Source organism: Massilia cavernae, assembly GCF_003590855.1.
In the GTDB taxonomy this organism is placed as follows: Bacteria; Pseudomonadota; Gammaproteobacteria; order Burkholderiales; family Burkholderiaceae_D; genus Telluria_A; species Telluria_A cavernae.
On record NZ_QYUP01000125.1, the window covers coordinates 1 to 56,658 of the forward strand.

Consider the following 56,658-nt stretch of genomic DNA (forward strand, 5'->3'; position numbering starts at 1 on the left):
GGCGGTGGTCAACATCCTGACCACCAAGGCGCTGCGACAGAACCACCCGCTGCTGCGCGACCCCTTCTTCCGGCGCTTCTTCGGTGACCGCCTGCCCGACGACGAGCCGCAGAACAGCCTGGGCTCGGGCGTCATCGTCAGCCCGGACGGCTACATCCTGACCAACAACCACGTGATCGAGGCCGCCGAGGAAATCCAGGTGGTGCTGGCCGACGGCCGCAAGGCCGCCGCCAGCGTGATCGGCACCGATCCCGAGACCGACCTGGCCGTGATCCGCATCGACATCCGCGACCTGCCGGTGATGGTGCTCGGCCACGCCGAGGAAGCCCGCGTGGGCGATGTGGTGCTGGCGATCGGCAATCCCTTCGGCGTCGGCCAGACCGTGACGATGGGCATCGTATCGGCGGTGGGCCGCAACAACCTGAACATCAACCAGTTCGAAAACTTCATCCAGACCGACGCCGCCATCAACTTCGGCAACTCGGGCGGGGCGCTGGTCGACACCAATGGCAACCTGCTGGGCATTAACACCGCCATCTATTCGCAAACCGGCGGCTCGGTCGGCATCGGTTTCGCGATTCCCGTCACCACCGCCAAGGCCGTGATGGAGGCGATCATCAAGACCGGGCAGGTCACGCGCGGCTGGGTCGGCATCGAATCGCAGGACATCACGCCCGAACTGGCCGCAAGCTTCGGCCTCGCGCGCGACAGCGGCGCCATCATCGCCGGCGTGGTGCGCGGCGGCCCGGCCGACAAGGCCGGCATCAGGCCGGGCGACATCCTGCTCGACGTCGAAGGCAACAAGGTCGCCACCACCGCCGACATGCTGAACCTCATTGCCCAGCTAGTTCCCGGCCAGAAAGCTAAAATGACGGTAATGCGCCGCGACAGCGAAACAACGGTCAACGTCACCGTCGGCAAGCGTCCGCGCGCGCAATAACCTTACTTTCCACGGACCTTATGCACCTGCGCGACCTGACGCAATTCCTTACCGAACTCAGCCAGAACAACACCCGTCCCTGGTTCATCATGAACAAGCCGCGCTACGATATCCTGCGCGCGGAGTTCCTCGATGTGGTCACACAGCTGATCCGCGAACTGGGCAAGTTCGATCCGCTGGTGGCCGCCTGCGACCCGAAAAAGGCGATGTTCCGCATCAACCGCGATATCCGTTTTTCCAACGACAAGAGCCCCTACAAGACGCGCTTCTCGGCCGGCATCACGCCCAAGGACAAGCGCCGCCCGAGCGCGGCCGGCGGCCCCACCTATTACTTCCACATCGAAGGCGACGGCACCTTGCTGATCGGCGCCGGCGAATACCTGCCGCCGCCGCCGCGGCTGCGTGCGATCCGCGAGCAGGTGGTCAACGATGCGACAGGTTTTGCGAAAGTACTGAAGAATAAACAACTGCGCGCGGCCTACGGCGACATCAAGGAAGAAGACAAGCTGCAACGCCCGCCCAAGGGTTTCGACCCCGGGCACCAGCACGTCGAATACCTGAAGCTGAAGAGCTTCTTTGTCTGGACCGAAGTCAAGCTCGAGCTGAACGCACCGGACAAACTGGTGCCGCAGCTGGCGCGCACATTCAAGGATGCGTCCGCACTGGTCAACTGGCTGCGTGGCGTGGAAGTGGTTCAGGAAACCGACTGACAGGAGCGAACATGGCCTTGCAACATGCCGCCTCGGGCGAGCGCATCCCGCTGCAACGGGGCGATAACGACATCGCCCATTTCACCTCGGTGGCGCTGGCCAAGACCGACAACATGGAGCTGATCCGGCTGGTATTGCCGCAGGAACGGGCCATGCCGCAGCACATGGTCGACGGCGAAATCACGCTGTTGTGCCTGGAAGGCGAGATCAGCTGCAAGGCGCACGGCGGCGAAACGGTGCTCAAGCCGGGCGAGATGCTGTACCTGCTGGGCGGGGTGCCGCACTCGGTGCATGCGAATGTCGATTCGGTGGCCTTGCTGACCATCCTGCTGAAGAACGGTTCGGCCGAATCGAAGGTGTTCAATACGGAAAAATAAGCGGGCAGCCGCCTACCGGCATCGGCCCCGGCACGCTCAGCAGTATTCGCCGCGAGGATCGCGCGCGAGCAGCGCGGCCAGGGTCTGCAGCGGCGTATCGCCATCGAACAGCACTCCGGCCACCGCATTCGTGATCGGCATGTCCACGCCCAGCTTGCCGGCAAGCTCGCGTACCGCGCGCGCGCACGGCACGCCTTCGGCCACATGGCCCAGTTCCGACACAATGGTTTCCAGCGGCTTGCCCTGCGCCAGCCCGAGGCCGACGCGCCTGTTGCGCGACAGGTCGCCGGTGCAGGTCAGGATCAGGTCGCCCATCCCCGTCAGTCCCATGAAGGTGGCGGCGCTGGCGCCCAGTGCAACACCGAGCCGGGTAATCTCGGCCAGGCCGCGCGTGATCAGCGCTGCCCGCGCGTTCAGGCCCAGGCCGAGCCCGTCCGCCACGCCGGTCGCGATCGCCAGCACGTTCTTGACCGCGCCGCCGACTTCCACGCCGACCATGTCGTCGCAGGAGTACACCCGGATATTGCCGCCGTGGACAACCGATACCACGCGCTCGCGCAGCTCGGCCGATTCGGAAGCGACCGTCAGCGCGCACGGCAGGCCGCGCGCCACTTCCTGCGCGAACGACGGTCCCGACAGCGCCGCGCCGGCGACGGCGTCGCCCAGCACTTCGCGTTTCACCTCGTGCGGCAGCAGGCCGGTGCCGCCTTCGAAGCCCTTGCACAGCCACACCACGTTCGGGATGGCCCGCCCCTTGAGTTGTTGCAGCAACGGGCGCAGGCCGGCCACCGGGCAGGCCGCGATCAGCAGCGGCGCGTCGCCGGCGCCGGGGCCGGACACGTGCGCGATCGCCGCATCGAGGTCGGCGCTGACCTGCATGCCCTCGGGCAGCGGAAAGCCGGGCAGGTATTCGGTATTTTCGCGCGCCGCGGCGGTGGCCTCGGCCATGGCGGGATTGCGCGCCCACAGCAGCACTTCGTGGCGGGCGGCGAGGGCGATGGCGACTGCCGTGCCCCAGGCGCCGGCGCCCAGGATGGTGACTCTGCGGGCGGGAGAATTGTTTGAGTTGTGCATTGAAGCTGGGGGCCTAGACGCCCCAGATGTCGGCTGGCCTGACGTAGCCGATGATGCCGTCGCGGTGGCGCACGCGAATCCATGGACCGGGTTGCGGGTCGACCAGTTCGAACAGGACGCCCTTGTCGGCCGTCATCACGACCGGCGCATGCTCGTCGGCGGTGGCGCGCACCCTGGCGCTGGCGCTGCGTACCACGACATTGCGCTTGGCCGACAGCGAACGCGCCTCGGTCCAGGCCATGTCGCCGCTGGCGTCGCGCACCTTGACCCACTCGCCGTAGCTTAGCACCACCTGCACCGGCATGCCGCGCGGTGCGACGAACAGCCGGCCGCCCTTGGTGGACGGCGCGTCGTACAGGATGACCGCGTTGGCGCCTACCGTCTTGAACTCGAACGCGTGCAGGCTTGCTGAAGCCAGCAGCAGCACTGCGCTTGCGATGAAACGGGAGATCGTCATGGGTGGCCTTCGCCGGGGTTGGGATAGGGTGGGGGCCGCGCCTTGCCGCGCGTTCGCGCGGGCGGCGGCCACCCACCCCGGAGCTTGCTGTTTAATGCTTAGTTGGTCGCATTGGCCGCCGGTGCGGCTGCTGCTGCGTCAGCCAGTGCCTGGCGGCGCTGCTGGTAGAACACTTCGAAGTTGATTTCCGCGAGGTGTACTGGCGGGAAACCGGCGCGGGTGATGATGTCGGCGATGTTGCCGCGCAGGTAAGGGTAGACGATGTTCGGGCAGCCGATTCCCAGCAGTGGATCCATCTGGTCCGCAGGAATGTTGCGTGCTTCGAAGATACCGGCTTGCTTGCCTTCAACCAGGAAAGCGACCTTGTCCTTGACCTTGGCGGTCACGGTGATGGTCACGGTCGATTCGTAGATGCCGTCGGCGATGGCTTCTGCGCCAACGTCCAGCGACACTTCGATCGATGGCGCTTCCTGCTCGAGGAAGATGGCTGGGGAGTTCGGCTGTTCCAGCGACATGTCTTTCAGGTAGACGCGTTGGATTTGGAATACAGGTTGCAGATTTTCGTCAGACATGGAACGCTTTCGTGAAATGAAAAAAGAACGGCATGCGCCGTTCCGGTGTGTGCTGAAAGTAAACGCGACGGCAATTGTATCAAAACGGATTAACTAGCAATAGTTTTACCGCCGCGCTTCTGGAGCTGTTGTCAGGCCGCCCTGTCAGCCGCCATTCAACAGCGGATCGAGGCGTCCAGCCTGGTCGAGCGCATACAGGTCGTCGAAACCGCCGACGTGGGTGTCGCCCACATAGATTTGCGGCACGGTGCGGCGGCCGGTCTTCTGCATCATCAGGGCGCGCTGGTCCGGATCGAGGTCGACGCGGATCTTCTCGATCCTGGTGATGCCCTTGCTTTCCAGCAGGCGTTCGGCGCGGATGCAGTACGGGCATACTGCGGTGGTGTACATCAGCACTGGTGCTGTCATGGTAACTCTCCTGTTCGTCGTGGCGTTATTTGGTGATCGGCATACCTGCCGCCACCCATGCCGCCTGGCCGCCGTCGAGACTGACCACGTCTTCGAAGCCGGCTTTCCGCAGCAGGCGAACCGCTTTGTCGGCACGGGCGCCCTTCTGGCACACGACCACGACCGGCTTGTTCTTCTGCGCACCCAGTTCGCCGATACGGGAAGCCAGGTCTGCCAGTGGAATGTTCTTCGCGTCGCGCAGATGCCCGGCAGCAAATTCATCGGCGGTGCGCACGTCCAGGACGGTGGTCTTGGCGCGGTTCATCAACTGGGTCGCTTCGAGGATGGAAGCGCGCTTGCCGCGTGGCTGGAAGGCCGGCAACAGCAGGGCCAGGCCCGATACAGTGGCCAGTCCAACGAGAAATATATTGTCGAGAATGAATTTCACAAACGTTCCAATGGTTTAAGTCAATCCCGGCATTATAAAATAGAAGCTGGATTTGCTTTAACATCGCCCCGATTCCCTCACTTTAAAGAAGATTATGTACAAAATCGTATTCATGCGCCATGGCGAGTCGACCTGGAACCTCGATAACCGTTTCACCGGCTGGACCGATGTCGACCTGACCGAAAAAGGCGCGCGCGAGGCGCGCACCGCCGGCATGGTCCTGAAGGAAGCGGGATTCACCTTCGACCTGGCCTACACTTCGGTGCTCAAGCGCGCCATCCGCACCCTGTGGCTGACCCTGGATGAGATGGACATGATGTGGCTGCCGGTCAAGAACGACTGGCGCCTGAACGAGCGCCACTACGGCGCCCTGCAAGGCCTGGACAAGGCCGAAACCGCGGCCAAGTTCGGCGACGAGCAAGTGCTGGTATGGCGCCGCAGCTACGACATCCCGCCGCCGCCGCTGGAACAGGACGATGAGCGTACCTCCTTCGACGACCCGCGTTATGCCGGCGTGCCGAAGGCCCAGGTCCCGCTGACCGAATGCCTGAAGGATACCGTGGCGCGCGTGATGCCTGTATGGGACGAGGACATCGCACCGGCCATCCGTGCCGGCAAGAAGATCCTCATCTCGGCCCACGGCAACAGCCTGCGCGCCCTGATCAAGATGCTCGACGGCATCAGCGATGCCGACATCGTCGGCCTGAACATCCCCAACGGCCAGCCGCTGGTGTACGAACTGGACGAGAACCTGAAGCCGATCCGCCACTACTACCTGGGCGACCAGGAAGCGATCGCCGCCGCCGTGGCCGCCGTGGCCAACCAAGGGAAGGCAAAGTAAGTCTTGTTCCCAGATGTGATGAAGATCGTTCGGCCGGCGCTCCGGGGCAGGATGGCCCTCGCGGCCATCCTGTTCGCGCTCGCCGCCGGCGTGTCCGCCGCGCCCGCCAAGCAAACCAACCGCAGCAAGCAAAAGGCCGCGGCCGAAGCCACGCGCGCCGGCATCCAAAAGAAGCTGGCGAACCTGAAGAAGGATGTGGTGCGCACCGAAAGCGAGCGCGAGGAGGCGGCCGACGAGCTGGCCGAATCGGAAGAAGCCATTTCCGACGCCAACCGCTCGCTGCGCGAACTGGCCGAGGAACAAGGCCAGACCAACCGCAAGCTGCAGGAGCTCGACGGCGCGCAGGAGCGGCTGGCCGCGACCATCGACAAGCAAAAGAAGCAGTTGTCGCAGCTGCTGCGCGAACAATACGTGGCCGGCAACGAAGACCGCATCAAGCTGCTGCTGTCCGGCGACAATCCCAACCGCATCAGCCGCGACCTGCAGATGATGGCCTATGTGTCCAAGTCGCAGGCGCGCATGCTCGAATCGCTGCGCAGCAATCTTGCCACGGTCGAAGCCAACCAGCAGGAAGTGCAGAACGCCAAGGACGAGCTGGAAGAAATCGCAGCGGAAGAAACCGAACAGAAAGCCCGGCTGGAAAAGCAGAAGGCGCACCGCAAGGCGCTGCTGGGCAGCCTGTCGAGCCGGCTGGCCGACCAGCGCAAGCAGATCGGCAACCTCGAGCGCGACGAACAGCGCATGAGCGGGCTGGTCGACCGCCTGTCGAAACTGATCGAAGAGCAGGCGCTTGCCGCCGCCGCCGAGCAGCGCCGCCGCGAAGCGGTGGCTGCCGCGAAGGCGAAGGCCGCTGCCGAAGCGAAAGCGCTGGCGGCGGCGCGCAAGGCCGAACGCGAGCGCCTGGCGCGCGAAGCCGCCAAATCCGGCGCCAAACCGGTACCGGTCCAGCCAGAACCCGTGGTGGAGCCGGAGCCGGAGGAACCGAAGGTGGCGCAACAGCCGCCCGAGGAAAAGCCGGAAAACATCGCGCTGGCCCCGGCCGCGCCGGAAGGCGCCTTCGCCGCCCTCAAGGGCCGCCTGCGCGCGCCGGTCAGCGGCGCACTGACGGCCAGTTTCGGCGCCAAGCGCGGCAGCGGCCCGAGCTGGAAGGGCGTGTTCATCAAGGCCGACGAAGGCAGCGACGTGCGCGCGGTGGCGGCGGGGCGGGTGGTGTTCGCCAGCTGGCTGCGCGGCTTCGGCAACCTGATCATCGTCGACCACGGCAGCCAGTACCTGTCGATCTACGGCAACAACCAGTCGCTGCTCAAGCGGGTCGGCGACGCCGTCAGGGGCGGCGACCAGATCGCCAGCGCGGGCAACACCGGTGGCATTGAGGAATCGGGGCTATACTTTGAACTCAGGCACCGCGGCAAGGCATTCAACCCTGCCGGCTGGGTCAACTTCTAGCGGCGCGTGCGCCGCGCAGGGGAAAGCATCATGAAAGCAAAGAGCATCGGTCTGATCGGTTTCGGCATGGCGGCCGGTTTTGCCGCCTCGCTGCAGGTGACCGCGCTGGCGCAGCGCGGCGCCGACACCCAGCCGCTGCCGCTGGACGAACTGCGCCAGCTGGCCGACGTGTACGGGCTGATCAAGACCGACTACGTCGAGCCGGTGGAAGACAAGAAACTGCTGTCGCAAGCCATCTCCGGCATGGTCGCCTCGCTTGACCCGCACTCCGCCTACCTCGACCAGAAAGCCTACCGCGAAATGCAGGAAAGCATGCAGGGCCGCTTTGTCGGACTCGGCGTCGAGGTGGCGATGGAAGACGGCTACGTCAAGATCATCACGCCGATGGAAGACTCGCCGGCGTTCCGCGCCGGCATCAAGGCGGGCGACCTGATCACCCGCATCGACAATGCCCCGGTCAAGGGCATGACCCTGGACGAAGCGATCAAGCGCATGCGCGGCGAGCCGAAAAGCAAGGTCACGCTGACGATCGCGCGCAAGGGCGACGACCAGCCGTGGGTGCTGCCGCTGGCGCGCGAGGAAATCCGCGTGCACAGCGTCAAGGCGAAGGTGATCGAGCCCGGCTATGCCTGGATCCGCATCACCCAGTTCCAGGAAAACACCCTGCCGGACATGGCGAAACAGGTCAACGCGCTGTACGCCGCGGAACCGAACCTGAAAGGGCTGGTGCTCGACCTGCGCAACGACCCGGGCGGGCTGCTGCCGGGCGCGATCGGCGTCTCCGCCGCCTTCCTGCCGGGCGAGCAAAAGATTGTCTCGACCGCGGGCCAGATCGACGACGCGAACCAGGTATTCTACGGACGGCGCGAATTCTATGCCGGCCGTAACGGCGGCGACCCGCTGGCAAAGCTGCCGGCTGCGCTGAAGACGGTGCCGCTGGTGGTGCTGGTCAACGGCGGCTCGGCTTCGGCCTCGGAAATCGTGGCCGGCGCGCTGCAGGACTACAAGCGCGCCACCATCCTCGGCACCCAGACCTTCGGCAAGGGCTCGGTACAGACGCTGCGCCACTTGACCAGCGACACGGCGGTCAAGCTGACCACGGCGCGCTACTACACTCCGAGCGGACGCGAGATCCAGGCCAGGGGCATCGTGCCTGACGTCATGGTCGACGAAACCGCCGAAGGCGACGGCCTCAACAGCCTGCGCGTGCGCGAATCCGACCTCGTCAAGCACCTGTCGAACGGCAAGGAAAGGGGCGCGGCACCGGCCACGGCCGCCGCCATCCGCGACGAGCTGGAAGAGGCCCAGTTCGCGCGTGCCGCCGCGCGCAAGCGCACCCCGCTCGAATTTGGCGGCAAGGACGACTTCCAGCTGGCGCAGGCGCTGAACCACTTCAAGGGCCTGCCGGTCAAGCTGTCCAACGTCGAAGCGCGCGCCGAGAGGCCGGCCGCGATCGACAAGCGCAAATGACCGACGACCAGCTGCTGCGCTACTCGCGCCACATCCTGCTTGACGAGATCGGCATCGAGGGACAGGAAAGGCTGCTCGCCGCCAGCGTGCTGGTGATCGGCGCCGGAGGGCTCGGCTCGCCTGCCGCGCTGTACCTCGCCTCGGCCGGCGTCGGCCGCATCGTGCTGGTCGACGACGACGAGGTCGACCTCACCAACCTCCAGCGGCAAGTGATGCACACCACCGCCCGGGTAGGGCGGCCCAAGGCCGAGTCCGGCCGCGACGCGCTACTGCAAATCAACCCCGGCATCGAAGTCACCGCCCTGAACGAGCGTGCCACTGGCGAGCGCCTCGAAGAGCTCGTGCGCGCCGCAACCGTGGTGCTCGACTGCAGCGATAACTTCAAGACCCGCCACGCCGTCAACCGCGCCTGCTTCCGCAGCAAGGTGCCGCTGGTCTCCGGCGCGGTGATCCGCTTCGACGGCCAGATCAGTGTTTACGATCCACGCAGCGCCGTCTCGCCGTGCTACTCTTGCTTGTTTCCGGAAGACCAGAATTTCCAGGACGCGGCATGCAGTACGATGGGCGTCTTCGCCCCGCTGGTCGGCATCGTTGGAGCGATGCAAGCCGCGGAAGCGCTGAAGCTGGTGATAGGCATCGGCAATTCGCTGGCCGGGCGCCTGCTGCTGCTGGACGGCCGTTCGATGGAATGGACCAGCATCGCGCTGTCCCGCAACCCGGACTGCCCCGTTTGCCGTTAATGAAAAATTGCTTAAATCGGGGTCAGACCACCATTTTCGGAGCATTTCGCAATTCGGGGTCAGACCACCATTTCCGAAACATTTCGGAAATGGTGGTCTGACCCCGATTTAAGAAAGATTTGAGACCAACAATAAAACTGAAGGAGACTTGCTGAATGAACCGCATCCTTGCCCTCGCGATCGCCGCCGCTTTCGGCGTTTCGGCCCACGCGGCTACCACCACCACGCGCTATGACATCCACGTCGAGAACGGCAAGCGCGCCGGCGAGCAGGTCGTCGAACGCGATGACGACGGCACCACCCGCGTACGCTACATCTTCAAGGACAACGGCCGCGGCCCCGAACTGACCGAACAGTTCCGCGTCGGCGCGGATGGCACCATCTCGCAGTATTCCGTCAAAGGCAATTCGACCTACGGCGCCGTCGTCGACGAGCATTTCGAGCGCAGCGGCAACCAGGCGACGTGGCGCTCGACATCCGAAAAAGGCGGCAGGGCCGTCAATGGCGCGGCGATCTATGTTCCGCTGAACAGCTCGTTCGAGGTCGCCTCCGTCGCGATCACTGCCCTGGCCGCGCGCCCCGATGCGTCGATGCCGCTGCTGCCTTCCGGTACGCTGACCCAGCGCAAGCTCGATGAGGTCGAGGTGTCGGCCGGCGGCAAGACCCAGAAAGTCCAGCTGCTGGCGCAGACCGGCATCGGCATGTCGCCGCAGTTCTACTGGGCCACCACCGGCGACAAGCCGCGCCTGTTCGCGGTCGTCATCCCCGGCTACATGACCCTGGCCGAGCAGGGCTGGGCCGAAGTCGGCAAGACCCTGGCCGCGCGCCAGAAAGTGTCCGAGACCAGGATGCTGACCGACCTCGCGGCCCAGCTCCAGCACCCGTTGCAGGGCCTGACCGTGATCCGTAACGCGCGCGTGTTCGACAGCGAAAAAGCCACCGTCGGCAAGCCGTCCGATGTCTACGTGCTGCGCGGCCGCATCACCGCCATCCTGCCGGCCGGCTCGCCCGTGCGCGGCGCGGTCAACGACATCGACGCCGCCGGCCGCATCATGCTGCCTGGCCTGTTCGACATGCACGGCCACGTCGGCCGCTGGGAAGGCGGCCTGAACCTGGCCGCCGGCGTCACCACGGTGCGCGACATGGGCAACGACAATGCCCAGGTGCAGCAGATCATCGATGAAACCGCCGCCGGCAAGCTGCTCGGCCCGCAGGTCGTCCCGGCCGGCTTCCTCGAAGGCGAGAGCCCGTACTCGTCGAATGGCGGCTTCGTCATCAAGGACCTGCCGCAGGCCAAGAATGCGATCGACTGGTACGCCGAGCACGGCTATCCCCAGCTGAAGATCTACAACTCCTTCCCGAAGGCGATCCTGAAGGAGACCGTCGCCTACGCCCACAGCCGGGGCATGCGCGTGTCGGGCCACGTGCCGGCCGGCCTGCGCGCCCAGGATGCGCTGGACGCCGGCTACGATGAAATCCAGCACATCAACCAGGTGATGCTGAACTTCCTGGTCACGCCGACCACCGAAACCCGCACCCTCGAGCGCTTCGTGCTGCCGTCCGAAAAAGTCGGCAGCCTCGACTTCAATTCGCCGGCGATGAAGCAGTTCGTCGCCACCCTGAAGGCGAAGCAGACCGTGATCGACCCGACCCTGGCCACCTTCGCCTTCCTCAAGCAGCGCGACGGCGACCTGAACGAGCCTTTCGCGAACGTGGCCGATCACATGCCGCCCGACATCAAGCGAGGCTTCCACGTCGGCACCATGAAGATCGCCGACGACGCCACCCTGAAGCGCTACGAGAAGTCCTACGCCAAGATGGTCGAGTTCGTCGGCCGCCTGTACAAGGAGGGCGTGCCGATCGTGGCCGGTACCGACGAGATGGCCGGCTTCACCTTGCAAGCCGAGCTGGAACTGCTGGTCAAGGCCGGCCTGACGCCGGCCCAGGCGATCCAGGTGGCTACCCGCAACGGCGCGAAATACACCCGCACCAGCCACGAGCGCGGTTCGGTCACGCCGGGCAAGCTGGCCGACCTGGTGCTGGTCGACGGCGACCCGACCAAAAACATCGGCGACATCCGCAAGGTTGCCGCCGTGATCACGCGCGGCCATGTGATCTACCCGCAGGAGATCGACAAGGCGCTGGGCATCGCACCCTTCGTCAAGGATGCGCCTGTGGTGCGCGCGCTGCCTCCGGTGTCGTCCAACATTGTCCACGGCGGCAATGAAGGCGTGCTGCAGTCGATGACCGGCACCGCCCGCCACCGCCACTAGGCAAGCGTGTGGGCGCCGCGCGCCCATCGTGCTTACAATGAAGGCCCCGCCCTTGTCGCGGCGGGGCCAAAACACCTTATACTCTTCTTATATTGCCACCTCGCTGAGATATATACCAAATGCATAAAGCTCCAAACCGTCCGCGTTTCCGCGGCATCGCGCGCGGCTTCACCCTGGTCGAAATCATGGTGGTTGTCGTGATCATCGGCATCCTGGGCGCGCTGGTCGTGCCGAAGCTGATGGGCCGTACCGGCGAATCGCGCGTCACCGCGGCGAAAGTCGATATCGCGACCCTGATGCAGGCGCTCAAGCTGTACAAGCTCGACAACCAGCGCTACCCGACCACCGAGCAGGGCCTGAAGTCGCTGATCGAAAAACCGACCGCCGGCCCGGCCGCCAACGGCTGGAAGGCCGGCGGCTACGTCGAGAAGCTACCGAAAGATCCATGGGGTAACTCGTACCAATACCTGTCGCCAGGCGTGCGCGGCGAAGTCGACCTGTTCTCGCTTGGGGCCGACGGCCAGCCCGGCGGCGCCGGCGAAGACAGCGACGTCGGATCCTGGGAATAAAGAACGAGGTTGATCGCCATGCAGCGCGGCCGTAGCGCACGCGGGTTTACGCTGGTCGAGGTGATGGTCGTCATGGTCATCATCGGGATCACGCTCGGCATCGTATCGCTCAACGCCGTCCCCAGCACGCGCCAGAACCTCGAGAACGAGGCCCAGCGCATCGCGCTGCTGCTGCAGCTGGCGCGCGACGAGGCGATCGTGCGCAACCGCCTGATCGCCTTCGAAGCCAACAGCGAGCGCTACCGCTTCCTGGTGCGCAACGAAACCACTTGGGACCCGGTCACCAACGACGACCTGCTGCGCGAACGGCCATTCAAGAGCGCGCCGCTGGTGCTGCTGCTCGATCCGCCGCCCCAGGGCCCCGGCAACAGCAACGCGCTGCGCATCACCTTCGGCCGCGAGCCGGTCGACCGGCCCTTCGTGCTGACCCTCGGCAGCGGCGACGACCGTGTCGCCATCCGGGCCGACGGCGTCGGCCATTTCGTCGTCGAGTAAACCATGAACCTGCGCCACATCCGCCGCGCGCGCGGCTTTACCTTGCTGGAAGTGCTGGTGGCGCTGGTGATCGTCGGCACCGCGCTGGGCGCGTCGCTGCGCGCGGTCGGCAGCCTGGCCACCAACAGCGCCGGCCTGCGCACCGCCATGATGGCCACCTGGTCGGCCGAGAACCGGCTGGTGCAGGTGCGCCTGGCCAGGGATTTTCCCGCGCTCGGCAAGCAGACCTTCGAATGTCCCCAGGGCGACCTGAAACTGGTGTGCCAGGAGGAAGTCATTGCCAGCCCGAACCCGATGCTGCGCCGGGTCGAAGTCAGCGTGTTCGACTCGGCCAACCCCGAGCGCCGCATCATCAAGCTGGTCCAGCTGGTGCTGAGGGAAGCGTGAGCCACAAGGCGCGCGGCTTCACGCTGGTCGAGTTGCTGGTGGCGATCAGCATCCTTGCCATCGTCGCCGTACTGGGATGGCGCGGACTGGACGGCATCGTGCGCGCCCGCGTGGCGCTGACCGACCAGATGGAAACCACGCGCGGCATGCAGCTGGCCTTCGCCCAGATGCAGAGCGACAGCGAGCACATGGTGTCCGCCAGCGAGGTCCAGCAGCGGCCCACCCTGCAGGCCGATGCCGGCGGCATGACGCTGGTGCGCAATTCGTACACTGAAAACGGTCCGTCCCAGCTGCAGGTGATTTCCTACCGCATCCGCGACGGCGTGCTGCTGCGGCGCGAGTCGATCGGCACGCGCGACCTGATCCAGCTCGACATGCTGTGGAAGTCCGCCACCAGCAATGCCGACACCACGCCGCCAGTCGCCTTGCAGTCGGGCGTGCAGGCGATGCAGGTGGAGGTGTGGGAAAACAATGGCTGGCGTGTGGCCGCAGCCCAGCCGCCCCCGCCGCAGGGTGGCCAGCCCCCGCCGGGGCAGCAGTGGAAGCCCCTGCCGGCCACCGGGCTGCGCGTCTCGTTGGTCGTCCAAAACCAGGCAGTCCCGATGAGCAAAGCCTTCCTGCTGGGAGGCATGTAATGAGACTGAATCGCCAGCGCGGCGTCGCCGTGATTACCGCTCTGCTGCTGTGCACGCTTGCCGTCAGCATCGTCGCCAGCCTGTTCTGGCAGCAGCAGGTCCAGGTGCGCTCGATGGAGAACCAGCGCCTGCACCTGCAGACCAAATGGATCCTGCGCGGCGCGCTCGACTGGGCGCGGCTGGTGCTGCGCCAGGACGGCATCGACAGCCCGGCGGTGACGACGCTGAACGCGGTGTGGAACACGCCGCTGGCGGAAACCCGCCTCGACCAGTATATCGAGCGCGAGCGCGTGGCCGGCGAAGTTTTCGATGCGACCCTTTCCGGACGTGTCATTGATGCAAGCTCGCGTTACAATCTGAGGAATTTGTCGGACGCCCAGGTGCAGGACGCGAAACAGGTGGAGGTTTATGCGAACCTGCTGAAGAACCTGCAGATCGATCCGGCGCTGGCGAAAAAGACCGCCGAGGTGGTGGCGCTGGGCGAACCGCCGCCGCCGCCGCCGTTGGGCGACAACACGCCGCGGCCGCCGCGCACCACGGCCCCGATCCAGCTGCAGCAGGTGGAGGACTTGCTGGCGATTCCGGGCTACACGCCGGAGATCGTCGCCAAGCTGCGCGACTTCGTCATCGTCCTGCCGGGTGATCCGAAGCCGAAGCTGAACGTGAACACCGCGCCGCCGGAAGTGCTGGCGGCCGTGATCAAGGGCTACAGCCTGTCGGACGGCATCGCGCTGGCGGCGCGCCGCAAGCAGGCCTATTTCCTGGACATGCCCCGGTTCAAGGAGCAGCTGCAAGGGAAGGAACCGTACGATGAAATCACGCTCGACGTAAAGAGCGAGTATTTCCTGGTGCAGAGCAGGATCAGGCTCGACCGCGCGAACCTTGATGCCGAGGCGCTGGTCGAACGCAAGCCCGGCAGCATTTCACCGACGGTACTGTCGATTCGTCAAAATTAGAAGAAAGCGAGACGGTTTGAGCACACTGTATATCCGGCATCCCGCCCGGGCCGAAGGCGAATATGCCCTGGCCCAGTATGCCCTGGTTGCCGACGGCGGCAAGCTGGTGCAGCAGGGCGAGGGCGCCTTGCGCAACATGACCGACGTGGTGGCTTCGAGCCGCCGGGTGGTGCTGATGCTGGCCGCCTCCGACGTCACGCTGTTGCAGGTCAAGGTGCCGCCGCTGTCGAGCGCGCGCCTGAAAGCCGCCTTGCCCGGGCTGGTCGAAGAACTGGTGCTGGGCGATCCCAACGACAACGTCTTGATGCCGGCGCCGGTTTCCGCGCCCGACGGCAGCCGCACCGTCGCCGTGGTGCAGCGCGCCTGGCTTGCCCCCATCGTCAAGCTTTTGCTCGACCAGGGCACGCACGGCGTGTCGGCCTTGCCGGCACAGTTGTGCCTGCCGCTGGAACCTGGCAATGTTGCCGGCGCCATCCGCGGCACCGAACTGGCGCTGCGCTCCGCCCAGTTCCAGGGCTTAGGGCTGGACATGGCCGGCGCCACCCCCGAGATGATGCTGCAGACGGCGCGCTCGCTGGCGGGCGACGCCCCGCTCAAGCTGTACGTGCCGCAACAGCAGCTGGGCGAATACCAGGCCGTGTCGGCCGAGGCCGGCCCCGCCATCACGCTGGAAGCGGACGACTGGCGCTACTGGATCGAAGGCGCGCACAGCACCAGCCTCGACCTCGTGCCCGGCCTCGGTTCGGCCGGCGCGCGCACGGCCGACTGGAAACGCTGGCGCTGGCCGGCCGCGCTGGCGCTGCTGGCGCTGCTGGTCAACATCGCCGGCCTGAACGTCGAATGGCTGCGCATGAAGGGCGAGGCCACCGTGTTGCGCCAGACCATGCTGCAGACCTTCCGCGCCGCCTACCCCAACGAAACCGTGATCCTCGACCCGGCCGCGCAGATGCGCAAGAACATCGCCATGGCCAAGGCGGCCCAGGGCCAGGTTTCAAGCGACGAATTCATCTACATCGCCTCGGCCTTCGGCGAAGCGATGCGCACCGTCGGCCGCAACGAGGCAATCGCCTCGCTCGAATTCCGCGAGCGCGCGCTGAACGTCAAGCTCAAGCCCGAAGCGCAGGATCCGGCGCTGGTCAACCAGGTCAAGGGGCCGCTCGAAGCGCGCGGCCTCTCGCTGACCGAAACGGCGCCCGGCGCCTGGCAGGTGCGCAGCACAGGAGCAAAGACATGAAGGCCGCACAATCGATCAACCAGCTCAAGGAACGCATCGCGGTCTGGTGGCTGGCGCGCACCGGGCAGGAACGCAAGTACCTGACCGTGGGCGGCGCCATCGCGCTCGCCGCGCTGGTCTACGTGATCGGCATCGACCCGGCCCTGGCCGGCCGCGACGCGCTGCGCAAGCAGCTGCCGGAATTGCGCCAGCAATCGGCCGAGCTGCAGGCGATGGCGCTGGAGGCGAGCGAGCTGGCTGGGCGCCCGGTGGTGCAGCCCGCGCCGATGACCGAGGCGAGCCTGAAAACCAGCCTCGCCGCGCGCGGCATCACGCCTGCGTCGATCGCCATGACCGGCGAATACGCCAAGCTGCAGATGAACGGCGTGTCGTTCGCCAACCTGGTCATGTGGCTCGACGCGCAGCGGCGCGAGAACCGCATCGCGGTGCAGGACATGGTGGCCACGCCGCAGGGACCGGCTGGACAGGTGGATGCGGCCCTCACGCTGCACCAGGGTAGCGGAACGGCCCGATGAGGCGAGCCGCGCTATGGCTGCTGGCAATCGCCCTTTCCGCAGCGTTGACGGTGCTGTTGTTCTTCCCGGCAACGTGGCTGGCGCCCATCGTCGAACAGCAGACCGGCGCGCGTTTGACTCTCGGGGATGCGCAGGGTACTCTTTGGCGCGGCTCGGCTTTCCTCGGCGGTGCGCCGGGCCAGGGCGGTTCGGTGACGCCGCTGTTGCCGGGACGGTTTTCGTGGCGCCTGTCCAAGCTGGTGCTGCTGGGACGGGTGGACCTGGAACTGGACAACCCGCAGGCGCTGACGCAGCCGGTGCAACTGACCGGCAGCTGGAGCCGGTGGCAGGTGAGCCCGGCGGCGCTGAAGCTGCCGGCGGCCGGACTGGCCGGGCTGGGGGCGCCGCTGAACACGCTGGCGCCGAGCGGCACCATGCAGCTGTCGTGGACCTCGCTGGCCCTGGAGCGCGCCGGCAACGCGATCGCCGTCAACGGCCGCACCACGCTGTCGATGACGGACATGGGCTCGGTGATGTCGCCGGTGAAGCCGCTGGGCAGCTATGAACTGGCGCTGGACTGGCGTGGCCAGCAGGCGCAACTGAATTTGAGGACGGTGCGCGGCGCACTGCTGCTGTCCGGAACGGGCGCCCTGAACAAGGGGCGCCTGCAGTTTTCCGGGCAGGCACAAGCGGCGGCCGGGTATGAACAAACGCTGGGTAACCTCCTGAACTTGCTGGGCCAGTCACGCGTCGTGGACGGCAAGAAAATAATCGCATTAGAGTTCAAATGATGAAAAACCATTCAGGCAACACCAAACATTTCCCGGCACTGCGCCGCCTCGCCGCAGGCGCGATGCTGTGCTGCATGGTCGCCACCAGCGCCGGCCCGGCATGGGCCCAGGCCGAGGGCCAGGCCGCACTCAATTTCGTCGGCGCCGACATCGAATCGGTGATCAAGGCGGTCGGCCACTACACCGGCATGACCTTCATCGTCGACCCGCGCGTCAAGGGCACGCTGACCCTGGTGTCCGAAACCCCGCTGTCGAAGTCGCAGGCGTTCGCGCTGCTGACGTCCGCGCTGCGCCTGCAAGGCTACGCGGTGGTCACCGGCGACGGCTTCGCCAAGGTGGTGCCGGAAGCCGAAGCCAAGCTGCAGTCGTCGCCGACCCAGGTCGGCGTGGGCGGCGCGCGCGCGCGCGGCGACCAGATCGCCACCCAGATCTATCACCTGCAGTACGAATCGGCGGCCAACCTGACCGCGGTGCTGCGCCCGCTGATCTCGCCGAACAACTCGATCATGGCCAACCCGGGCAACAACAGCCTGGTCATCACCGATTACGCCGACAACCTGCGCCGCCTGTCCAAGATCATCGCCGCGCTCGACGCGCCGGTGGCGGGCGAGCCGGACGTGGTGGCGGTGCGCTACGCGATCGCCAGCGACCTGGCCGCGATGGTCAACAAGCTGATGGAGCCTACCGCCGGCGGCGACTCGGGCCGCGTGAGCGTGGTGGCCGACCCGCGCACCAATTCGCTCATCGTGCGCGCGCCGACCCAGGCACGCGCGCGGCTGGCGCGCTCGCTGATCGCCAAGCTGGACCAGCCGACTTCGCAGGCCGGCAATGTCCATGTGGTCTACCTGAAAAACGCCGACGCCACCAGGCTGGCGCAGACCCTGCGCGCGGTCGTCTCGGGCGAGGTGGCCCAGCCGCTGCAGGAAGCCGGCACCGCCGGCGGCAGCGTGCCGTCGACCGGCGGCATGACCGGCGCCGGCGGCGCGCAAGGCATGGGCCAGGTCAGCACCCTTGGCGCGCAATCGCCGGGCCAGCAGCTGGGCCAGGCCAGCGGTGGTGGCGGCGCCGGCTTCATCCAGGCCGACGCGTCGACCAATACCCTGATCATCACCGCGCCGGACGCGGTCTACCGCAACCTGCGCGCCGTGATCGACCAGCTCGACGTGCGCCGCGCCCAGGTCTACATCGAATCGCTGATCGTCGAAGTCAACTCGGCCAAGGCGGCCGAATTCGGCATCCAGTGGCTCGGTCTGTCGGGCAACGAGAACAGCAGCTACCGCGTGGGCGGCCTCCAGGGCTTCAGCAGCGGCCCCAACAACATCAGCCAGATCGCCGCCGGCGCGCTGGCCAATCCGCCGGCGCTGCCCACCGCCAAGGGCCTGACCATCGGCCTGTTCAAGCAGATCAACGGCCAGCTGGGCCTGGGCGCGCTGGCGCACGCGCTGGAGACCGACGGCGGCGCCAACATCCTGTCGACGCCGAACATGCTCACGCTGGACAACGAACTGTCGACCATCAAGGTCGGCCAGAACGTGCCGATCATCAGCGGCCAGTTCACCACCCCGGCCAGCGGCACCGCCAGCAACCCGTTCCAGACCATCGACCGCCGCGACGTCGGCCTGACGCTCAAGGTGCGCCCGCAGATTTCCGAAGGCGGCACCATCAAGATGGCGATCTACAGCGAGAACTCGAACGTCGACCCGACCAGCCTCGCCGCCACCTCGGGCGTGACCACCAACATCCGCGTCATCGAGAACAACGTGATCGCCGACGACGGCCAGATCATCGTGCTCGGCGGCCTGATCAAGGACGACACCAGCGACAGCGAAGAGAAAGTGCGCGGCCTGGGCGACATCCCGGTGCTCGGCAACCTGTTCAAGTACAAGACCCGCCAGCGCACCAAGACCAACCTGATGATCTTCCTGCGCCCGGTGATCGTGCGCAGCAAGGAAGACAGCAACTCGATCGCCAGCGACCGCTACGACTACATGCGTTCGGCCGGCATCAAGGCGATGCCGGAAACCGGCTCGATGGTGCTGCCGGACTACGGCAGCCCGGTGCTGCCTGAACTGCGCAACGGCCAGCCGCCGCTGGGCGGCGCGATGGCGCCGGTGCCGGTACGCCCGGCGCCGCCCGCGGCAGCGGTACGCCCGGGAACGGCGGTGCCTGCGCCGGCCGACCCGAACGCGCCGAAATACCGTCCGGTGCAGCCGTCGGCACAGCCAGTGAAGTAAGCGGTGCCGCGATGAACAATCTCCTTCCTTACGCCTTTGCCCGCGATTTCGGCGTGCTGGCGCGTTCCAACGGCGACGGCGAAACACCGGTCGAGGTGCTGGTGTCCGGCGCCACCGCGCCCACCGCCATCGCCGAAGTGTCGCGCCGCTTCGGCCGCATTTCGCTGCGCTCGATGCCGCGCGCCGAACTGGAAGCGGCCATCGCCAGCGCCTACGCCGGGTCCGGCGGCGACGCCTCGCAGGTGGCCGACGAATTCGACGCCGACCTCGACCTGACCAAGCTGCTGCAGGACGTGCCGGCCATCGAAGACCTGCTGGAATCGTCCGACGACGCGCCCGTGATCCGCATGATCAACGCGCTGCTGACGCAGTCGCTGCGCGAAGGCGCGTCCGACATCCACATCGAACCGTTCGAGCAGACCTCGGTGGTGCGCTTCCGTGTCGACGGCGCGCTGCGCGACATCGTCCGTCCGCGCAAGGGCATCCACGCCTCGCTGATCTCGCGCATCAAGATCATGGCGCAGCTCGACATCGCCGAAAAGCGCCTGCCGCAGGACGGCCGCATCACGCTGCGCGTCGGCGGCAAGCCGGTCGACGTGCGCGTCTCGACGCTGCCGACCGGCCACGGCGAACGCGCGGTGCTGCGTTTGCTGGACAAGGAAGCGGGGCGCCTCGACCTGTCGCACCTGGGCATGAGCCCGCAGCTGCTGCCGCAGTTCGACACCCTGATCAACCAGCCGCACGGCATCGTGCTGGTCACCGGCCCTACCGGTTCGGGCAAGACCACCACGCTGTACGCGGCGCTGTCGCGCCTGAACGCCAGCACCACCAATATCCTGACGGTGGAAGACCCGATCGAGTACGACCTGATCGGCGTCGGCCAGACCCAGGTCAACGCCAAGATCGACATGAGCTTCGCCAAGGCGCTGCGCGCGATCCTGCGCCAGGATCCGGACGTGATCATGATCGGCGAGATCCGCGACCTCGAAACCGCGCAGATCGCGGTGCAGGCCTCGCTGACCGGCCACCTGGTGCTGGCGACCCTGCACACCAACGATTCGGCCGCCGCGGTGACGCGCCTGCTGGACATGGGCATCGAGCCCTTCCTGCTGTCATCCTCGCTGCTGGGCGTGATGGCCCAGCGCCTGGTGCGCAAGCTGTGCGAACACTGCAAGGTGCCGGACGACGCCGGCCAATTCTACAAGGCGGTCGGCTGCGACAAGTGCGGCCAGACCGGCTACCACGGCCGCGTCGGCGTGTACGAACTGCTGCAGGTGAACGACGAGATCCGCGCCCAGATCCACAACCAGGCTTCGGAAGCGGAGATCCGCCAGACCGCCCAGCGCGCCGGCATGAAGACCATGCGCGAAGACGGCGAACGCTGGCTGCGCGACGGTACCACCACGCAGGCGGAACTGATGCGCGTGACGAAGGACTAGGCCACAGATGCCAGCATTCCGCTACGAAGCCGTCGACGACAACGGCGCCACCAAGAAGGGCGTGGTCAACGCCGACAGCCCGCGCTCGGCGCGCGCCGACCTGCGCATGCAGGGACTGACGCCGCTGAACGTCGAGGCCATCTCGGCCCAGGTCGACGCCAGCGGCGCCGCCAAGAGCCGCGGCCTGGGCGAAAAGCTGTCGCAGGTCGAGCTGGCGCTGTTCACCCGCCAGCTGGCCAGCCTGCTGGAAGCCGGGCTGCCGCTGGAACAGGCCTTCACCGCCTTGCTGGAACAGGCCGAACGCCCCTACGTGCGCGACCTGATCGCATCGATCCGCGCCGAAGTGATGGGCGGCGCGCCGTTTTCCGACGCGCTGTCGCGCCACCCGCGCGACTTCGCCGACATCTACCGCGCGCTGGTCGCCTCGGGCGAGCAGATCGGCCACCTGGCACGCGTGCTGTCGCGCCTGGCCGACTACATCGAACGCCGCAACGCGCTGGTGCAGAAGGTGAGGCTGGCCTTCACCTACCCGGCCATCGTCACCGTGGTGGCGTTCGCGATCGTGATCTTCCTGCTTACCTACGTGGTGCCGCAGATCGTGTCGGTGTTCGCCAACACCAAGCAAAAGCTGCCGCTGCTGACCGTGATGATGCTGGGTGTGTCGAACTTCGTGCGCGCCTACGGCATCTACGTCGGGCTGGCGCTGATCGGTGCGTTCTGGATGTGGCGGCGCGCGCTGCAGCAGCCCGACCTGAAGCGGCGCTGGCACACCTGGTTGCTGACCGCGCCAATCTATGGCAAGTTCGAGCGCAGCCTGAATACCGCGCGCTTCGCCAGCACGCTGGCGATCACCACCGGATCGGGCGTGCCGATCCTGCGCGCGCTCGACACCAGCCGCGACACCTTGTCCAATGTCGCGATGAAGGAACTGGTAGAACAGGCCAGCGCCAGTGTGCGCGAGGGCGTCAGCCTGGCACGCGCATTGTCGGCGCAGAAGCACTTCCCGCCAATGCTGATCCACATGATCCGCGCGGGCGAAATCACCGGAGAGCTGCCGGCCATGCTCGAACGAGCGGCCAACTCGCAGCAGCAGGACCTGGAACGCCGCACCCTGACCATCGCCGGCCTGCTGGAGCCGGTGCTTATTTTGGCCATGGGCGTGGTGGTGCTGCTGATCGTGCTGGCGGTGCTGATGCCGATTATTGAAATTAACCAGCTGGTGCGGTAATGAGGACCCCGATGAAGCGAATGCCTTTACTTTTAAGCCTGCTTGGCGTGATTGCGCTGTCGGCCTCGATCGCCTACTGGGTGCTGCAGCTGTACAAGCCGGAACAGCGGCCGCTGGCCGCCGCGCCGGTGGCGGCGGTTCCCGAGCCGGCCGTGGATGCGGGCGCGACCCTGTTCGGCGGCCAGGCCGCGGGCGTGGTGGCCACCAACTACCAGCTGACCGGGGTGGTGGCGGCAGGGCGCAACAGCGTGGCGATCCTGGTGGCCGAAGGACAGCCTCCCAAGGCGCTGGTGGTGGGCAAGGAGATCGCGCCCGGCGTGTCGGTGACGGAGGTGCATCCGCGCTATGTGATGCTGTCGGAAGGCGGCGTGCCGAAGCGGATCGAACTGGCGGTGGATCCGCGACCGGCGGCCATGATGTCGGCGCCATTGCCGGCCACGGCGCAAGGGATTCCGGACCAGCAGCAACCGCCGCAGCAGCAGCCGGAGCCGCCAGCGCCTTTGCCCCAGTCGGGGCAGTCGCCGGAACCGCCGCCGCCGGCGCCGATCGCGCGGCCGAGCGACGAGCAGGCGCCGCCGCCACCGCCGGTGCAGATGCCGCCGCCGACCAGGACGATTGGCGTGCAAGGGCAGCCTCCAGTATCGCAATAAGACACCTGTAAACGCAAAACCGTCGTTCCCGTCCAAACGGGAACCCATACTGAGTATCCGTAATCAGCTCAGCATGGGTTCCCGCTTTCGAGGCTGTCGCGAATGCGGCCGGTTCATTAAAATAGTGTCACTCCTACACGGTGACAATGACGATGAACCGGATCAAGAAGAAGACCACCAAGAATCTGCCGCCTCCGGATGCCCAGCTCGGGCTGTTCGGGGTTTTCCCGCCGACGAAAAAAATAAAGCAAAGGTTCAAACTGCGGTCGGCAGCGGGCGACGGTTTGTCACCGGTAATCCGCGGTCAATTTTTCTTGGTGCGGTACGGTTAGAAGACCACCTCAAGCAGGTCGGTCAAACGGCCGCGTTCACGGTGGCAAATTTACTGGACGAACAGGACTGGCAACCATTCGAAGCGCGCTATGCCTCTACCGGGCGCGCACCCTACGCACCCCGCCTGATGTTGGGGCTGATCCTGTACGGCGTAATGCAAGGCGTGCATTCACTGCGCGAGCTGGAGCGGCTGGCGCGGTTGGATTTAGGCTGCATGTGGGTCACCGGCGGTATCGCACCCGATCACGCCAATATTGGTCGCTTTATCGTCCTTCACGAGAATTCGCTAACCCAGAACTTCTTTGAATCGCTCACCCGCAGTATCTTGAAAAAGAGCGGCACACATAGCAGTACGCGGTTGGCTGGCGATGGTACCGTGATCGAGGCCGCCTGTTCTCATTACAAACTGCTCAGGGAAGAGGCCGTCAAGGCACGCGTTGAGGCTGCTGGAAAGGCCCTGGCTCAAGCCCCGACAGATCGCGCCGCACAGCAAGAGCTGGAGGATAGCAAGCGCTGCCTCGTTGTTCTGGAAGCGCGGCAGCAAGCCAGGAAGCGTAGTGGCAGGAGCACTGAAAGTTTGAGCATCAGCGGCAGCGAGACCGAGGCAATGGTGCAAAGGCTTAAGCGTGGCAAAGGCATGGCCGCTTCATACAAACCCTCGGTACTGGCTAACGAAGATCGAATCATTACAGCGCTCGCTGTAGATCCCTCAAGCGAAACCAAGGTCGTCGCTGCGATGCTTGACCAGAGCGCTCGCGTGGTCGGCGCTCCGGCGAAAGAACTATTGCTCGATGCAGGCTACTTCGATGATGGCGTGATCGCCGCGGCCTTGGAGCGCGAAGTCAGCCTGCTTTGCCCCGAAGGCAAAGCTCCTGGCATCGTCAAGAACAGCAAGGTATTTCACAAGAGTAGTTTTCAATACGATAGTGCGGCCGATACGTATCGCTGCCCTGCCGGGCAAATGCTCATCTTCTTGAAAAGTGCCGATGCCACGCAAACCAAACGCGCCCACCGCCTCTATGGCACGGATGCGTGTGGCAACTGCCCGTTACGCCCGCAATGCACAAAGAGCGCTAAGCGTCGTATCCAGCGTCATCCGGAGGACACTGAGCGCGACGCACTTCGCCTGGTGATGCAGCAGCCGCAGGTGGCTGACATCTTCCGGCAACGAAAGGCGATGGTTGAGCCCGTATTTAGCCACCTGCTTGGCCAACAAGGCTTGAGCCGGTTCCGTCGCAAGGGATTATGCGCGGTGCGCCGCGAATTCGCATTACACGTTCTCGCATACAATTTATCGAGAGCAGTGGCCCTCATGAGGGCTTTTTTCGCTCGCTTTCTGCCCGCTACGCTCAAGGTATCCCGGGCGCGATCCCTTATCCGTCGAATTTTCGGCGATCATCCGATCCAATCGCCTTTCCAACCGAGCGTACCCCTATTGTGAAGGGCTCGGTCGCGAAAGCGTTTTGCGACGGCCTCTTTCGCGGGAACGACGGTTTTTGGTGTAACGAACTTACTAGGCGTCGTCCTCGTCGCGCTTCAGCTTGGCCTTGTCCAGCGCACGCTTGTCGGCCTGCCTCTGCGCCGACTTCGACTTGACGTGCGCGCCGGCCGTGCGCTGCCTGGCCAGCACCGCGACCGGATTGCGCGGCTTGGAGTAGGCTTGCGACGGCTCGACCCGTATCGTCATCTTCTGCCGCGTCGCCAGCGCCTTGTTCGCCATATCCGGTTACAGCACGTAGCGCGACAGGTCTTCGTTGTCGGCCAGCTTGTCGAGGCGCGCGTTGACATAGGCGCCGTCGATCGCCACCACCTGGCCGCTGCTGTCGCTGGCCGAGTATGAGATCTCCTCGAGCAGCTTTTCCATCACGGTGTACAGGCGGCGCGCGCCGATGTTCTCGGTGCGCTCGTTGACCGAGTAGGCGATCTCCGCCAGCCGCGTGATGCCCTCCGGCGAAAACTCGATCTTCACGCCTTCGGTGGCCAGCAGCGCTTCGTACTGCCTGGTCAGGCAGGCGTCGGTGCTGGTCAGGATGCACTCGAAATCGGCAATCGACAGCGACTCCAGCTCGACCCGGATCGGGAAGCGGCCCTGCAGCTCCGGGATCAGGTCGGACGGCTTGGCCAGGTGGAAGGCGCCCGATGCGATGAACAGGATATGGTCGGTGCGGATCATGCCGTACTTGGTGTTGACCGTGGTGCCTTCGACCAGCGGCAGCAGGTCGCGCTGCACGCCCGCGCGCGAGACGTCGGCGTTGCCGGTCTCGGAGCGCGAGGCGATCTTGTCGATCTCGTCGAGGAACACGATGCCGTTCTGCTCGACGTTGGCGATGGCCTTCTGCTTCATCTCGTCTTCGTTGATCAGCTTCCCGGCTTCTTCCTCGGTCAGCAGCTTCATCGCTTCCTTGATCTTGACCTTGCGCGGCTTCTTGCGCGCGGCGCCCATTCCCGAGAACATGGACTTGATCTGCTCGGTCATTTCTTCCATGCCCGGCGGCGCCATGATCTCCATCTGCGGGCCGGCGTCGGCCAGTTCCAGCTCGATCTCGCGGTCGTCCAGCGTGCCTTCGCGCAGGCGCTTGCGGAAAGTCTGGCGGGTGTTGTCGCCTTCCTTCGGCTCCGCCTGCGCGGCGCTGTTGAAGCCGAAGTCGCGCGCCGGCGGCACCAGCACGTCGATGATGCGGTCTTCGGCGGCGTCCTCGGCACGCTGGCGCACCTTCTTCATTTCGCTGGCACGGGTCTGCTTGATGCCGATGTCGATCAGGTCGCGGATGATGGTGTCGACGTCGCGGCCGACGTAGCCCACCTCGGTGAACTTGGTGGCCTCGATCTTGATGAAGGGCGCGTCGGCCAGCCTGGCCAGGCGGCGCGCGATTTCGGTCTTGCCGACGCCGGTCGGGCCGATCATCAGGATGTTCTTCGGCGTGATTTCATGGCGCAGCGGCTCGGCGACATGCTGGCGCCGCCAGCGGTTGCGCAGCGCGATGGCGACCGCGCGCTTGGCCTTGCCCTGGCCGACCACGTGCTTGTCGAGTTCCGAAACGATTTCGTGGGGAGTCATGTTCATGATGGAATTAGGCACGATTTAGTCCAGGGTTTCGACGATGTGGTTCAGGTTGGTGTAGATGCACAGCTGGCCGGCGATGGTCAGCGACTTGTGCACGATCTCGGCCGGCGACAGTTCGGTGTTTTCCTGCAGCGCCTTGGCGGCCGACTGGGCATAGCTGCCGCCCGAGCCGATCGCGCCGACGCCGTCTTCCGGTTCCAGCACGTCGCCGTTACCGGTGATCACCAGGGTCGATTCGGCGTCCGCCACCAGCAGCATCGCTTCGAGGCGGCGCAGGATGCGGTCGGTGCGCCAGTCCTTGGCCAGTTCGACCGAGGCGCGCAGCAGGTGGCCCTGGTGCTTTTCCAGCTTGCCTTCGAAGCGGTCGAGCAGGGTGAAAGCGTCGGCGGTGCCGCCGGCGAAGCCGCACAGGACCTTGCCCTGGTACAGCTTGCGCACCTTGCGGGCGGTGCCTTTCATGATGATATTGCCGAGCGTCACCTGGCCGTCGCCGCCAAGGGCGACCTGGCGGCCGCGGCGCACGCACAGGATCGTGGTGCCGTGAAATTGTTCCATATCTGCCTCTAAGTTATCTAGCCCACAAGAAGTGGGGATGGAGAGCGGAATTGCAAGATATGTCCGCCCACCGGCCAGGGCCGAAGGGCGCGCCGCCTGGTGTCAATACTTGTGCGGAAACAGCTTTGCCACGCCAGCGTAACCCAGAAGCTTGAACAATGCAGCCACAAGGTGGTTTACGTCGCGCAGCTCGATTTTTTTGCCGCTGGCGGCCAGGGTGCGCAGGCGCGCATGCATGGCGCTCGCGGCGCCGTACTCGACCCGCGCCAGCCGCGAACAGTCGAGCAGCACCACCGGCGCCTGGGTGGCATACGCGTCGAGCGCGTCCAGCAGCTTGCCGATGTCGCCGTCCAGCAACGGCGGCAGCAGGAAGCGCTCGGCGGAAACCGGTCCTCTCGAGGCCGTCGCGACCTTGCCGGGCGCTTCGAACGAGGGCGGCGACACCTCGTAGGTGACGCAGAAGTCCATCGCCGTCTCTTCGAAATCCTTTTCGCGGTTCAGCAGCTGCAGCAGCGCCAGCAGCAGCAGCCACGGCGCCTGGCTGGCCTCGCGCCGGCCGATGATGGTGCTGTGCCGCGCCAGCAAGGCCAGCTCCGCCGCGCCGGCCACCACCAGCTCGGTGCCGCGCTTGTGCAGCTCGCCCAGCGCCTTGGCCAGCAGCGCGCAGCCTTCCGGCGTCACTTCGACGATGCGTCCCAGTTCCAGGCGCAGCACGGCGCCCGGCTGGGCGCGTTCCATCAGCCTGGCCAGCTGCGGCGCGACGTGCGCGTCGAGCACGCCGTCCAGCACTTCGGTCGGCGCCACTCCCGCGTACGCGCGCTCTGGCGCCGGCCCGCCGGCGGCGATCGGATTCCACGCCGGCGGCGAGGTTTCGAAGCGGCTGGCGTAGTCGATCGCGATGTTGTCGAAGGCGGCCTGGCGGCCAGTGGCCTGGTACAGGTCGAACAGCATCCACCACACGCTGCGGTCTTGCAGGCCGGTGTCGCCCAGGCTCTCGTGCAGCATCGCCTCGGCGGCGTCGAGCTGGCCGTTGGCGTACAGGATCGCGCTTTCCTCGACCACCGGCGCGGTCTGGGGCTGTACCGGCGCGTCCGGCAGTTCGTCGTCGGCCAGCAGTTCGGTGGTGGCCACTTCCAGCATCGGCAGCGTGGCCTGCTGCGACGCGGATTCCTGCTGGAAGGTGGTGCGCGGGCGGCGCGGCCCGCTGCCCCAGGCCGGTTCGGGCGTGTTGAAAATGTCGTTGGCCATCGCCGACTCGATGGCGTCGATCTTGGCGGCGGTGGCGCGCGCGATCTCGCGCAGGCGCGCGCGCTCGGCGTCGCTGTCCATGCGCGACGGTTCGCCCGCGCGCAGGCGGGTATCGGGCGGGTCCTCGAAGGCGCCCCCCGGCTGTCCTGTCTTGCGTTTGAACCTGTCGAAAATTCCCACGTTTTACCTGTTACGTCCTTCGATACACATTGCCTGCGCTAGCATGCCTTGCCTTGCTGCAGAGCGCAAGCGCCCCTGAAAGCAAAAAAGCATGCGGTGTGAGGCGCATGCTTTTTTCAGGCTGGAACCGGGCTCAGTCGCCGTACAGCTTCTGCTTCAGTTCGCGGCGCTGTTGCGCTTCGAGCGACAGGGTGGCCGTCGGGCGGGCGATCAGGCGCGGGATGCCGATCGGTTCGCCGGTCTCTTCGCACCAGCCGTATTCGCCGGCGTCGATCGAGGCGATCGACTGCTGGACCTTCTTGAGCAGCTTGCGCTCGCGGTCGCGGGTGCGCAGCTCCAGTGCATGCTCTTCCTCGATCGTCGCGCGGTCGGCCGGATCGGGCACCAGCACCGTTTCGCGCAGGTGTTCGGTGGTCTCGCCTGCGTTTTTCAGCAAGTCTTTCTCGAGCTGCTGCAGGCGCGCCTTGAAGAACGCCAACTGGGCCGCGTTCATGTAGTCCTTCTCGTTCATCGCCCGGATTTCTTCTTCGGACAAGAGTCGGCCATCTGTGTTCACGGCTGGGGTCGATTTAGTTATTTTAGTCATGACTTCACTTACCTTCGATACGACAGAGGTTTTCATTTTATCAGCTAAGCCGACAGCAGCTTCCACTACTGCTGTGCTGGTGTCGTGCTTGCCTGCCTTGGCGGCCGGTTGCCCGTCCGCCGCCTTACTGCCTGCCTCAGCCGCATGCGGCATCGGCGCGGCCTTTACTGCCTTGGTCCGGACTGCCTTCGCTGTTGCTGTGATCTTGGTGGAGCCTGCCGCGGCCGCAGCCTTCGGCGTCTTTGCCGCCGCGCGCGAGGCCGGCTTGGCCGCTGCCGGCTTCGGGTCCGCGGCCGGTTTCGCCGCCGCGGCCAGCAGCGCAGACTTCGCGGTCTTGCTGGCGGTTTTGGTTTCGCTTCCCTTCATTTTGCCACCCCGTTTCTTCCCCCCGCCTCGTGAGCGGAATGATGATTCAGTCGTCAGCGCATGGCTGTCCGTGCAACTTGAAACCGGGATAGTTTATACCAAACACTGTTCCAAACCGCGGATAAAGACATCTTTGGGTAAATTTTTGCCAATAAACACCATTTTGCTGCCGCGTTCCTCGTCGTCGCCCCATTTCGCGCCGATATCGCTGCCCATAATCTGGTGCACGCCCTGGAACACCACCTTGCGGTCGGCGCCGTCCATCAGCAGCACGCCCTTGTAGCGCAGCATGCGCGGGCCGAACACGTTGACCAGGCTGCCCAGGAATTCGTCGAGGCGGGCCGGGTCGAACGGGCGCGTGCTCTTGAACACGAAGGCGGCGATGTCGTCGCTGTGGTGCGAATGGTGGTGGTCGTGGCTGTGGTCGCAGGCCTCGGTATGGACATGCTCATGGTCGTGGTCATGGTCATGCCCATGGTTATGGGCCTGGTCGAGCGCTTCGTCGGCGGTCAGGAAGTCGGGGTCGAGTTCGAGCTTGTCGTTCAGGTTGAAGCCGCGCAGGTCGAGCACCTCGGAGATCGGCGCGCGGCCGAAGTCGGAATGGCTGATGGTGGCGCGCGGGTTGATGCGCTTCAGGCGGGTCTTCAGCTCGGCCAGCTGGCTTGCATCGACCAGGTCCGACTTGGAGATCAGGATCTTGTCGGCGAAGCCGACCTGGCGCTGGGCTTCCTCGTGCTCGTCCAGCTGGGCCATCGCATGGCGCGCATCGACCACCGTCACCACGGCGTCGAGCAGGTAGTTAGCGCCCACTTCTTCGTCCACGAAGAAGGTTTGCGCCACCGGGCCGGGATTGGCCAGGCCGGTGGTTTCAATGACCACGCGGTCGAAATTCAGTTCGCCGGCGTCGCGCTTTTGCGCCAGCTTGGTCAGCGCCACGATCAGGTCGCCGCGCACGGTGCAGCAGATGCAGCCGTTGTTCATCTCGACGATCTGCTCGCTGCTGTCCTGCACCAGGATTTCATTGTCGATGTTTTCCTGGCCGAATTCGTTCTCGATGACGGCGATACGCAGGCCGTGGTCTTCCTGCAGGATGCGGTTGAGCAGCGTGGTTTTGCCGGCGCCAAGGAAGCCGGTCAGGATGGTGCTGGGAATCAATGCCATGTCGTTCTGTCTTCTGTTGGAATGGGCCGCTGCGCCCGGGTTAAGCGGGGGATTATGCCGGATTTCCAGGAATGCCACACACAAGCGCTCCGGCGCTTGATCGCGCTCATGCCGGAACTATGCCTTATTTCGACTTTGCCCGTGGATGGGCCTGGTCATAGACGGCCGCCAGGTGCTGGAAATCGAGTGCCGTATACACCTGGGTCGAGGTGATGCTGGCGTGGCCCAGCATTTCCTGCACCGCGCGCAGGTCGCCGGACGACTGCAGCACATGCGAGGCGAACGAGTGGCGCAGCACGTGCGGGTGGACGCCGACCGGCGCGCCCGTTCGCACCCCGTGCTGCTTCAGGCGCTGCTGGATCACGCGCGGCGTCACGCGGGTGCCGCGCGCGGACAGGAACAGGGCGCCGCTGCCGTCGCGCGGGGCCGGGCGCACCGCCAGCCAGGCCGCCAGCGCAGCGAGTGCGGGTTTGCCGACCGGTACCTTGCGCATCTTGCCGCCCTTGCCGGTCACCACCACTTCGGCCGCGTCCAGGTCGATCCAGCCGAGCGAGGCGGGCAGGCCGGCGCCGGCCTTGCGCCAGGCGACATCGAGGCCGGCCAGTTCCGACACCCGCAGCCCGCTCGAATACAGCAGTTCGAACATGGCCTGGTTGCACAGGTCGGCCGGTTCGGGATTGGCGTGCGGATGACTGGAGGTGGACACCAGCTGCACGGCGGCGTCGACCGACAGCGCCTTGGGCAGGCCGCGCGCGCGTTTCGGGGCGCGCACGCCCTCGACCGGATTGGCCGGCAGGGCGGTGTGGCGCGCCAGCCAGCGGAAGAAGCCGCGCCAGCACGACAGCAGGCGGGCGATCGAGCGCGGACCCCGCCCCTGCGCATGCAGTTTCGAGGCGAGGCGGCGGATGTCGGCGTGTACCACCGCGTCCCAGCTGGTGTCGCCGGTCAGGCCGGCAAGCTGCAGCAGGTCGCGCCGGTAGGCGGTAATGGTGTGGGGGGAAAGCTGGCGCTGGGTGGCCAGCTCGAGCAGGTAGCGTTCAACCCACCCGAGCTTGTCCACGCTGGCGCTCATGACCTTACGCGCGCAGGTTGTCCAGCGCGGCGCTGGCCGTCTCGCCGATGTGGGTCAGGAAGTCGGTGGCCATGCTGGAGGTGAAGCGCTGCGGGTCTTCCGAACCCATGATCAGGAGGCCGAAGGCGGCGGCGCCGTTTGCGCTGCGCAGCGGCAGGATCACGGTCGACTGCACCGCGGCCGCATCGTCCAGCCAGCGTACCGCTTCGAAGTCGTGGTTGCTGCCGCAGTAGGGCGCCAGCAGGCTGTTGGCGAAGATCGGGGCGTCGTCCGACACGCCCTTGGCAAACCAGCTGCCGGCATGTTCCGGGGCCAGGTTCCACAGGCGCAGGGTGGCCTGCGGCACGCCGAAATGCTGCTTCAGGCCGTCCACCAGCAGGCGCGGCAGCGCGGCGTCGCGCCGCGCGCGCAGCAGGGCCCGGGTCCAGCCGTGGAAGCGGTTGGCGATGGCGGCGTTTTCCTCGGCGGTGCGCACCAGTTCGGCCATGCGCAGTTCCAGCGCCTTGTACTTGTCGCGCATGACTTCCATCTGGCGTTCCTGCAGCGACACCGTCTTGCCGGTCAGCGGGCTCGACAGCTTTACCTGGCCCAGCAGGCCGGCGTGCTCTTGGAAGAAAGTCGGGTTGTCGGCCAGGAAAGTGGCGACAGCGGTGGAGTCCAGTGATGCAGTCATTGATGTAGTCGTTTCAGGAAGAGACGCAATTCTAACCGACCGCTGCAGCTTGTTTGCAAAATGATGTCGATATATAAAAAAGACGCCCGCAGGCGTCTTCTCGTGGTGCTGCAGTGGTGATGCGGCAATCCGATCAGAACTTGTGGCGGATGCCGATCTGGACCGCGTGGCTGTCTTCGCCCGGAACCAGGGTGAAGCCTCCTGGCGAACCGGAAACGCCCGGGGTGAACTGGCCGTCGTTCTGGTTGCGGATCTGCGCGACGACGGTGTACACGTCGGTGCGCTTGGACAGGTTGTGGTCGTAGCCCAGTGCCAGCAGGGTGGCATCGCTGTTGGACGAGGTGCGGTCGTTGTTGCGTGCCACCGATGCCATGATGCGGCCCGCGCCCAGCTTGTAGTGCGCGCCCAGCTGGTAGCTGGCGGCGTCGACCTGGCTGTTGCGGGTGATGTTGGTCACGAACACGTTGCGCAGTGCGGTCGCGGTCTGTGGGCCGAGCGGAGCGAGTTGCGGCGCGATCGCCGTGTCCCAGCCGCCGATGTAGTCGCGCAGCAGTGCCGAGTTCTCGTTCTTCTGGTCGTGGTAGCCGGCGAAGAACTTGAACGCGCCCATGGTGTACGAACCGCCGACGGTGGTGGTCACCAGGCTGGCGCGGTCGAGCTGGTCGTAGCCGCGGTTGTGGCCCAGGCCGACGTCGAAGCCGTTGGCCTTGTAGGTCACGGCCGCGCCGTAGAACTTGTTGTAGCGGCCCAGGTAGCCCGAACCCTTGGTGCCGTACATGACCGAGCCGCCGATGCCGGACGGAACGGCGAAGCGGTACTGGATCGACTTCTGCGAGCGGATGTCCGCGCCCAGCGCGCTGAAGCCGGCCGTGCCGCCGGTGATGCCGCCCCAGGTGCCGGCGGTGCCGGTTTCGAAGGCGTCGGCGGCTGCGAACACTTCGTAGCCAGGGGTGTACATGCGGCCGAGCAGGATCGCGCCGCCCGGAGTGATCAGGCCGACCATCGCGGTGCGGTCGAACAGGGCCTTCTCACGGTTGACCGCGATGTCGCCTTTTGGCTGCAGCGCGTTGCGGATGCCGCTCAGCACGGTTGCCGGCAGCGCCTGCATGCCCTTGGTCAGGAATAGGCCAGGATTGTCGGTGATCAGGGTCGGGGTCTGGGTGCCGGTGTCGAGTTCGACACGCGCTTCGAGGTTGAAGATCGCCTTGAAACCACCGCCGATGTCTTCGGTACCCTTGAAGCCGAGACGCGAACCGTCAGCGCCGCCGCTGAAGATGCGTGCCGACTCGCCCTTGGTCTTGGTGATGCCAGCGTCCGCCACGCCATAGATCTGAACGCTGGACTGTGCCATAACCGGGGCTGCGAAGCAGGTAGCGATAACACCAGCGATTAATTTTGTTTTCATTGCGTCTCCAAAGAGGAATATTTTGTAAAAAACGAACGCACGTACTAATTCGTTTGAATCAATATGCCATCGTTGAGCTAGCTTGTACAGAAAGCCAGCCTTGGCCATTCGGCCCGGGTTGCGTAAAAGACACAATCTTTGCAATCAGGACCGCCACGGCACATGCGGCGAGGGCGAAGACGGGTTGCCCCGGCTTCGCCCTCGGATTGGCTGGCGGGGCAAGGCCCCGCCGCCGCTCGCTATCAGAATGCGTGGTTCACGCCGATCGCGTAGTGATTCACGCTCGGAGGGGTGGTAGGACCCTTCTTGTTCGAGATATCGAAGTACAGGTAGGTGCGCTTCGACAGGCTGTGCTCGAGGCCGAGCGAGACCTGCTTGGTCTTGCTCAGGCCGTCCGGCGACTTCTGGCCGTAACCAGCCAGGAAGCGGTTGGCGCCGATGGTGTAGTTGGCGCCGACCAGCCATGCCTTGGTTTCAGCGTTGATCAGGCGGGTGTGGTCCTGGTCCTGGCGGGTGTGGGCAGCCATCAGCTTCAGTTCCGGGGTCGCCATCACGTAGGCGGCGATCGACAGCAGGCGGGTTTCGACAGCGTTGCGCTCCGTTGCCAGCATGATCGCGCCTGGACCGCTCTTGTAGGTTGCCGTTACCGAGTACGGGTTGGCCGATGCGTCCGAACCGACGCGGTACTGCGGGTTGGCCGCGGTGCCGGTGCCGATGATGGCAGCGCTGCCCTGGCTGCCTTCACGGGTGCCGATGGTGGTGTTGACCTGGAAGCCGTTCACTTCCGGCGAGTTGTAGAACACGGCGTTCGAGAAGCGGTTGGTCGAGTTGCCGACCAAGCCCAGCGGATCCGAGGTGTAGCCAGCGATCATCAGGTCGGTCTGGAAGCCGGATGGGCTGGGAACGCCGCGGAACGGCTCGAACTGGGTCGAGGTTTCCTGGAACGCGGTCAGGCCGCGGCCGATGCGGATCATACCGAACGAACCCTGCAGGCCGACGCGGCTCTGGCCCTGGAACAGCGGGCGCTGGACGCCGCCGGCGCCCTGCTCGATGGTGCCGCTGTCCGGTTCGTAGCGAATCTCGAGCTGGAACAGTGCCTTCAGGCCGCTGCCCAGTTCTTCAGTACCTCTGAAACCCAGCGTGTTGTTGGCGCGCTTGCCGATGGCCAGGCTTTGGTCCGTGCGCTTGATGAGGCCAGCGTCGACGGTACCGTAGATCTGAACGGCGGATTGTGCGTGTGCAACACCAGCAAATGCGCCTACGAGAGCCAGGGCCAGAAGTGATTTTTTCATTGTAGCTGTCATCCTTTAAGAGAAATTCGCCGGGGTTAGCGGGCAGTCCCGAAGTTGTTGTCCGTCCGTGTGTTGCTCAGGGGTACAAGATTGCCGTTCCAGCCAATTATGGGGGGTAGGCTTGATATAAATCCATTAAATCAATGTCTCTGTTGTATTTTTGAAACGGGGAAACTTTAACATTTAAACAAAATTGCACTGTTTTTCGCAATTATTAACGCCGGTTTCGTTGATCTTTGCGCAACGTCAACGAAGCTGCGGGTTGATCTTCCTATGACGCAGCGCTCGCATAGACTTGTGCGCTGCACGGGTGCGCCTTTCCTTTGCGGCGTCGCCTTGCCGGCAGTTATGACACCATCCGTGTTGTTTCCTATGAACTACACAACGACCGTGAGCGATGGCAAACCGTGAAGAACTCGGCATCATCCGCAGCGCCGCCGCCCAGCTCGGTACTGTCGGACAGCGCCGCGCAGCAGGGCGCCGCCCTGCGCGCCAAGGCGCTGCTGCTCGACGTAGCGCGCGCCGATTGCGGACATTGCCTGGTGGTGGATATCCGCAGCTGCTACGGCCGCAGCAAGCGCCGGCTGGTCATGGTGGAAACGGCGCAGGAACGCAAGACGCTGGACCGCATCGTCAAGGTATTCGAAGGAATCGACAGCGGGCCGGGAGGGCCCGAGGGAAATTACAGGCAGCGGCTGTACCGCTTGAAGACGCTGGCGCCTGGCGCGTGGTTTGGCCAGGCGGAAGCGCAGACCGAGTCCTTCGAGCTGGCCGCCTGACTTGAGACCGTCGTTGGTGGTGCTGATTAAACCTCGGTTTCGCCTTCAAACACCGTCACCGCCGGCCCGCTCAGGTACACCGGCGCATCGCCGCCCGCCCACGCCACCGACAACTCGCCCCCGCGCGCGCTCACGCGCACCGGCGAATCGAGCAGTCCGCGCCGGATACCCGCCACCACCGCCGCGCACGCGCCCGTGCCGCAGGCCAGCGTCTCGCCCGAGCCGCGCTCGTACACGCGCAAGCGGATATGTCCGCGGTCGACCACTTGCATGAAGCCGGCGTTGACGCGCTTCGGGAAGCGCGCATGGCGTTCGATCAGCGGCCCCATTTCCTCCACCGGCGCGGTGTCGGCATCGGCGACCACCTGCACCGCGTGCGGATTGCCCATCGAAACCAGCGATACGAACACCGTCTTCGCGCCCACCGCCAGCTTCACCGGCAGCGGCCAGGTGGTGTCGTCGCCTTCCGGCCAGCCGCCCAGGCCGGCCGCGTCGAACGGCAGGTCGGCCGGGTCGAAACGTGGCGCGCCCATGTCCACCGTGATGCTGCCGTCGGCTTCGAGGCGCGGCGAAATGATACCTTTCATGGTCTCGACGCGGATGCTGTCCTTGCTGGTCAGCCCCTTCTCGGTGACGAACTTGACGAAGGCGCGCGCGCCGTTGCCGCACTGTTCCACTTCGCTGCCGTCGTTGTTGAAGATGCGGTACTTGAAGTCGCAGCCCGCCGTGACCGGCTTTTCCACCACCAGGATCTGGTCGGCGCCGATGCCGAAGCGGCGGTCGGCCAGGCGCTGCCACTGGGCCGCGCTCAGTTCGACCGGGTTGGTGGTGGCGTCGACGACGATGAAGTCGTTGCCGGCGCCGTGCATTTTGGTGAATGTCAGTTTCATGTTTTCGCGGGTGATTGGATGTAGGGCGACGGCTCGCCGGCCGGCCGCGTTTTATAGCGCTTGTGGGTCCAGAAATACTCGGCCGGGGCCTCGCGCACGCGTTCTTCGATAAATTCGTTCATGCGGCGCGCGGCGGCCACCATGTCGTCGCCCGGGTAATTCTCCCACGCCGGGTAAAATTTCACACGCCAGCCCTGGTAGCCGGGCAGGAAGGTGGCGACCACCGGGATCACGGCGGCGCCGGTGGCGGCGGCAATGCGGCCCGGCGCGGTCAGGGTGGCTGCAGGGGTGCCGAAAAAGTCGACGAAGGCGGAATCCTTGTCGCCGAAGTCCATGTCCGGCAGCATGAAGTAGGGCAGGCGCTCGCGCATCGCGCGCATGATCGGCTTGACGCCTTCCTTGCGCGAGAACAGCTGCACCGGGCGGAAGCGCGAACGGCCCGCGCGCAGCACGTCGTCGAAGGCCTTGTTCTTTTGCTGCACGTAGATCGAGCAGAGGTTGGTTTCCAGCATCGTCGCCACGCCGGCCACGTCGAGGCAGACGAAGTGCGGGCACAGCAGGATGACGGGGCCGGACTGGATCTGGTCCATCGGCACGCCCGGTTCCACTTTGATCAGGCGGCGCAGGCGCGCTTCCGGCGCCCACCACAGGATGGCGCGCTCCCAGATGCTGCGCGAATAGGCCTGGAAGTGCTTGCGCGCCAGCTTGACGCGTTCTTCCTCGGGCAACTCCGGCATCGCCATGCGCAGGTTGGTCAGCGTGATGTGGCGGCGCTTGCCCAGCAGCGCGAACAGGATACTGCCGACCAGTTCGCCAAAACGGCCGAGTACGGGCAGCGGCAGCCAGTGCAGCAGCCACATCAGTCCCAGCAAGGGCCTCATGCGGCCACCTGCGCGCCGGGGCCTTGCACGCCTTCCGGCTGCTTGTAGCGGTTGTAGCTCCAGAAATACTGGGCCGGGGCGCGCGCGATCAGCTGCTCCATCGCGTGGTTGACCGACGCCGCCTGCTGTTCGGCGCTGCCTTCCAGCGAGCCTTCGAAGGGCACGAAGCGCACGATGTAGCCCTTGCCGCCCGGCCGGCGCTCGGCGTAGACGAGGATGACGGCGGCGTCGCCCATTTTGGCCAGCTTGGCCGGCAGGGTCATGGTGTAGGCGGTACGGCCGAAGAAGGGCGCCCATACCCCTTCGCCTTCCTGCGGCACCTGGTCGGGCAGCAGGCCGATCGGCTCGCCCCTGCGCAGGCACTTGGCGAGGATGCGCACGCCCGACATGTTGGCCGGCGCCAGGTGCAGGTTGTGGCGCGCCCGGGCGCCTTCGATCAGCGGTTTCAGCGCCGCATTCTTGGGCGGGCGGTACATCACGGTCAGCGAGGTACGCAGCGCGACCTGCTGCGCGGTGATCTCGAAACAGCCGAGGTGTGGCGTTAAAAATACAATCCCGCGGCCGCTGGCGAGGGCCGATTCGACGAATTCCATGTTCTCTTCAGTTGCGTGCGCGGCAACACGTTCGGGCCTGGCGCACCAGACGAAAGGCAGCTCGACAATGGCCTTGCCTGATTCGGCAATGGCTTGTTTCAGGTGGGAGCCGAAGCCGGCCTGCTCCAGGTTGGAGCGCAAGCGCCTGCGGTAGGAGGGGGACAGGAGGTAGACGAGCCACCCCAGCGCCGCGCCAAGGAAGTGCAGGACAGGCAAGGGAAAAGCCGACAAGAAACGGAAAAGGGAGACAAGCATTATTTGTTGAGTAAGGTCCAAAAAAATGGCCTGTTGCTGAGCCAAAAATTCATAAGCAGCGTAAAATACCACTAAAGCTGGATCCGCCGAGTTAATAGACAACTTGCGAAGCGGAATATAAATGTCGCTAAAGCGTCGCAGGAGCCGTGGTACTGCGACTTGTTAAAACAACTTGTTCAATCAGTATCAGGAGCTTCCTACATGTCTTCGAACGACTACCTCTTTACCTCCGAATCCGTTTCGGAAGGCCATCCCGACAAAGTCGCGGACCAGATTTCCGACGCCATCCTTGACGCCATCCTCGAGCAGGATCCGAAGGCGCGCGTTGCAGCCGAAACCCTGTGCAACACCGGCCTCGTGGTGCTGGCCGGCGAGATCACGACCCACGCGAACGTGGATTATATTCAAGTTGCGCGCGAGACCATCAAGCGCATCGGCTACGACAACACCGAATACGGCATCGACTACAAGGGTTGCGCCGTGCTGGTGGCCTACGACAAGCAGTCGCCGGACATCGCCCAGGGCGTCGACGAAGGCGCCGGCATCGACCTCGACCAGGGCGCCGGCGACCAGGGCCTGATGTTCGGCTACGCCTGCGATGAAACCGCGGAACTGATGCCTGCGGCAATCCACTACGCACACCGCCTGGTCGAGCGCCAGTCGCAGCTGCGCAAGGACGGCCGCCTGCCATGGCTGCGCCCGGACGCGAAGTCGCAGGTTACGCTGCGCTATGTGAACGGCCGCCCGGTGGCGGTCGACACCGTGGTGCTGTCGACCCAGCACGCGCCTGAAGTGTCGCACTCGCAGATCGAAGAAGCGGTGGTCGAAGAGATCATCAAGAAAACCCTGCCGGCCGAATGGCTGAAGGGCACCCGCTACCTGGTCAACCCGACCGGCCGCTTCGTCATCGGCGGCCCGCAGGGCGACTGCGGCCTGACCGGCCGCAAGATCATCGTCGACACCTACGGCGGCGCGGCGCCGCACGGCGGCGGGGCGTTCTCGGGCAAGGATCCGTCGAAGGTCGACCGTTCGGCAGCGTACGCCGCGCGCTACGTCGCCAAGAACGTGGTCGCCGCGGGCCTGGCGCGCCAGTGCCAGGTGCAGGTCAGCTACGCGATCGGCGTGGCGCGTCCGATCAACATCACCGTGTACACCGAAGGCACCGGCGTGATCTCCGACGAGAAGATCGCCCAGCTGGTGATGGAACACTTCGACCTGCGTCCGAAGGGCATCGTCCAGATGCTGGACCTGCTGCGTCCGATCTACCAGAAGAGCGCTGCTTACGGCCACTTCGGCCGCGAAGAGCCGGAGTTCACCTGGGAGCGTACCGACAAGGCGGCGCTGCTGCGCGCCGAAGCGGGTCTCTGACCCACTTCTTCAGCCAAAACGAACGGGGCCGATGGCCCCGTTTTTCTATGTCGCGAATTTGCGGAGCGCTGTTTGCTTGCTAGGCAAGGTAGTTCACTTCGATTGTCGAGTGAACGATTTCCTCATGAATCGCCAGCCGGTCGCGGATATGGTCAGGGGTGAGATCCTGATCCCTGGTAAGGACGGTCAATGCACAGGAATATGCGTGCTGCCCAACCCGCCAGACGTGAAGGTCAACGATTTTGTTGCGCTTGTCTTCCTCGACCACTTGCCGGATTTCCTCGACGACTGGCGCGTCCATTTCCCGGTCGAGCAGCACTTTGCCGGTATCGGCAATCAGGTTCCTGGCCCAGAGGGCGACCAGCACGGCGCCGGCGATGCCCATGACGGGATCCAGCCATGCCCAGCCAAACAGCCAGCCGCCGGCAAGCGCCGCGATCGCGAGTACCGACGTGGCGGCATCGGCGATGACGTGCAGGTAGGCGGCCTTGAGGTTCAGGTCGTGGTGGCGATGCCCATCGCCGGCACCATGGTGGTCATGCCCATGATGCTCCCCATGGTCATGGCCGTGTCCGTGATGATGATGGGCGCCGCCGAGGATGACAGCGCATGCGACATTGACGACCAGGCCGATCACCGCAATGACGATCGCATCCCGGTAATGAATAGGCTGCGGGGAAAGCAGCCGTTCGAACGAGCTGAACGCCATCAATCCGGCGATGCCGAGCAGCGAAACCGCGCTGGTGTAACCGGCCAGGATCTCGATCTTCCACGTGCCGAAAGCAAAGCGCGGATCGCGCGCGTATTTGCGGGCCGCGGAATAGGCAAACGCACTCAAGCCGATGGCCAGCGCGTGCGAACTCATATGCCAGCCATCGGCCAGCAGGGCCATCGAATTGAACCACCAGCCGGCAGTAATCTCGACCAGCATCATCAGCGCCGTGATCCACATGACCAGGCGGGTACCGCGCTCCGCTGCATGCTTGCCCCCGTCGAAAACGTGGTCGTGGACAAATGCCGATGCGTGGATGTCGTTGTTGCTACGGATCATATCTTTCCTTTGTTGCCTGTAAATTCCCGGCCTGGTTCTTACTTCAGGTAGGTACGCACCACTTCGACCAGCTCGTCCACCGCGGCAGCCCGCTCGGCCTCGCTCCGTTCCGGGCTGGCGACATGCTCGCGTACATGGTCCTCGATCAGCTCGGCCATCAGCCCGTTGGTGGCGCCCCGCGCAGCGGCAACCAGCTGCAAAATTTCAGAGCAGCCGCTCTCCGCCTCGAGCGCGCGCTCGATGGCCTCAACCTGGCCGCGGATACGGCGTACCCGCGCCAGCAATTTCGATTTTTCCCGCGCAGTGTGCACAGCTCGCTCCAAATAAAATACCTAAGGGGGGTATACTATCACGGCAATAAAAAACGACATTACGCATGCCGGTTGCCATCCCCGGGATGGCCGGGCCAGTGCCATTGGTGTTACAATCGCATTTCCGAGGAGCGTTGCGACGAATCCATTTCGCCAGGCTCGGAGTCTTACAGCAACCGCGCTCACGTTACTTTTTTCTAACTGAAAGGAGGGCGTGATGAGCGCCGTACTCAAAGACTTGCAGGACTACCACATCGCCGACATCTCCCTGGCCGCCTGGGGCGACAAGGAAATCAAGATCGCTGAAACCGAAATGCCGGGCCTGATGGCAATCCGTGAGGAATTTGCCGCCAGCCAGCCGCTGAAAGGCGCGCGCATCACCGGTTCGCTGCACATGACCATCCAGACCGCCGTACTGATCCAGACGCTGGAAGCGCTGGGCGCCAGTGTGCGCTGGGCATCGTGCAATATCTACTCGACCCAGGACCACGCCGCCGCGGCCATCGCCAACGCCGGCACCCCCGTGTTCGCAGTCAAGGGCGAAACCCTGGACGAATACTGGGACTACACCCACCGCATCTTCGAATGGCCATCCGACGCATCGGGTCCGGTCTACTCGAACATGATCCTCGACGACGGCGGCGACGCCACCCTGCTGCTGCACCTCGGCGCGCGCGCCGAAGCCGACATCTCGGTGCTGGACAATCCGGGCTCGGAAGAGGAAATCTGCCTGTTCAACTCGATCAAGCACCACCTGGCGCGCGACGCCCACTGGTATTCGAAGCGCCTGCCGCACATCCTCGGCGTGACCGAAGAGACCACCACCGGCGTGCACCGCCTGTACCAGATGCACAAGGACGGCAAGCTGGCCTTCCCGGCAATTAACGTCAACGACTCGGTCACCAAGTCGAAGTTCGACAACCTGTACGGCTGCCGCGAATCGCTGGTAGACGGCATCAAGCGCGCGACCGACGTCATGATCGCCGGCAAGATCGCCGTGATCGCCGGCTACGGCGACGTGGGCAAGGGCTCGGCCCAGGCCATGCGCGCGCTGTCGGCGCAGGTGTGGGTCACCGAAATCGATCCGATCTGCGCGCTGCAGGCGGCGATGGAAGGCTACCGCGTCGTCACGATGGATTACGCTGCCGAACACGGCGACATCTTTGTCACCTGCACCGGCAACTATCACATCCTGACCGAGAAGCACATTCTCAAGATGAAGGACCAGGCCATCGTCTGCAACATCGGCCACTTCGACAACGAGATCGATGTCGCCGCACTGAAGAAATATCAGTGGGAAAACATCAAGCCGCAGGTCGACCACGTCATCTTCCCGAGCGGCAAGCGCATCATCCTGCTGGCGGAAGGCCGCCTGGTGAACCTGGGCTGCGGCACCGGCCACCCTTCGTATGTGATGAGCTCCTCGTTCGCGAACCAGACCATCGCCCAGATCGAGCTGTACGCCAACACCGGCAAGTATCCGGTCGGCGTGTACGTGCTGCCGAAGCACCTGGACGAGAAGGTCGCGCGCCTGCAGCTGAAGAAGCTGAACGCGCAGCTGACCGAGCTGACCGAGGAGCAGGCCGCGTACATCAACGTGCGCAAGGAAGGCCCTTACAAGCCTGAGCACTACCGCTACTAATATACAAGTAGCACCGGACCTGCCCACAAGGCGGGTCCGGCGTCTGCGCAGTACCGCGCAAACGTCCCGACACGGGCCGTCCAGAACACTTCGATTGCCGAGGCCAGACCTCGCCCTGAACATGCGCTTATTGTTGACCTGGTTGATCAATGCGGCGGCCCTGTTTGCGCTGCCTTTCCTGATGAGTTCCGTGACCGTGAACAATGTCGGCGCGGCCTTGATTGCCGCCCTCGTGCTGGGGCTGGTGAACACGCTGGTGCGTCCCGTGCTCGTGCTGCTCACCTTGCCGGTGACCATGGTTTCGCTCGGGCTGTTCCTGCTTGTCATCAACGCCTTGCTGTTCTGGGGCGTCGCGCACATGGTGGAGGGATTCCACGTCGAAGGTTTCTGGTCGGCTTTCCTGGCAGCCATCCTGTACAGCATCATTTCATGGGCGCTGTCGACCTTACTCCTCAAAGACAATGGAAACCGATAATTTCAGTATCGAATTTTTCCCGCCGAAGACCGCGGAAGGCGCCGAGAAGCTGCGCGCCACCCGCGACAAACTGGCGCTGCTGAAGCCGAAGTATTTTTCGGTGACCTTCGGCGCCGGCGGCAGTACCCAGCAGGGCACGCTCGATACCGTGCTCGACATCAAACAGGCCGGCCATGTGGCCGCGCCCCACCTGTCCTGCGTCGGCGCTTCGCGTGAATCGCTCCGCGCGATCCTGAAGCAGTTCCAGTCGCACGGCATCGACCGCGTCGTCGCGCTGCGCGGCGACCTGCCGAGCGGCTACGGCGGCGGCGGCGAGTTCCGCTATGCCAGCGAGCTGGTGGAGTTCATCCGCGCCGAAACCGGCGACTGGTTCCACATCGAAGTGGCGGCCTATCCTGAAGTGCATCCGCAGGCCCGTTCGCCGCAGGACGACCTGCAGGCGTTCGCGCGCAAGGTGCAGGCCGGCGCCGATGCGGCGATCACCCAGTACTTCTACAACGCCGACGCCTACTTTGCGTTCATGGACCAGACCCGCAAGCTGGGCCTGGATGTGCCGGTGGTGGCAGGTATCATGCCGATCACCAACTACTCGCAGCTGATGCGCTTCTCGGAGATGTGCGGCGCCGAGATCCCGCGCTGGATCAGGCTCAAGCTGGCCAGCTTCGGCGACGACAGCGCCTCGATCAAGGCATTCGGCCTCGACGTGGTCAGCGAGATGTGCGTGCGCCTGCTGAACGGCGGCGCGCCCGGCCTGCACTTCTACAGCATGAATCAGGCGGCGGCCACCACGGCGCTGTGGGAACGGCTCAGCGCGGCGCCGTCCGCTCGGTGATGACCAGGTCCAGCGCCACGTCGTGTGGCGCGTCGGGAAACACTGCCGCCGAGTGCGCGTAGGCGATCCCGAGGGTGAGGGGGCGCGGTTCGGCCTCCAGCGTGCGGTCGTAGTAGCCGCCCCCGTAACCCAGCCGGTAGCCGTGCGCGTTGAACCCCAGGCAGGGAATCACCAGCGCTTCCGGGCGCTCGACCGCGCGCAAGTCCTTCGGCACCGCGACCCCCATGCGGTCGCATTCCATCGCTTCGCCCGGCTGCCATTCGGCAAAGCCGAGGATCGCATTCTTCTCCAGCACCACCGGCAGCGCCAGCCGCACGCCGGCCGCGGCCAGGTGCCCGTAGGCCGGCAGCAGGTCGGGTTCGCCCGCCAGCGGCCAGTACACACCGATGTTTTCAAATTTGTTGTGGCGCCACCACGCCATCAGCTGTTCGCAAATGCGCGCGTCCCATTCCTGTTTCACGGCCGGATCGAGGGCGCGCCGCAGCGCGTGCAGTGCCTTGCGTAAAGACGCCTTGTCTTCCGCAACGACGGGTGTTGCGTCGCCGGCCGCGGAGGGTGGCGAGGCTGCGCTGCTGCGTGGTATTCTTGATTCGCCGGTCATGTGTTCACTGAAGTTTCGTCGAGAGTCATGTATTGAATTACCTACCGAAATTGCTAGCCGGCGCCTTGCTTGCACTTGCCTTCGCGGATCCAGCCCCGGCGCAGTCGGACCGGGTTGCGGTGCTTGCGCGCCCGGCCGACGACACCTTCATGCTGCTGCGCGAGGCCGCGCAAAAGAACGACTCCGCCAGGGCTGCCCTGCTTGCCGGGCTTCTTCCAAATTACGAGATGGCGCAGTATGTCGAATATTACCGCCTGAAACCCCGCCTGCGTACGGCGTCGCCCGACGAAGTGCGCGATTTCCTGCGCCGCCATGACGGCAGCGCGATCGCCGAACGCCTGCGCCTCGACTGGCTGGCCGAACTGGGCCGCGCGCGCGACTGGACCAATTTCGACCAGCAGCTTGCCCTGCTTGCCGGCAGCGACGACCTGCAGGTCCGTTGCTACGCGCTGATGTCGCGCCACGCCAAGGGCGAGAACGTCGCGCCGGACGCGCGCAAGCTGCTGCTGCATCCGCCCAGCTACGGCGACGCCTGCGGCGCGCTGGTGGCGGCGCTGGCGCAGTCCGGCCAGTTCGGCACGGACGACCTGCTGTTCCAGCTGCGCCTGGCCGGCGAGATGGACGCCACCGGTCCGTCGCGCCGCACCGCGCTGCTGCTGGGCGCCTCCGACACCCGTGCCGCGCAGGCGGTCGACTATCCGGCACTCGCCATGGCGCGCGGCGTCGGCGGCAACGCCAGCGAGCGCGCGATCTACCTGGTGGCCATCGGCCGCATGGCGCGCACCAGCCTGAGGCTGGCCGTGGTCGCGCTCGAGAAAAACGCGCCCGGCCTGACCCCGGTGGAACTGGCGACTGGCTGGGCCGGCATCGCGCATGCCGCCTCGCTCGCGCTCGATCCGGAGGCGCACGAATATTGGCGGCGTGCGAACGGCGCCCGCCTGAGCAACGAACAAATCCAGTGGAAGACGCGCACCGCGCTGCGCCGCCACGACTGGGCCACCGTGCGTGACACCATCGCCGCGATGCCGCCACAGCTGAGCAATGATCCGGCCTGGACCTATTGGCATGCGCGCGCGCTGCAGGCGCTCAATGGCGGCGTCCCGCGCGCGACGGCGGCAATGCCGGGCAACGGTAATAGCAACAGCAACGGCAACGGCAACGGCAACGGCCAGCCCGATCCGATCGCCATGTACCGCAGCATCGTCGACCAGAACAGCTTCTACGGCCAGCTGGCGCTGGAAGCGCTGGGCCAGAGGATATCGATACCGCCTCCCGGGCCGCCGGTGACGGCCGCCGAGGTGGACGCCATGGCTGCCAATCCCGGCCTGCGCCGCGCGCTGCGCTTCTTCAAAATGCGCATGCGCGCTGAAGGCGCGCGCGAATGGAACTGGGAGCTGCGCAAATTCAGCGAGCGCGAGCTGCTGGCGGCGGCCGAATTCGCGCGCCAGAACGACATCCTCGACCGCATGGTCAACACTTCCGAACGCACCCGCACGATGTTCGACTATACCCAGCGTTTTCCGTCGCCGCACATCGAGATCCTGCACCCCACCACCCAGGACCTGGGCCTCGACAAGTCCTGGGTGTATGGCCTGATCCGGCAGGAGTCGCGCTTCATGCTCGACGCCCGTTCCAGCGCCGGCGCGTCCGGCCTGATGCAGGTGATGCCGTCCACCGGCGACTACGTGGCGCGCAAGCTGGGACTGGACTACGTCAAGGACAAGCTGACCGACCTGCGCACCAACATCGTCCTGGGCGCCAACTACATGAACATGGTGCTCGAGCGCGCGGACGGCTCGCAGCCGGTGGCCACCGCCGCCTACAATGCGGGGCCAGGCCGGCCCAAGCGCTGGCGCGCGTCGTTAGCCGAGCCGGTCGAAGGCGCCATCTTCGCCGAGACCATCCCGTTCATGGAAACCCGCATCTACGTCAAGAACGTGATGTCCAACGCGACCAACTACGCGGCCCTGTTCGAGAACCGGCCGCAGTCGCTCAAGGCAAGGCTGGGGGTGGTGACGCCCGGCCCCAGGGGGAACAACGATCTGCCCTGATGTTTGCTAAAGTGGTATCGTTTACGGCATTGCAAGCAGTCTGGCGAAACCAACCTGCAGGGTTCCCATGAAAGACATGACAGTGGTAGTGTTCGGCGGCTCCGGCTTCATCGGCAGCCACCTGGTGGCGCGTTTGTCGATCGAAGGCGTGCGCATCATCGTCCCCACCCGGCGCGTCGAGCGGGCCAGGCACCTGACCTACCTGCCGCGCGTCGAGGTGGTCGAGGCCGACATCGGCGACGACGCCACGCTGCGCCGCCTGCTGGCCGGGCGCGACGCCGTCATCAACCTGGTCGGCATCCTGCATTCGCGCCGCGGCATGCCCTACGGCCCCGAGTTCCGACATGCCCACGTCGAACTGCCGCGCCGCATCGTTGCCGCCTGCGCGGCCGAGGGCATCAAGCGCTACCTGCACATGAGCGCACTCGGCGCCTCGGTCGACGGCCCCTCGATGTATCAGCGCTCCAAGGCCGACGGCGAAATGGCGGCGCGCAGCGAGCCAACGGTGGCGGCCACCATCTTCCGTCCCTCGGTGGTGTTCGGGCCGGGCGACAACTTCCTCAACATGTTCGCGCGCCTGCAAAAGCGCCTGCCGGTGATCCCGCTGGCCTGCGCCGACACCGACTTCCAGCCGGTCTACGTGGGCGACGTCGCAACCGCCTACACCCACGTGCTGTTCGACCCCAAGACGCGCCACCAGGTGTACGAGCTTGGCGGGCCAACCATTTACCCGCTGATCGACCTGGTGCGCCTGGCCGGCCGCTATTCGGGCCACCCGCGCCCGGTCATCCGGCTGCCGCGCTCAGTGGCCTGGCTGCAGGCGCTGTTCTTCGAGATGCTGCCCGGGACTCCGCTGATCACGCGCGACAACCTCGACTCCATGAAGGTCGATAACGTGATCGACCCTGCGATCGAGTCCTTGACAGCGGAACGCCTCGGCATCAAGCTCACGGCCATCGAAGCGGTGGCGCCGCACTACCTGTCGCCGTCCGAACCGTTCGACCAGTACCGCGCCCGCGCCGGGCGTTAACCCATCCTTTCAACCGCTACCCAGGCCACCATGCAAACGACCGAACTCGACCCGACCCTCTCGCAAACCCTCGACGACGCCCGCAAGGCAGGACTGACCCTCGTCATCGGCAACAAGAACTACTCGTCGTGGTCGATGCGTCCGTGGGTGGCGATGGTGGCGTTTAACATCCCGTTCACCGAAGTGCGCATCCTGCTCGACATGCCGGACACCTCCAGCCGCATCGCCGAATATTCGGCCGCCGGCCGCGTGCCGGTGCTGATGGCGGGCGAGATGATCGTGTGGGACAGCCTGGCGATCTGCGAATACCTGGCCGAGCAGTTCCCGGAAAAGCACATGTGGCCGCAGGACGTGGCGGCGCGCGCGATGGCGCGTTCGGTCAGCGCCGAAATGCACTCCGGATTCTCCGACCTGCGCAGCGCGATGTCGATGAACATCCGCAAGCACCTGCCGGGCCATGGCCGCACGCCGGGCGCGCAAGGCGACATCGGCCGCATCTGCGAAATCTGGGAAGAGTGCCTGTCGCGCTTCGGCCACCACCAGTTCCTGTTCGGCGACTTCTCGATTGCCGACGCCTTCTACGCGCCGGTGGTGATGCGTTTCCGCACCTATGGCGTGTCGCTGGCCCCCGCGTTGCAGGCCTACTGCGACCGTGTGGCCGCCCATCCTGCGGTGGCGCGCTGGATAGCCGAAGCGCTGGCAGAAACCGAAACCGCGGGCAAGCACGAAGACGAACTGCTGAAGTAAGGCCAATGAAGACCTATATCGTCGGCGGTGCGGTTCGCGACGAGCTGCTTGGCCTGCCCGTGAAGGATCACGACTGGGTGGTGGTGGGCGCCACGCCGGAGCAGATGGCGGCCCAGGGTTTCCGCGCCGTCGGCAAGGACTTCCCGGTCTTCCTTCACCCTCAAACCCAGGAAGAGTACGCACTGGCGCGCACCGAGCGCAAGACCGCGCCCGGCTACCGCGGCTTCGTGTTCCACACCTCGCCCGACGTCACGCTGGAACAGGACCTGGTGCGGCGCGACCTGACCATCAACGCCATCGCGCGCGGCGAGGACGGCGCGCTGACCGACCCGTTCAACGGCCGGCAGGACATCCGCGACAAGATATTCAGGCACGTGTCCGACGCGTTTGGCGAAGACCCGGTGCGCATCCTGCGCGTGGCGCGCTTCGCCGCGCGCTTCCCCGAATTCTCGGTCGCCCCCGAGACCAACGCGCTGATGCGCAAGATGGCCGAGGAGGGTGAAGTCGACGCGCTGGTGCCCGAGCGCGTATGGCAGGAACTGTCGCGCGGGCTGATGGAGCAGAAGCCTTCGCGCATGTTCGAGGTGCTGCGCGAATGCGGTGCGCTGGCGCGCATCATGCCGGAGCTCGACGCCGGCCCCGGCGCCATGGCGGTGACCGACTGCGCCGCCGGGGCGGGACACGAGCTGCCGGTGCGGTTCGCCGCGCTGGCACAAGGTCTCGATGTGCAGCCAATCGAACAGTTGTGCAAGCGCCTGAAGGTGCCGAACGACTGCCGCGAGCTGGCTGTGATGACCGCGCGCGAACGCGGCACCGTCAGCCGTGCCGACATCCTGGACGCCGACGCGCTGGTGACCCTTTTTTCGCGCTGCGACGGCTTCCGCAAGCCGCAGCGCTTCGAGCAGATGCTGCGCGCCGCCGAATGCGGCTTCCGCAGCAGTCCCTTCCCGCAAAAGAACTTCCTGCTGCAGGCGCTCGCAGCCGCGCGCGGTGTCGACGCCGGCGCCATCGCCCTGGGCTGCGGCGACGACAAGCAGGGCATTCCCGGCGCCGTCCACGCCGCCCGTGTGAATGCCGTCGAGGCCCGCTTTCGCTTGCCAGACGGAAACTATTGCTTACATTCTCGCGAAGGAAGCGCTAATAAATCCTGATATTCTTGGATTTCGGTTTGCCGCACTGGGACGGAGGAACAATGAAGGGGATTTCGCCGCGCCGTCTTGCGGTCATTGCGCTGCTGGTGGCGCTGACGGCCATGCTCGGCTACCTGTTCAACCGTACACAGGCCACCGACATCGAAGCGCAGAACCGCGTCATGCTGACGCTGCGCGAGCTTGAAAAGCTCGACGCCGAATGGACCGTCAACATCCTGCGCCTGCATGTCGGCCTGAACCCCGACTACGCCTCGCTGTCGGCGCCGCTGCCGCGCATGCGCGAACTGCAGCAGCAGCTGGCCGAGGCGCTGCCGTTGTCGCCAGGGCCGGAAACCCGCACCGCGTACACCGACATGGCACGGCGCCTGCGCGACAAGGCCACGCTGGCCGAAGAATTCAAGATGCAGAACTCGCGCCTGCGCAGTTCGCTGTCCTACTTTCCGCCAGCCATCACCGCGCTGAAGGCCGAAGTCACCGGCATCGGCGGCGCCACCGCGCCGGCGCGCACGGTGCTGGCGCTGGACGGCGCGCTCAACGCGCTGATGACCGACATCCTGCGCTACAACCTCGCTCCGGCACCCGAACTGGCGCGCAGCATCGAGCAGGACATCGCGCTGGCGGTTAGCCTGAAAGGCCCGTTCCCGCAGTCGATCCGCGACGCCATCGACGATGTCGCCGTGCACGCGCGCTTGATCCTGCGTCATCGCCAGCACGAAAACGCGCTCGATGCGCGCATCGCCGCGCTGGGCACGGCCGCAGCGATGGACCGGCTGGGGCGCCTGTTCGACCGCGCCTTCGACCAGGGCATCATCGAAAAGCAGCGCTTCCGCACCTTCCTGTTCATCTATTCCGGCCTGCTGCTCCTGCTGCTGATCTACGCCGCGCGCCGGCTGCGGCGCAGCTATACGATCATCGGCGTGGTCAACCGCAGCCTGCAGGCGGCCAACGCCACGCTGGAGCAGCGCGTGGCCGAACGCACCGCCGAACTGGAAGCGCAGGCGGAGCAGTTGAAGCAGCTGGCCGACCACGACAGCCTGACGGGCCTGATCAACTACGGCCAGTTTTCCCGCCTGCTCGACCTGGCGCTGGTGCGCGCCGCGCGCCGCGGCAACATCGTGGTGGTGATGTTCATCGACCTCGATGGCTTCAAGGCCGTCAACGACACCTGGGGCCACGCCGCCGGCGACATGGTGCTCAAGGAAGTGGCGAGCCGCGTCAAGGCCCTGCTGCGCAAGGAGGACGTGCTGGCGCGCCTGGGCGGCGACGAATTCGTGATCCTGCTCGAGGAAGTGAAGGGCAGGGAAGGCGCCGGCCGCGTAGCCCAGCTGGCGCTGGACGCCGTGCGCGGCATCACGGAGGTCGACGGGCACCTGGTGCGGATCTCGGCCAGCATCGGCATCGGCGCGACCTGCGGCGGGATCGTCACCCCGGAGGCCGGCGAAACGCTGCTGGCGGAGGCCGACCAGGCCATGTACTCGGCCAAGCAGGCCGGCAAGTCGCGCTTCGTCTTCAGCCCGGGCGCGCAGTGGGACTCCTGCCCGGCGCCGCGCACCGCTGCCCGCCAACCCGGAGCGCGCTCGGGTTAGAGTAGCGTTTGCACGCATTCCAGCGGACCGGGCTACAATAGCCGGCATGGTGCAGTGCAACATAAACCCGTAATGACGAAGGAGGGCAGATGGACGGCTTGTTCAAGAATCCATTCAACCGGTCCGGCGCGGACGGCGCCGGCGCCGGCTCGCCCGAGCCGGCCGGGAAGAAAAGGCGCACGGTGCTGGTGAAGGAGCTGAGGGAGCGCGACCGGCGCCGCATGCTCAAGCACTTCCTCGCGCTCGACGACAGCGACCGGCTGCTTCGCTTCGGCACCGTGCTGCCGGACGAGCAGGTGGAAGCCTACGTCGCCAGGATCGACTTCAGCCGCGACACAGTGTACGGCGTCTACAACCGGATGTTCAAGCTGGTGGCGGTGGGGCACCTCGCGTTCGCGCCGAAGGAACAATCGCCGGGCAAGGTGGTGACGGAAAAGGACCGGGTGGCGGAGTTTGGCGTATCGGTGTCGAAGAGCGCGCGCGGGCTTGGGATGGGATCGAAGCTGTTCGAAAGGGCGGCGATCCGGTGCCGCAACCAGGATGTGGACACGCTGTACATGCACTGCCTGTCGTCGAACCAGGTCATGATGCGCATCGCGCGCAAGGCCGGGATGGAGATCGAGCGCGAGTATGGCGAGGCGGATGCGTATTTGCGGCTGCTGCCGGCGAACCCCGCCAGCATGCTGCAGGAAGCGATCGAAGAGCAGGTCGCGAAGATTGATTACACCTGGAAGGCCAATGCGCGCGCAGCGGCCAGGCTATTCAGCTTCAAGAAATAACGGAGAGGCGCCCTACACAATCGGCAACGCCGTCGTATCCTTAATCCTCTGCAGCGCAAAGCTCGACTTCACGTCCGCCACCGCCGGATGCGACAGCAGCGTCTTCATCATGAACCGCGAGAAGTGCTCCATATCCTCCACGTGCACCCGCAGCAGGTAATCCATCTCACCGGTCATCGCGTAGCAGGCCACCACCTCCGGCCAGTGCTCCACCGACGCCGCAAAGTCCGTATGCGGCGAACTGGTCGGCCGGCGCGCCCCGGAGGCGCTGGTCGACACCTCGCTGTGCTTTTCCAGCCTCACGTTCACATAAGCCAGCAGCCCCAGTCCGATCTTGGTCGGCTCCAGCAGCGCCACATACTGCCGGATCACCCCGGTTTCCTCCAGCCGCTTGATGCGCCGCAGGCAGGGCGACGGCGACAGGCTGACCCGGTCGGCAACGTCCTGGTTCGACAGGCGCCCGTCGGCTTGTAGGATGGCAAGTATTTTGCGATCTGTTTTATCCAGCTCAATTTTTGACATAATTTCTCCAAAGCCAGCATTTGTACGCAATATTATTGCGCAAAATGGCGCGATGGGGATAGTGATTGCAATTTAATGCCCGGACTGGCGGACTATACTTGTCGCCTGATCTGAGGAGACAATCATGCAATTCACCCCATGGGAAAACCCGATGGGCACCGATGGTTTCGAGTTCGTCGAGTATGCCGCTCCGGACCCGAAAGCGCTCGGCGCGCTGTTCGAGCAGATGGGCTTCACGGCCATCGCCCGCCACCGCCACAAGGACGTGACCCTGTACCGCCAGGGCGAGATCAATTTCATCATCAACGCCGAGAAGGATTCGTTCGCGCAGCGCTTCGCGCGCAAGCACGGCCCTTCGGTGTGCGCGATCGCGATCCGCGTCAAGGACGCCGCTTTCGCCTACCGCCGCGCGCTGGAAATGGGCGCCTGGGGCTTCGATAACAAGACCGGCCCAATGGAGCTGAACATCCCCGCCATCAAGGGCGTGGGCGATTCGCTGGTCTACCTGGTCGACCGCTGGCGCGGCAAGAACGCCGCCGAAGGCGTTCAGCCGGGCGGCATCGGCGACATCAGCATCTACGACGTCGACTTCGTCGCCATTCCAGGCACGGTGGCGAACCCGGTCGGCCATGGCCTGACCTACATCGACCACCTGACCCACAACGTCTACCGCGGCCGCATGAAGGAATGGGCGGAGTTCTACGAGCAGCTGTTCAACTTCCGCGAAGTGCGCTACTTCGACATCGAAGGCAAGCTGACCGGCCTGAAGTCGAAGGCGATGACTTCCCCATGCGGCAAGATCCGCATCCCGATCAACGAATCGTCGGACGACAAGTCGCAGATCGCCGAATACCTCGACCAGTACCACGGCGAAGGCATCCAGCACATCGCGCTGGGCACCGACGACGTGTACAAGTCGGTACAGGGCATGCGCGACACCGGCATCGCCTTCCAGGACACGATCGAGACCTATTACGAGCTGGTCAACCGCCGCCTGCCTAACCACGGCGAAAACCTCGACGAGCTGCGCCGCCTGCGCATCCTGATCGATGGCCACAGCAACGCGACCGAGCGCGAACTGCTGCTGCAGATCTTCACCCAGAACGTGATCGGCCCGATCTTCTTCGAGATCATCCAGCGCAAGGGCGACCAGGGCTTCGGCGAAGGTAACTTCCGCGCCCTGTTCGAGTCCATCGAACTTGACCAGATAAAGCGCGGCGTCCTGAAGGACCCGGCCGCCAAGAGCGCCGCATAAGGCGTCATTTCAACAGCAATACCGGGCGGCCCGATTCCACAAGAAGCGCGCCGCCCGGGTGCCCATGAAGCCATCCGCTTCGGCTGCACAAAGAATTCGAATTTACGGAGACACGCAATGAACGCACCACTTGACCGTTCGGCACTGGAACCCCAGCCGTCGCACGAGATTTCCCTCGACGACAAATGGACGCTGGAGCGCGGCCGCGCCTTCATGACCGGCACCCAGGCCCTGATCCGCCTTCCGATGATGCAGCGCGAACGCGACCTGAAGGCAGGCCTGAACACCGCCGGCTACATCACCGGCTACCGCGGCTCGCCGGTCACCAGCGTCGACATGACCGCGGTGAAGGCCAAGAAGCATCTTGACGCGCACCACGTCAAGTTCCATCCCGGGATGAACGAAGACCTGGCCGCGACGGCGGTATGGGGCACGCAGCAGACCAACCTGTTCAAGGATGCGAACTACGACGGCGTGTTCTCCATGTGGTACGGCAAAGGCCCCGGCGTCGACCGCTGCGGCGACGTGTTCAAGCACGCCAACAACGCAGGCTCCGCGAAGCACGGCGGCGTGCTGGTGCTGGCAGGCGACGACCACGCAGCCAAGTCCTCGTCCACCGCTCACCAGTCCGACCACATCCTGAACGCCTGCGGTATTCCGGTGCTGTACCCGGCGTCGGTGCAGGAATACATCGACTACGGCCTGCACGCATGGGCGATGAGCCGCTACACCGGCCTGTGGGTATCGATGAAGTGCGTCACCGACATCATCGAATCCGGCGCAGTGGTGGACTTCGATCCGGAGCGCGTGCAGATCGTCACGCCGACCGATTTCGAGATGCCTGAAGGCGGCCTGAATATCCGCTGGCCGGACACCGTGCTGGACATGGAAGTCCGCATGAACACCTACAAGTGGTACGCGGCGCTGGCCTATGCGCGCGCCAACAAGCTGAACAAGATCATCTGGGACAGCCCGAAACCGAAGATCGGCATCATCACCGCCGGCAAATCCTATCTCGACACGCGCCAGGCGCTGGCCGACCTGGGCATCGACGAGCAGGCCGCGGCCGAAATCGGCATCCGCCTGTACAAGATCGGCATGACCTGGCCGCTCGAAGCGGAAGGCGTGCACGAATTCGCGGCCGGCCTGGACGAGATCCTGGTGGTGGAAGAGAAGCGCCAGATCCTCGAATACGCGCTGAAGGAAGAACTGTACAACCTGCCGGACAGCGAGCGTCCGCGCGTGGTCGGCAAGTTCGACGACACCGGCGAATGGTCGAACAAGAACCGCACCGGCCACGGCGACTGGCTGCTGCCCGCGACCTATGAGCTGAACCCGGCGCAGATCGCGCGCGCCATCGCCAGCCGCATCTCGCACTACTGCGCCGGCCATCCGGTCGAGCAGCGCGTCAAGGAACGCATCGCCTTCCTCGAAGCGAAAGAGCTGGTGCTGAAGAACGTCGCGCTCAAGCCGAACCCTGAAACCGACCGTACCCCTTACTTCTGCTCGGGCTGCCCGCACAACTCGTCGACCAAGGTGCCGGAAGGTTCGCGCGCGCTGGCCGGTATCGGCTGCCACTACATGGTGTTGTGGATGGACCGCGAAACCTCGACCTTCACCCACATGGGCGCGGAAGGCGTGACCTGGGTAGGCCAGGCGCCGTTCACCAATGAGAAGCATGTGTTCACCAACCTGGGCGATGGCACCTACTTCCACTCCGGTATCCTGGCGATCCGCGCGGCGGTGTCGGCCAAGGTCAACATCACCTACAAGATCCTGTTCAACGACGCGGTCGCGATGACCGGCGGCCAAGAGTTCGACGGCCCGCTGGACCCTGGCATGATCTCGCGCCAGATCGCTGCAGAAGGCGTGGGCCCGATCATCGTCGTCACCGACGAACCAGAGAAATACCCGGCCGACTACAACTGGGCGCCGGGCGTCACCGTGCGCCACCGTTCCGAGCTGATGGACGTGCAGCGCGAGTTGCGCGACAAGCCGGGCGTGTCCGCGATGATCTACGACCAGACCTGCGCTTCCGAGAAGCGCCGCCGCCGGAAGCGTAACGAATACCCGGATCCGGCCAAGCGCGCCGTGATCAACGAAGCCGTCTGCGAAGGCTGCGGCGACTGCTCGGTGCAGTCGAATTGCCTGTCGGTGGAACCGCTGGAAACTGAACTGGGCCGCAAGCGCCAGATCAACCAGTCGTCCTGCAACAAGGACTTCTCCTGCGTATCGGGCTTCTGCCCGTCGTTCGTGACGGTGGAAGGCGGCGCGCTGAAGAAGCCGAAGAAAGCCGCCACCGGCGAAGCATCGCCGCCGGCGCTGCCGACGCCCAAGCTGCCGCTGACCACGCAGCCTTACGGCATCCTGATCACCGGTATCGGCGGCACTGGTGTGGTTACCGTCGGCCAGATCCTGGCGATGGCTGCCCACGTCGAAGGCAAGGGCGCAATTGTGCTGGACATGAGCGGCCTGGCGCAAAAGGGCGGCCCCGTGATGTCGCACGTGCGCCTGGCCGACAAGCAGTCCGACCTGCACTCGACCCGCGTGGGCACCGGCAGCGCCGACCTTGTGATCGGCTGCGACCTGATCGTCACCGCCAGCCGCGACGCGCTGTCGCGCATGGGCGAAGGCCGCACCTACGCTGCGATCAACTCGACCGGCTCGTCGACCGCCGCCTTCGTCAAGAACCCCGACTGGCAGTTCCCGGCCGAGTCGTCGAAGGGCGAGATCATGCGCGCCTGCGGCGCATCGAACGTGGACTTCGTCGACGCCGGCCAGATGGCCACCGCGCTGATGGGCGACTCGATCGCGACCAACATGTTCATGCTCGGCTACGCATGGCAAAAGGGCCAGGTGCCGCTGTCGGAAGCATCGATCCTGAAAGCGATCGAGCTCAATGGCGTATCGGTAGGCTTCAACAAATCGGCCTTCAACTGGGGCCGCACCGCTGCCCACGACCTCGCATCGGTGGCGCGCATGACGGTGCCGGCCAAGGTGATCGAGTTCAAGCGCACCCAGACGCTGGACGACATCGTCAACCGCCGCGTCGAGCTGCTGACCGCCTACCAGGACGC

General features: G+C 65.2%; 55 protein-coding genes, 1 pseudogene and 1 riboswitch (1 of these 57 only partly in view). Of the genes and pseudogenes, 34 read left to right on the top strand and 22 right to left on the bottom strand.

Going from position 1 to position 56,658, the window contains the following annotated elements; genetic code table 11:
* The 3 genes from D3872_RS16515 to D3872_RS16525 all read left to right on the top strand — a co-directional run.
* On the top strand, positions 1-940 hold a 940-nt coding region (locus tag D3872_RS16515), incomplete at its 5' end, for a trypsin-like peptidase domain-containing protein (RefSeq protein ID WP_119811834.1).
* 20 nt (positions 941-960) lie between these two features.
* Positions 961-1,650 (top strand): DUF2461 domain-containing protein, encoded by a 690-nt coding sequence (locus D3872_RS16520; protein ID WP_119811835.1) that lies wholly within the window; start codon positions 961-963, stop codon positions 1,648-1,650.
* Positions 1,651-1,661: 11 nt separating this feature from the next.
* Positions 1,662-2,027: a cupin domain-containing protein gene (locus D3872_RS16525; protein ID WP_119811836.1), complete on the top strand. Its 366-nt coding sequence runs from the start codon at positions 1,662-1,664 to the stop codon at positions 2,025-2,027.
* Positions 2,028-2,063: 36 nt separating this feature from the next.
* Here D3872_RS16525 and D3872_RS16530 read toward each other — a convergent pair whose 3' ends face one another.
* The 5 genes from D3872_RS16530 to D3872_RS16550 all read right to left on the bottom strand — a co-directional run bounded on the left by D3872_RS16530 (position 2,064) and on the right by D3872_RS16550 (position 4,965).
* Positions 2,064-3,101, bottom strand: a complete 1,038-nt coding sequence (locus D3872_RS16530) for an NAD(P)H-dependent glycerol-3-phosphate dehydrogenase (RefSeq protein ID WP_119811837.1) — start codon at positions 3,099-3,101, stop codon at positions 2,064-2,066.
* Between the two features lie 13 nt (positions 3,102-3,114).
* On the bottom strand, positions 3,115-3,558 hold the full coding sequence (locus tag D3872_RS16535) for an SH3 domain-containing protein (protein WP_119811838.1): 444 nt from the start codon (positions 3,556-3,558) through the stop codon (positions 3,115-3,117).
* Positions 3,559-3,656: 98 nt separating this feature from the next.
* Positions 3,657-4,130, bottom strand: coding sequence for a protein-export chaperone SecB (gene secB, locus D3872_RS16540; protein WP_119811839.1), 474 nt, complete (start codon positions 4,128-4,130; stop codon positions 3,657-3,659).
* Between the two features lie 144 nt (positions 4,131-4,274).
* Positions 4,275-4,538: a glutaredoxin 3 gene (grxC, locus tag D3872_RS16545; RefSeq protein ID WP_119811840.1), complete on the bottom strand. Its 264-nt coding sequence runs from the start codon at positions 4,536-4,538 to the stop codon at positions 4,275-4,277.
* 25 nt (positions 4,539-4,563) lie between these two features.
* The gene (locus D3872_RS16550; RefSeq protein WP_119811841.1) at positions 4,564-4,965 is read right to left on the bottom strand and encodes a rhodanese-like domain-containing protein; all 402 of its coding nucleotides are present in this window, start codon (positions 4,963-4,965) and stop codon (positions 4,564-4,566) included.
* 94 nt (positions 4,966-5,059) lie between these two features.
* Here D3872_RS16550 and gpmA point away from each other — a divergent pair, with 94 nt between their 5' ends.
* The 18 genes from gpmA (at position 5,060) to D3872_RS25725 (ending at position 24,621) form a co-directional block, all read left to right on the top strand.
* Positions 5,060-5,806 (top strand): 2,3-diphosphoglycerate-dependent phosphoglycerate mutase, encoded by a 747-nt coding sequence (gpmA, locus tag D3872_RS16555; RefSeq protein ID WP_119811842.1) that lies wholly within the window; start codon positions 5,060-5,062, stop codon positions 5,804-5,806.
* An 18-nt stretch (positions 5,807-5,824) separates the two neighbouring features.
* Entirely contained in the window at positions 5,825-7,252 is a 1,428-nt protein-coding gene (locus tag D3872_RS16560; RefSeq protein ID WP_370660972.1) for a murein hydrolase activator EnvC family protein, read from the top strand.
* 30 nt (positions 7,253-7,282) lie between these two features.
* Positions 7,283-8,722 (top strand): S41 family peptidase, encoded by a 1,440-nt coding sequence (locus D3872_RS16565; RefSeq protein WP_119811888.1) that lies wholly within the window; start codon positions 7,283-7,285, stop codon positions 8,720-8,722.
* Positions 8,719-9,462, top strand: coding sequence for a HesA/MoeB/ThiF family protein (locus D3872_RS16570; RefSeq protein WP_119811844.1), 744 nt, complete (start codon positions 8,719-8,721; stop codon positions 9,460-9,462). The genes D3872_RS16565 and D3872_RS16570 overlap by 4 nt, the downstream gene beginning before the upstream one ends.
* Positions 9,463-9,617: 155 nt before the next feature.
* Entirely contained in the window at positions 9,618-11,735 is a 2,118-nt protein-coding gene (locus D3872_RS16575; protein WP_119811845.1) for an amidohydrolase family protein, read from the top strand.
* 119 nt (positions 11,736-11,854) lie between these two features.
* Positions 11,855-12,304 (top strand): type II secretion system major pseudopilin GspG, encoded by a 450-nt coding sequence (gene gspG / locus D3872_RS16580; protein WP_119811846.1) that lies wholly within the window; start codon positions 11,855-11,857, stop codon positions 12,302-12,304.
* Positions 12,305-12,322: 18 nt separating this feature from the next.
* Complete coding sequence (locus D3872_RS16585) at positions 12,323-12,799, top strand: GspH/FimT family pseudopilin (protein ID WP_119811847.1); 477 nt, start codon at positions 12,323-12,325, stop codon at positions 12,797-12,799.
* Positions 12,800-12,802: 3 nt separating this feature from the next.
* The gene (gene gspI, locus D3872_RS16590) at positions 12,803-13,186 is read left to right on the top strand and encodes a type II secretion system minor pseudopilin GspI (protein WP_119811848.1); all 384 of its coding nucleotides are present in this window, start codon (positions 12,803-12,805) and stop codon (positions 13,184-13,186) included.
* Entirely contained in the window at positions 13,183-13,821 is a 639-nt protein-coding gene (locus tag D3872_RS16595; RefSeq protein ID WP_119811849.1) for a PulJ/GspJ family protein, read from the top strand. The genes gspI and D3872_RS16595 overlap by 4 nt, the downstream gene beginning before the upstream one ends.
* The gene (gene gspK, locus D3872_RS16600; RefSeq protein ID WP_119811850.1) at positions 13,821-14,777 is read left to right on the top strand and encodes a type II secretion system minor pseudopilin GspK; all 957 of its coding nucleotides are present in this window, start codon (positions 13,821-13,823) and stop codon (positions 14,775-14,777) included. The genes D3872_RS16595 and gspK overlap by 1 nt, the downstream gene beginning before the upstream one ends.
* 16 nt (positions 14,778-14,793) lie before the next feature.
* Positions 14,794-16,011, top strand: coding sequence for a type II secretion system protein GspL (gspL, locus tag D3872_RS16605; protein ID WP_229459368.1), 1,218 nt, complete (start codon positions 14,794-14,796; stop codon positions 16,009-16,011).
* Entirely contained in the window at positions 16,008-16,526 is a 519-nt protein-coding gene (locus D3872_RS16610; RefSeq protein WP_119811852.1) for a type II secretion system protein M, read from the top strand. Before gspL ends, D3872_RS16610 begins: the two co-directional genes overlap by 4 nt.
* Positions 16,523-17,296 carry a type II secretion system protein N gene (gene gspN / locus D3872_RS16615; protein ID WP_119811853.1) on the top strand — a complete coding sequence of 258 codons (774 nt, stop codon included), beginning with the start codon at positions 16,523-16,525 and terminating at the stop codon, positions 17,294-17,296. Before D3872_RS16610 ends, gspN begins: the two co-directional genes overlap by 4 nt.
* Entirely contained in the window at positions 17,296-19,530 is a 2,235-nt protein-coding gene (gene gspD / locus D3872_RS16620) for a type II secretion system secretin GspD (protein ID WP_119811854.1), read from the top strand. The genes gspN and gspD overlap by 1 nt, the downstream gene beginning before the upstream one ends.
* An 11-nt stretch (positions 19,531-19,541) precedes the next feature.
* Complete coding sequence (gene gspE / locus D3872_RS16625; RefSeq protein WP_119811855.1) at positions 19,542-20,969, top strand: type II secretion system ATPase GspE; 1,428 nt, start codon at positions 19,542-19,544, stop codon at positions 20,967-20,969.
* Between the two features lie 7 nt (positions 20,970-20,976).
* The gene (gene gspF, locus D3872_RS16630) at positions 20,977-22,197 is read left to right on the top strand and encodes a type II secretion system inner membrane protein GspF (protein ID WP_119811856.1); all 1,221 of its coding nucleotides are present in this window, start codon (positions 20,977-20,979) and stop codon (positions 22,195-22,197) included.
* 20 nt (positions 22,198-22,217) lie between these two features.
* A complete protein-coding gene (locus D3872_RS25720) occupies positions 22,218-22,847 on the top strand; it encodes a type II secretion system protein N (RefSeq protein WP_182915831.1) in 630 nt (209 codons plus the stop codon).
* 73 nt (positions 22,848-22,920) lie between these two features.
* Positions 22,921-24,621 (top strand): IS1182 family transposase, encoded by a 1,701-nt coding sequence (locus D3872_RS25725; RefSeq protein ID WP_182915832.1) that lies wholly within the window; start codon positions 22,921-22,923, stop codon positions 24,619-24,621.
* A 72-nt stretch (positions 24,622-24,693) separates the two neighbouring features.
* Here the strand turns inward: D3872_RS25725 and D3872_RS16645 are convergent, their stop codons facing one another.
* The 10 genes from D3872_RS16645 to D3872_RS16690 form a co-directional block, all read right to left on the bottom strand.
* Positions 24,694-24,900, bottom strand: coding sequence for a hypothetical protein (locus tag D3872_RS16645; RefSeq protein WP_119811857.1), 207 nt, complete (start codon positions 24,898-24,900; stop codon positions 24,694-24,696).
* 6 nt (positions 24,901-24,906) lie between these two features.
* Positions 24,907-26,244 carry an ATP-dependent protease ATPase subunit HslU gene (gene hslU, locus D3872_RS16650; RefSeq protein ID WP_182915834.1) on the bottom strand — a complete coding sequence of 446 codons (1,338 nt, stop codon included), beginning with the start codon at positions 26,242-26,244 and terminating at the stop codon, positions 24,907-24,909.
* 18 nt (positions 26,245-26,262) lie between these two features.
* Positions 26,263-26,799, bottom strand: a complete 537-nt coding sequence (gene hslV / locus D3872_RS16655; protein ID WP_119811858.1) for an ATP-dependent protease subunit HslV — start codon at positions 26,797-26,799, stop codon at positions 26,263-26,265.
* A gap of 102 nt (positions 26,800-26,901) precedes the next feature.
* Positions 26,902-28,227 (bottom strand): STAS domain-containing protein, encoded by a 1,326-nt coding sequence (locus D3872_RS16660; RefSeq protein ID WP_119811859.1) that lies wholly within the window; start codon positions 28,225-28,227, stop codon positions 26,902-26,904.
* A 133-nt stretch (positions 28,228-28,360) separates the two neighbouring features.
* Positions 28,361-29,179: an RNA polymerase-binding protein DksA gene (dksA, locus tag D3872_RS27640; protein WP_229459369.1), complete on the bottom strand. Its 819-nt coding sequence runs from the start codon at positions 29,177-29,179 to the stop codon at positions 28,361-28,363.
* 93 nt (positions 29,180-29,272) lie between these two features.
* Entirely contained in the window at positions 29,273-30,340 is a 1,068-nt protein-coding gene (locus D3872_RS16670; protein ID WP_119811860.1) for a CobW family GTP-binding protein, read from the bottom strand.
* A 124-nt stretch (positions 30,341-30,464) separates the two neighbouring features.
* Positions 30,465-31,412 (bottom strand): tyrosine recombinase XerC, encoded by a 948-nt coding sequence (locus tag D3872_RS16675; RefSeq protein ID WP_119811861.1) that lies wholly within the window; start codon positions 31,410-31,412, stop codon positions 30,465-30,467.
* A 4-nt stretch (positions 31,413-31,416) separates the two neighbouring features.
* Positions 31,417-32,085 (bottom strand): DUF484 family protein, encoded by a 669-nt coding sequence (locus tag D3872_RS16680; RefSeq protein WP_119811862.1) that lies wholly within the window; start codon positions 32,083-32,085, stop codon positions 31,417-31,419.
* A 133-nt stretch (positions 32,086-32,218) separates the two neighbouring features.
* Entirely contained in the window at positions 32,219-33,436 is a 1,218-nt protein-coding gene (locus D3872_RS16685) for a porin (protein WP_229459370.1), read from the bottom strand.
* A gap of 296 nt (positions 33,437-33,732) precedes the next feature.
* Positions 33,733-34,782 (bottom strand): porin, encoded by a 1,050-nt coding sequence (locus D3872_RS16690; RefSeq protein WP_119811864.1) that lies wholly within the window; start codon positions 34,780-34,782, stop codon positions 33,733-33,735.
* Positions 34,783-35,270: 488 nt separating this feature from the next.
* Between D3872_RS16690 and D3872_RS16695 the strand changes: the two are divergent.
* Positions 35,271-35,561, top strand: a pseudogene (locus D3872_RS16695) (hypothetical protein); the annotation flags it as partial.
* Between the two features lie 26 nt (positions 35,562-35,587).
* Here D3872_RS16695 and dapF read toward each other — a convergent pair.
* From dapF to D3872_RS16710, 3 genes are read right to left on the bottom strand one after another with little or no spacing between them, the layout of a single operon-like run.
* Entirely contained in the window at positions 35,588-36,451 is an 864-nt protein-coding gene (gene dapF / locus D3872_RS16700; RefSeq protein WP_119811865.1) for a diaminopimelate epimerase, read from the bottom strand.
* Entirely contained in the window at positions 36,448-37,332 is an 885-nt protein-coding gene (locus tag D3872_RS16705) for a lysophospholipid acyltransferase family protein (protein ID WP_119811866.1), read from the bottom strand. Before D3872_RS16705 ends, dapF begins: the two co-directional genes overlap by 4 nt.
* Positions 37,329-38,180, bottom strand: coding sequence for a lysophospholipid acyltransferase family protein (locus D3872_RS16710; RefSeq protein ID WP_119811867.1), 852 nt, complete (start codon positions 38,178-38,180; stop codon positions 37,329-37,331). Before D3872_RS16710 ends, D3872_RS16705 begins: the two co-directional genes overlap by 4 nt.
* 201 nt (positions 38,181-38,381) lie before the next feature.
* Between D3872_RS16710 and metK the strand changes: the two genes are divergently transcribed.
* A complete protein-coding gene (metK, locus tag D3872_RS16715; protein WP_119811868.1) occupies positions 38,382-39,548 on the top strand; it encodes a methionine adenosyltransferase in 1,167 nt (388 codons plus the stop codon).
* Between the two features lie 79 nt (positions 39,549-39,627).
* On the opposite strand, the gene dmeF is transcribed toward metK, so the two are convergent.
* Positions 39,628-40,599: a CDF family Co(II)/Ni(II) efflux transporter DmeF gene (gene dmeF / locus D3872_RS16720; RefSeq protein WP_119811869.1), complete on the bottom strand. Its 972-nt coding sequence runs from the start codon at positions 40,597-40,599 to the stop codon at positions 39,628-39,630.
* 38 nt (positions 40,600-40,637) lie between these two features.
* The gene (locus D3872_RS16725; RefSeq protein ID WP_119811870.1) at positions 40,638-40,910 is read right to left on the bottom strand and encodes a metal/formaldehyde-sensitive transcriptional repressor; all 273 of its coding nucleotides are present in this window, start codon (positions 40,908-40,910) and stop codon (positions 40,638-40,640) included.
* Between the two features lie 120 nt (positions 40,911-41,030).
* Positions 41,031-41,101, top strand: a riboswitch (S-adenosyl-L-homocysteine riboswitch).
* A gap of 26 nt (positions 41,102-41,127) precedes the next feature.
* On the opposite strand from D3872_RS16725, the gene ahcY reads away from it, so the two are divergent.
* The 3 genes from ahcY (at position 41,128) to metF (ending at position 43,859) form a co-directional block, all read left to right on the top strand.
* Positions 41,128-42,552: an adenosylhomocysteinase gene (gene ahcY / locus D3872_RS16730; protein ID WP_119811871.1), complete on the top strand. Its 1,425-nt coding sequence runs from the start codon at positions 41,128-41,130 to the stop codon at positions 42,550-42,552.
* A 121-nt stretch (positions 42,553-42,673) separates the two neighbouring features.
* Positions 42,674-43,027 carry a phage holin family protein gene (locus D3872_RS16735; protein ID WP_119811872.1) on the top strand — a complete coding sequence of 118 codons (354 nt, stop codon included), beginning with the start codon at positions 42,674-42,676 and terminating at the stop codon, positions 43,025-43,027.
* Complete coding sequence (gene metF / locus D3872_RS16740) at positions 43,014-43,859, top strand: methylenetetrahydrofolate reductase [NAD(P)H] (RefSeq protein WP_119811873.1); 846 nt, start codon at positions 43,014-43,016, stop codon at positions 43,857-43,859. Before D3872_RS16735 ends, metF begins: the two co-directional genes overlap by 14 nt.
* Here metF and D3872_RS16745 read toward each other — a convergent pair.
* Entirely contained in the window at positions 43,834-44,460 is a 627-nt protein-coding gene (locus tag D3872_RS16745; protein WP_119811874.1) for a 5-formyltetrahydrofolate cyclo-ligase, read from the bottom strand. The genes metF and D3872_RS16745 overlap by 26 nt on opposite strands.
* Positions 44,461-44,492: 32 nt before the next feature.
* Here D3872_RS16745 and D3872_RS16750 point away from each other — a divergent pair, with 32 nt between their 5' ends.
* The 6 genes from D3872_RS16750 (at position 44,493) to D3872_RS16775 (ending at position 51,804) form a co-directional block, all read left to right on the top strand.
* The gene (locus tag D3872_RS16750; protein ID WP_119811875.1) at positions 44,493-46,511 is read left to right on the top strand and encodes a lytic transglycosylase domain-containing protein; all 2,019 of its coding nucleotides are present in this window, start codon (positions 44,493-44,495) and stop codon (positions 46,509-46,511) included.
* 67 nt (positions 46,512-46,578) lie between these two features.
* The gene (locus D3872_RS16755; RefSeq protein ID WP_119811876.1) at positions 46,579-47,541 is read left to right on the top strand and encodes a complex I NDUFA9 subunit family protein; all 963 of its coding nucleotides are present in this window, start codon (positions 46,579-46,581) and stop codon (positions 47,539-47,541) included.
* A 30-nt stretch (positions 47,542-47,571) separates the two neighbouring features.
* Complete coding sequence (locus D3872_RS16760; RefSeq protein WP_119811877.1) at positions 47,572-48,288, top strand: glutathione S-transferase family protein; 717 nt, start codon at positions 47,572-47,574, stop codon at positions 48,286-48,288.
* Between the two features lie 5 nt (positions 48,289-48,293).
* The gene (locus D3872_RS16765; RefSeq protein WP_119811878.1) at positions 48,294-49,439 is read left to right on the top strand and encodes a tRNA nucleotidyltransferase/poly(A) polymerase-related protein; all 1,146 of its coding nucleotides are present in this window, start codon (positions 48,294-48,296) and stop codon (positions 49,437-49,439) included.
* Between the two features lie 41 nt (positions 49,440-49,480).
* Positions 49,481-51,025, top strand: coding sequence for a DAHL domain-containing protein (locus tag D3872_RS16770; RefSeq protein ID WP_119811879.1), 1,545 nt, complete (start codon positions 49,481-49,483; stop codon positions 51,023-51,025).
* Between the two features lie 89 nt (positions 51,026-51,114).
* Entirely contained in the window at positions 51,115-51,804 is a 690-nt protein-coding gene (locus tag D3872_RS16775) for a GNAT family N-acetyltransferase (RefSeq protein WP_119811880.1), read from the top strand.
* A 12-nt stretch (positions 51,805-51,816) separates the two neighbouring features.
* Here the strand turns inward: D3872_RS16775 and D3872_RS16780 are convergent, their stop codons facing one another.
* Positions 51,817-52,326, bottom strand: a complete 510-nt coding sequence (locus D3872_RS16780) for an Lrp/AsnC family transcriptional regulator (protein WP_119811881.1) — start codon at positions 52,324-52,326, stop codon at positions 51,817-51,819.
* A 124-nt stretch (positions 52,327-52,450) separates the two neighbouring features.
* Here D3872_RS16780 and hppD point away from each other — a divergent pair, with 124 nt between their 5' ends.
* Positions 52,451-53,581 carry a 4-hydroxyphenylpyruvate dioxygenase gene (hppD, locus tag D3872_RS16785; protein ID WP_119811882.1) on the top strand — a complete coding sequence of 377 codons (1,131 nt, stop codon included), beginning with the start codon at positions 52,451-52,453 and terminating at the stop codon, positions 53,579-53,581.
* 117 nt (positions 53,582-53,698) lie between these two features.
* On the top strand, positions 53,699-56,658 hold the 5' portion of the coding sequence (locus D3872_RS16790) for an indolepyruvate ferredoxin oxidoreductase family protein (protein WP_119811883.1). Its footprint extends 595 nt past the window's final position; only the first 2,960 of its 3,555 coding nucleotides appear in the window; its start codon is at positions 53,699-53,701; the stop codon falls past the right edge of the window.

Coding starts and splice junctions, on each gene's coding strand:
- D3872_RS16520 (WP_119811835.1), top strand. CDS start 961: ATGCACCTGCGCGACCTGACGCAATTCCTTACCGAACTCAGCCAGAAC.
- D3872_RS16525 (WP_119811836.1), top strand. CDS start 1,662: ATGGCCTTGCAACATGCCGCCTCGGGCGAGCGCATCCCGCTGCAACGG.
- D3872_RS16530 (WP_119811837.1), bottom strand. CDS start 3,101: ATGCACAACTCAAACAATTCTCCCGCCCGCAGAGTCACCATCCTGGGC.
- D3872_RS16535 (WP_119811838.1), bottom strand. CDS start 3,558: ATGACGATCTCCCGTTTCATCGCAAGCGCAGTGCTGCTGCTGGCTTCA.
- secB (WP_119811839.1), bottom strand. CDS start 4,130: ATGTCTGACGAAAATCTGCAACCTGTATTCCAAATCCAACGCGTCTAC.
- grxC (WP_119811840.1), bottom strand. CDS start 4,538: ATGACAGCACCAGTGCTGATGTACACCACCGCAGTATGCCCGTACTGC.
- gpmA (WP_119811842.1), top strand. CDS start 5,060: ATGTACAAAATCGTATTCATGCGCCATGGCGAGTCGACCTGGAACCTC.
- D3872_RS16560 (WP_370660972.1), top strand. CDS start 5,825: ATGAAGATCGTTCGGCCGGCGCTCCGGGGCAGGATGGCCCTCGCGGCC.
- D3872_RS16565 (WP_119811888.1), top strand. CDS start 7,283: ATGAAAGCAAAGAGCATCGGTCTGATCGGTTTCGGCATGGCGGCCGGT.
- D3872_RS16570 (WP_119811844.1), top strand. CDS start 8,719: ATGACCGACGACCAGCTGCTGCGCTACTCGCGCCACATCCTGCTTGAC.
- D3872_RS16575 (WP_119811845.1), top strand. CDS start 9,618: ATGAACCGCATCCTTGCCCTCGCGATCGCCGCCGCTTTCGGCGTTTCG.
- gspG (WP_119811846.1), top strand. CDS start 11,855: ATGCATAAAGCTCCAAACCGTCCGCGTTTCCGCGGCATCGCGCGCGGC.
- D3872_RS16585 (WP_119811847.1), top strand. CDS start 12,323: ATGCAGCGCGGCCGTAGCGCACGCGGGTTTACGCTGGTCGAGGTGATG.
- gspI (WP_119811848.1), top strand. CDS start 12,803: ATGAACCTGCGCCACATCCGCCGCGCGCGCGGCTTTACCTTGCTGGAA.
- gspK (WP_119811850.1), top strand. CDS start 13,821: ATGAGACTGAATCGCCAGCGCGGCGTCGCCGTGATTACCGCTCTGCTG.
- D3872_RS16610 (WP_119811852.1), top strand. CDS start 16,008: ATGAAGGCCGCACAATCGATCAACCAGCTCAAGGAACGCATCGCGGTC.
- gspN (WP_119811853.1), top strand. CDS start 16,523: ATGAGGCGAGCCGCGCTATGGCTGCTGGCAATCGCCCTTTCCGCAGCG.
- gspD (WP_119811854.1), top strand. CDS start 17,296: ATGAAAAACCATTCAGGCAACACCAAACATTTCCCGGCACTGCGCCGC.
- gspE (WP_119811855.1), top strand. CDS start 19,542: ATGAACAATCTCCTTCCTTACGCCTTTGCCCGCGATTTCGGCGTGCTG.
- gspF (WP_119811856.1), top strand. CDS start 20,977: ATGCCAGCATTCCGCTACGAAGCCGTCGACGACAACGGCGCCACCAAG.
- D3872_RS25720 (WP_182915831.1), top strand. CDS start 22,218: ATGCCTTTACTTTTAAGCCTGCTTGGCGTGATTGCGCTGTCGGCCTCG.
- D3872_RS25725 (WP_182915832.1), top strand. CDS start 22,921: ATGGGTTCCCGCTTTCGAGGCTGTCGCGAATGCGGCCGGTTCATTAAA.
- D3872_RS16645 (WP_119811857.1), bottom strand. CDS start 24,900: ATGGCGAACAAGGCGCTGGCGACGCGGCAGAAGATGACGATACGGGTC.
- hslU (WP_182915834.1), bottom strand. CDS start 26,244: ATGAACATGACTCCCCACGAAATCGTTTCGGAACTCGACAAGCACGTG.
- hslV (WP_119811858.1), bottom strand. CDS start 26,799: ATGGAACAATTTCACGGCACCACGATCCTGTGCGTGCGCCGCGGCCGC.
- dksA (WP_229459369.1), bottom strand. CDS start 29,179: ATGAAGGGAAGCGAAACCAAAACCGCCAGCAAGACCGCGAAGTCTGCG.
- D3872_RS16670 (WP_119811860.1), bottom strand. CDS start 30,340: ATGGCATTGATTCCCAGCACCATCCTGACCGGCTTCCTTGGCGCCGGC.
- D3872_RS16675 (WP_119811861.1), bottom strand. CDS start 31,412: ATGAGCGCCAGCGTGGACAAGCTCGGGTGGGTTGAACGCTACCTGCTC.
- D3872_RS16680 (WP_119811862.1), bottom strand. CDS start 32,085: ATGACTGCATCACTGGACTCCACCGCTGTCGCCACTTTCCTGGCCGAC.
- D3872_RS16685 (WP_229459370.1), bottom strand. CDS start 33,436: ATGGCACAGTCCAGCGTTCAGATCTATGGCGTGGCGGACGCTGGCATC.
- D3872_RS16690 (WP_119811864.1), bottom strand. CDS start 34,782: ATGAAAAAATCACTTCTGGCCCTGGCTCTCGTAGGCGCATTTGCTGGT.
- dapF (WP_119811865.1), bottom strand. CDS start 36,451: ATGAAACTGACATTCACCAAAATGCACGGCGCCGGCAACGACTTCATC.
- D3872_RS16705 (WP_119811866.1), bottom strand. CDS start 37,332: ATGAGGCCCTTGCTGGGACTGATGTGGCTGCTGCACTGGCTGCCGCTG.
- D3872_RS16710 (WP_119811867.1), bottom strand. CDS start 38,180: ATGCTTGTCTCCCTTTTCCGTTTCTTGTCGGCTTTTCCCTTGCCTGTC.
- metK (WP_119811868.1), top strand. CDS start 38,382: ATGTCTTCGAACGACTACCTCTTTACCTCCGAATCCGTTTCGGAAGGC.
- dmeF (WP_119811869.1), bottom strand. CDS start 40,599: ATGATCCGTAGCAACAACGACATCCACGCATCGGCATTTGTCCACGAC.
- ahcY (WP_119811871.1), top strand. CDS start 41,128: ATGAGCGCCGTACTCAAAGACTTGCAGGACTACCACATCGCCGACATC.
- D3872_RS16735 (WP_119811872.1), top strand. CDS start 42,674: ATGCGCTTATTGTTGACCTGGTTGATCAATGCGGCGGCCCTGTTTGCG.
- metF (WP_119811873.1), top strand. CDS start 43,014: ATGGAAACCGATAATTTCAGTATCGAATTTTTCCCGCCGAAGACCGCG.
- D3872_RS16745 (WP_119811874.1), bottom strand. CDS start 44,460: ATGACCGGCGAATCAAGAATACCACGCAGCAGCGCAGCCTCGCCACCC.
- D3872_RS16755 (WP_119811876.1), top strand. CDS start 46,579: ATGAAAGACATGACAGTGGTAGTGTTCGGCGGCTCCGGCTTCATCGGC.
- D3872_RS16760 (WP_119811877.1), top strand. CDS start 47,572: ATGCAAACGACCGAACTCGACCCGACCCTCTCGCAAACCCTCGACGAC.
- D3872_RS16765 (WP_119811878.1), top strand. CDS start 48,294: ATGAAGACCTATATCGTCGGCGGTGCGGTTCGCGACGAGCTGCTTGGC.
- D3872_RS16770 (WP_119811879.1), top strand. CDS start 49,481: ATGAAGGGGATTTCGCCGCGCCGTCTTGCGGTCATTGCGCTGCTGGTG.
- D3872_RS16775 (WP_119811880.1), top strand. CDS start 51,115: ATGGACGGCTTGTTCAAGAATCCATTCAACCGGTCCGGCGCGGACGGC.
- D3872_RS16780 (WP_119811881.1), bottom strand. CDS start 52,326: ATGTCAAAAATTGAGCTGGATAAAACAGATCGCAAAATACTTGCCATC.
- hppD (WP_119811882.1), top strand. CDS start 52,451: ATGCAATTCACCCCATGGGAAAACCCGATGGGCACCGATGGTTTCGAG.